Here is a 56023-nt window from a genome sequence, read left to right on the forward strand (position 1 = left end):
GCCGCAGCATGCTGCTGCGCCATCCGCGCCACCTCACGGTGCTCAATTCTGCCATCGCGCGCGCGGGCAAGCCGGGCAAGGGCCGGGCGCACGGCGTGGCGCTCCACGAATCCTTCGGCACGATTGTGGCGCAGGTGGCGGAGGTATCGGTAGAGGCCAAGGAGATCAGGGTGCACAAGGTGGTGTGCGCGATCGACTGCGGGCTGGTGGTCAACCCGAACATTGTGGCGCAGCAGATCGAATCCTCGGTGATTTTCGGGCTGTCCGCCGCGCTGGGGGGCGAGATCACGATCAAGGACGGCAAAGTCCAGCAGAGCAATTTCGGCGACTACCCGGTGCTCAGGATGAACCAGGCGCCGCATGTGGAAACGGTGGTAGTGCTGAGCGCCGAACCGCCCGAAGGAGTGGGCGAGCCGGCGGTGCCGCCAGTAGCCCCGGCCGTCGCCAACGCCATCTTCAACCTCACCGGCCAGCGCCTGCGCTCCCTCCCGCTCCGCCTCACCTAAAATTTCTTAAAGGGGTCTGTCCCCAATTAAGAAACATTTCTTAATTGGGGACAGACCCCTTTAGGAAATTTTCTAGGCGAGGAGGGTGCGGAGGTTGCAGTCGGACTGCCACTGGCGGCGCTCGGCGGTGCTCTGGGCGAGCTTGGCGAGTTCGGCTTCGCTTTCTGCGGCCAGGGTCTCGATCAGGCGGTTGGCCACGTTCGGGTCGGGCACCATGGTGCCGAAGAAGGCGACCGTTTCGTGGCGCTGGATCAGCAGTGTGGGGAAGTTTTCGACATCGAGGTCGCCCACCACGTCGGCATGGTCTTCGATGTCCACCCAGAGGAAGTATTTTTCCGGGTGCTTCATCGCCAGCTCCTCGAAGGTGGCGCGGTAGCTGGAGCAGGTGCCGCACCAGGCAGCGCACAGGCAGGCGACGATCAGGCGGTCCTGCGCCAGCGCGGCGGCCACCTCGGCGCGGTTGTCGGCTTGTAGGGTAGTGCTGTGCATGGAATGTATTGTACATGGCAGGGTAAAATACTGCCTATGCCTACCATTCTTGCCATCGAAACCTCGTCCGAATTGGCCTCGTGCGCGCTGCTGCACGGCGGCCGGCTGTTTTCCCGCGAATCGTCGGGAGTGCGCACGCATTCGCAGTCCGTGCTGCCGATGGTGCAGGAATTGCTGGCCGAGGCGGGTGTGGCGCTGAAGGATTGCGATGCGATAGCCTATGGCGCGGGACCGGGATCTTTCACCGGCGTGCGCACGGCCTGCGGCATCGCCCAGGGCCTCGGTTTCGGCGCCGGGCTGCCCCTGGTGCCTGTGGTGACGCTGGAGGCGATGGCACTGGCCTGCCGCCAGCGGCATGCGGCCGCCGAGGTGCTGGCCGTGCTGGATGCGCGCATGAATGAGGTGTACTGGGCGCAGTACCGTTTCGATGGCGATGCGCCGAGCGAAGTGCTGCCTGCGGTGCTGACGGCGCCCGGCGAGGTGTCGCCGTCCGGCAGCCCGGCGGTATGCGGCAATGGCGTTGCAGCCTATCCGGAGGCCTTCGCGGGCAAGGCTTTTGCCGCCGCCGTCCATGCGGATGCGATGCCGCACGCGGCGCAGGTGGCGCAGCTGGGCGAGCGCGCCTTCCTGGCTGGCGTTGGCTTGCCTGCGGCGCAGGCGCAGCCGCTTTACCTGCGCAACAAGGTCGCCTACACCAAGGCCGAACGCGAGGATATGAAGGCCGCCGGGGTGCAGGGATGACGCAGTTGTGGGATCTGGCCCGCCTGGTCTACGAGCCCATGGAACAGGCGGACGTGGACGATGTGCTGGCTGTGGAGGAGGCGGTCTATCCGCATCCGTGGAGCCGCCAGAACTTCGTCGATTCGCTGGAGCAGGGCTATCATGCCTGGGTGCTGCGCGATAATACGCGCGAGCTGCTGGGGTATTTCCTCATTATGGCCGTCGTGGACGAGGCGCATCTGCTGAACGTGGCGGTGGCCAAGGGCCAGCAGGGCAAGGGACTGGGACGCTTCCTCCTGAACCAGTCCGTGGCCTGCGCGCGCGGCCTGGGCATGGATTCGATCCTGCTGGAGGTGCGCCCTTCGAATAGGCGGGCGCTGGAGATTTACCGGCGCTATGGTTTCAACGAGATTGGCCGGCGCAAGGGCTACTACCCGGCCGCCAATCAGCAACGCGAGGACGCAATCGTGATGCGTTTTGCATTATGAGCCAGATGGCGCATCGCACCGCGGTGTTCCTGGATGAGATGGGGATCGGCACACGCTGGGTCCTGCGCCAGCGCGCGGGCGACGAGTCGCCGCAGCCGCAGGAGGAGCCCGCGCCGGAGCTGGCGCCAGCCAGCGCCGGGGTCCCCGCGCAGCCGCAGGCAGCGCCCGAAGCCCGCATGCAGCCGGTCCCGGACAAGCGTCCAGCGCACGCCGCGCCCGGCGCCGCCGAGGCGCCGCCGCAGGCCACTTCGCCTGCCGCCCGCAGCGCGGTTCCGGCAGGCGAAGATTCCACCGCCTGGTTCGACGACGCTCCGGCACCCGCACCGGTACCGCGCCAGCCTGCACCAGCGGCTCGCCACGCTCCGGCGGACGATGCCTGGGCGGATGAAGCGCCTCCCGTTACCGCTGCGCCACGTCCGCGCCAGCAGGCGCCGCAGGGGGTGTCCGACGACGAAATCGCGGCCATGGACTGGCCCACCTTGCGGACCGCCGTAAGCAGCTGCACGCGCTGCAATCTGTGCCGCACCCGCGTGGCTGCAGTCCCCGGCCGCGGCGACGGGAACGCAAGCTGGATCATGCTGGGCACCATGCCCAATGCCGAAGACGAATCGGCCATCGAGGCCATCGCGGGCGAGCCGGGCATCCTTCTCGATAACATGCTGCGCGCCGTGGGCCAGGGCAGCAGCGAGGGCGCTTATATCACCTCGCTCGTCAAGTGCCGCCCAAGCAACGACGATGGCAGCGACCGCCTTCCGAGCGCGGACGAGCTGGCGGCCTGCCGCCCCTACCTCGAGCGCGAGCTTCAGCTGGCGCAGCCGAAAGTGATGGTCACCCTGGGCCAGACCTCGGCCAAGGGCCTGTTCGGCAGCGCGGCACGCGGCACGATCCGGGGCTATGCAGGTGTGCCGGTGGTCGCCACCTATCACCCCGCCGAGCTGCTGCGCCGCACGGAGGACAAGGGCAAGGCCTGGGCCGACCTGTGCCTCGCCAAGGCCGCCCATGCCGGACGCCGCTGACAGCGCAGCCGATACCTGCCAGGCGCGCTTCGGGCGCCGCTGGCCGCAGCTCACGCGTCCCCACGTCCGCGCCCTGGCCTGGCTGCTGGATTCGCCGGACCTGCTGGACCCGGACGCTCCGCAATGGCAGTCGCGCATCGCGACGCTCGGTCCCGCATCCGGCGGCATCGCGGACTGGCTGAACGCCCTCGAACGCGATCCCGCGCCGCTGGACGCCGCATTGGGCGGCAAGGTCTACTCCCGCCTCGGCCTGTATGCCGAGAAGCTGATGGCCTTCTATTTCGAACAGCAAGGCCGGCTCGAAGTCCACGGCCTGCAGGTGCGCGCCGCGCGCAACGACACCGTCGGCGAGTTCGATTTTCTCCTGCGCGAACCGGATGGCCTGCGCCATATCGAATTCGCCTGCAAGTTCTACCTGCTCGATGGCGGCACGCTGCCGGACCGTCTGGTGGGCCCCAACCTGGCCGATACGCTGGGCCTGAAGATGCGAAAGATACTGGACCAGCAGCTTTCCCTGGCCGAGCATCCCGCCGCGCAGGCCATGCTGGCGCAGCGCGTCGTAGCCGCACAGGCGCTGGTGAAGGGCTGGCTGTTCTATCCGCGCGGCGCCATTCCCTCCATCGACGGCATTTCGCCCGGCCACTGTCATGGCCACTGGGAGCCCTTGCGCGATTTCGCAGCGGAGGAAGAAGAAGGTCTTTTCATGGTGCTCCCCAAGCTGCAATGGCTGGCGCCCCTGAAGCTGGAAGCGGCAGGGGCCAGAGCGCACAGCCGCAGCGCCCTGCACCGGATACTGGATGAGAAGTTCGCCATCGATCCTTCGCCCGTGCTGGCGGCGCAGCTGCGCGAGGAAGACGGCTGGCTGGTGGAAACGGCACGCGGTTTTATCGTGCCGGACGACTGGCGCCACCGGGCGGACGCCCGGCGCGCAAGCGGGGCCTTGCCGGGTTAGTGTTTGTGCTCGCCGATCAGCGCGAGCGAATCGTGTTCGCGCTGGTTGGCGGCGTGCAGGCGGGCGATGAAGAGCATGGTGCCGGCCAGGAAGAGGCCGAAGAGGATGATGATCACGTTCAGCGGCAGGTGCAGGCGCAGCATCAGCGAGTACACCGCCAGCATGGTGAGGATGGACAGGTTCTCGTTGAAGTTTTGCACGGCGATGGAGTGGCCGGCGCTCATGAGCACGTGGCCGCGGTGCTGGAGCAGGGCGTTCATCGGCACCACGAAGAAGCCGGACAGCACGCCGATAAAGATCAGCATCGGGTAGGCCAGCCAGGTGGTGTGCACGAAGGCCATGGCCATCACCAGCACGCCCATCGCAATCCCCAGCGGAATCACGCTCAGGGACTGGCGCAGCGTAATCATGCGCGCGGACATGATGGCGCCCACGGTCACGCCCACGCCCACCAGGCCGACCATGCTGGTCGCCTTTTCATAACTCATGTTCAGCGCCGTCTTGGCCCATTCCAGCACGATGAACTGCAGGGTCGCGCCCGTGCCCCAGAACAAGGTGGTGACGGCGAGGGAGATCTGGCCCAGCTTGTCCTTCCACAGGATGACGCAGCAGTTGGCGAAATCCTCGATCAGGCGGGCGGGATTGCGTTCCTGGTGCGGGTAGACGCAGCCGGTAAGCGGAATGCGCAGGTTGAACATGGCCGCCAGCAGATAGAAGAGGCCGATCACGCACAGGGCCGCTTCGGGCGCGGTGTCGATGCCGGTGTCGATCAGCGGCAGGTCGATGCCCAGCAGCAGGGCCGAGGTATGATCGCCCACCAGGGCGCCGCCCAGCACGGTGCCGAGAATAATCGAGGCAATCGTCAGGCCTTCGATCCAGCCGTTCGCGGCAACCAGTTTTTCAGGGGGGAGAAGTTCGGTGAGAATGCCGTATTTGGCCGGGGAATAGACCGCCGCGCCAATACCCACAATGGCGTAGGCCGCCAGCGGATGCAGGTCGTAAAACAATAGCGCGCAGCCGGTAATCTTGATCATATTCGCAATGAACATGACCCGGCCCTTGGGCAGCGAATCGGCGAACGCACCCACAAAAGCGGCCAACAGCACGTAAAAGAGCACAAAGAGGAACTTCAGCAGCGGCGTGATCCATGCCGGCGATTTCATGGCGGTCAGCAGGTCGATCGCTACAAACAGCAAAGCGTTATCGGCCAGCGACGAAAAGAACTGCGCCGCCATGATGGTATAAAAACCACGTTTCATTCTTAAGGCTCAAAAACTGATCTCGGCTTGCTTTATACCATGAATGACTGGGTTTCCAAAGAAAAGGCAGGACCGCTTAAGCCTCGGCTCAGGTAAAATGCCCGCTTCGTTTCCAGCTCCAAGAACTACATGCCAAGGCCTATCAAAGCGACAATACACGTTGCCAACATGACACATAATCTGGAGCGGGCGCGGGCTTGCGCGCCGGGTTCCAAAGCCTGGGCGGTCGTCAAGGCGAATGCCTATGGCCACGGTCTGGAGCGCGCCATCCGCGCCTTTTCCGGCGCCGACGGCCTGGCCCTGATCGAGCCGGATTATGCGGTGCGCCTGCGGGAGCTGGGCTGGGCCAAGCCCATCCTCCTGCTGGAAGGCTGGTTCGATGCCGACGACCTGCAGGCCATGGCGCAGCACGGCATCGAAGGCACGGCCCATTGCGCCGAGCAGATCGCCATGCTGGAGGCTGCCCAGCTGCCGGGCAAGATTAATGTGCACCTGAAAATGAACACCGGGATGAACCGCCTCGGCTTCATGCCCGAGGACTTCGCCAAGGCCTACCAGCGCCTGCGCGCCATCCCGTCGGTGGGGGACATCGTACTCATGACCCACTTCGCCAATGCGGACGAGGCAGCCCACGAGTGCCTGCCGATCGGCGAGCAGATCCGCCGCTTCGGCGTGGGCGCCGCTGGCCTGCCGGGCCTGCACAGCCTGTCCAACTCGGCGGGCGTGCTGCAAATGCCCGCGCTGGCGGGCCAGCTGGCGAGCGACTGGATCCGTCCCGGCATCATGCTTTACGGCGGTACGCCGGGCGGCAAGCCCGCCGAGGAATTCGGCCTGAAACCCGCCATGACGCTGTCCAGCGAAATCATCGGCGTGCAGGAGCTGAAGGCGGGCGACTTCGTCGGTTACGGCAGCCGCTTCCAGGCCGACGGCGCCATGCGCGTTGGCGCCGTGGCCTGCGGCTATGCCGACGGCTATCCCCGCCACGCCCCAACCGGCACCCCCGTGCTGGTGGACGGCGTACGCACCCGCACCATCGGCCGCGTGTCCATGGACATGCTGATGGTGGACCTGGGCCCCGTGCCGCATGCGGGCGTGGGCAGCAAGGTGGTGCTGTGGGGCGAGGGCATGCCGGTCGACGAGGTGGCCGCGGCCGCGGGCACCATAGGGTATGAATTGATGTGCGCCGTGGCGCCGCGCGTGCGCGTGGTGGAAGGCTGATATGGCCAAGGCCAAGACTCAATATACGTGCAGCGAATGCGGCGGCACCAGCAGCAAATGGACCGGCCAATGTTCCTCCTGCCAGCAATGGAACACCATGGTGGAGACGGTGATCGAGAGCGCGGGCGCGAACCGCTTCTCGCAGAGCCAGCACCAGTCGCTGGCGCAGACGGCGCCCGTACTGTCCCTGAGCGATATCGAGGCGATGGATGTGCCGCGCTTCGGCACCGGCATCGAGGAATTCGACCGCGTGCTGGGCGGCGGCCTGGTGGCGGGCGGCGTGGTGCTGATCGGCGGCGATCCGGGCATCGGCAAGTCCACGCTGCTGCTGCAGGCGCTGGCCAATATGTCGCAGATGAAGAGCGTGCTGTATGTGAGCGGCGAGGAGTCCGGCGCCCAGATCGCGCTGCGCGCCAAGCGCCTGGCCATCGACGCCCGCGAGCTGAAGCTCCAGGCGGAAATCCAGCTCGAAAAAATCCTCAACACCCTGGCCGAGCTGAAGCCGCAGGTGGCGGTAATCGACTCGATCCAGACCCTGTACTCGGATGCGCTGACTTCCGCCCCCGGTTCCGTGGCCCAGGTGCGCGAATGCGCCGCCCAGCTCACGCGTGTGGCCAAGCAGAGCGGCGTCACTATCATCCTGGTAGGCCATGTGACGAAAGAGGGCGCTCTGGCGGGACCGCGCGTGCTGGAGCACATCGTGGATACCGTGCTCTATTTCGAAGGCGACAGCCATTCCAGCTTCCGCCTCGTGCGCGCCATCAAGAACCGCTTCGGCGCGGTGAACGAGCTGGGCGTGTTCGCGATGACGGAGAAGGGCCTGAAGGGCGTGTCGAATCCCTCGGCGCTCTTCCTGTCCCAGCACGACAACCAGGTGCCCGGCTCCTGCGTGATGGTGACGCAGGAGGGCACGCGCCCGCTGCTGGTGGAGATCCAGGCACTGGTGGACGCGAGCCACCTGCCCAATGCGCGCCGCCTTTCGGTGGGCCTGGAGCAGAACCGGCTTGCCATGCTGCTGGCCGTGCTGCACCGGCACGCTGGCATTGCGGCTTTCGACCAGGACGTGTTCATCAACGCCGTGGGCGGGGTGAAGATTACGGAACCGGCCGCCGACCTCGCCGTCTTGCTCGCTATCAACTCGTCGATGCGCAACAAGGCGCTGCCGCGCGGTTTCGTGGTCTTCGGCGAAGTGGGCCTGGCCGGTGAAATCCGGCCCGCGCCGCGCGGCCAGGAGCGGCTGCGCGAAGCGGCCAAACTGGGCTTCTCCATTGCCATGATTCCGAAGGCGAATGCACCAAAACAGCCCATCGAGGGCATGACGATTATTGCCGTCGACCGCATCGACGATGCATTTACGCGACTGCGCGAATTTCACTGACGTGCCTCATGGCAAGATCCTCGGCTGCACGCTAAAATGCTGAGCTGGAAATTCAATTCAGCCAAGCAATTACCAGTCGAGTAGCAAATTGTTAGTAGATCAACGACAGGGGGCGCGCAGGATCCTGCGCGTACGTGCAATGTGGTTAGCGGACGGCGGCAGCCCGCAGCCTGCGCGCACTTCCGACCTGGGTACGGCCGGAATATCCATCACCACCGAGTACCGGGTGGACACCGGCCGCACGGGACAGGTGGTCTGGGAGATGCTGGTGGACGGCAGGCCGCAGGTGCTGACGGCGCGCGCCAAGGTGGCGCACTGCATTTACGGCGACGGCGCCTTCAAGGTCGGCTTCAGCTTCCTGCCCCTCGATAACGAAACGCAGACCGCCATCGCCAAGTTTATGCGTTGATTGCCGGTCTATTCCCGGTTTTGATTCCTGGGCGATATTGGATAATAATAAAGTCCGATAAGTGAGGCGCCCATGAGCAACGTTGGCAATATCATCTCTTCCATGTATGGCAACAGCAGCAGCGCCACGTCCGGCGCGCTGTCGCCGTCCGTCGCCGCCAAGGTGCAGCAGACCCTGGCGGGCCAGAAGGGCACCATCGACAAGCTGAACGCGAGCCTCACGCGCGACCAGACCAAACTCTCCGGCCTGGGCCAGCTGCAAAGCGCCCTGGCCCTGTTCCAGAATATCGCCGAAAGCCTGTCTGGCGCGGGCCTGAGCACGAGCGCCACCTCGTCCACCAAGGGCGTGCTGACCGCCACCACCGGCGCCTCGGCGCAGGCGGGCAGCTACCAGCTGGACGTGAAGCAGCTGGCGCAAAGCCAGATCCTGAACAGCGAGGCGCAACTGGCGTCCGGCACGGATATCGGCACCGGCGGCAAGGCCAGCATCAAGATCGAAACCGCTGGCGGCAGTTCGAAAACCATTACCCTCGAGAGCAGCGCCAGTTCGCTGGACGACATTGCGGCCGCCCTGAAAAAGGCGGGCGTGGACGCCAGCGTAGTGAAGGGCAGTGCGGGCTACGCGCTGCAGGTGCGCAGCGCGAGCGGCGAAGCCAGCTCACTGAAGTTCAGCGTGAGCGGCGATGCGGGCATCAAGAACTTCTTCAACAATCTGGAGCAGTCGCAGGCGGCCCAGGATGCCGTGCTGACCGTGGACGGCAAGGAAGTGCGCAGCGCCACCAATACGCTGGCCGACACCATCAAGGGCGTCACGCTCAGCCTCGGCGGCACGGGGAAGACGGAGCTCACCGTCGCGCAGGACAGCAGCCAGATCGCCAAGAACGTGAAGAACTTCGTCGCCGGCTTCAATGACCTGAACACCCGGCTCGCGGCCTTGCAGGGCGGGGCGCTCAAGGGCGACAACGCCCTGGCCCAGGTCAGCAGCCAGCTCACGCAGCTGGTGAAGACGGGCGTGTCGTCCAGCGCGCTGGCCGACGCGGGCATCACGCAGGACAGCACCGGCAAGCTGGTGCTGGACGAGAAAAAGCTGTCCGCCGCCATCGCGGCCGATCCCTCCGCCGTGAGCAAGCTGTTTACCAACGACGGCAAGGGCATTGCCGACCAGCTGGACAAGAAGATCGACGGCCTGAGCGCGAACGGCGGCATCATCAAGCGCGAAGCGGCGCAGGTGGGCAAGGAGCTCGATTCGCTGCTGGACAAGAAGGAGAAGCTGGCCGCCACGCTCACCAAGCAGGCGCAGGCCCTGGCGCAGCTGTACACGCTGCAGGAGCAGTCCGGCACGGGCGGCCTGTTCGGCGCTCCGGGCGGCGCGCGCTCCCTGTTCGATATCCTGGCTTGAGACAGTAAAGGTCTGACGGGTCCCCGCCGAAGCGGGAACCCTCGCAGCATGGGCGCTGCGCATTCGCTATTCTTCGTGATAGCGGTCGTTCAGCTTGTGATGGCTTCCCCTGCTTTCCGACAGCAGCTCATAGGCAATGAGCCCGACGGTGGCAAAGAAAATGCCTACAGTGAGCAGGTACGGCATGATTGCTCCCCCTGGTTAGTGCTACATGTAAACTCTAGCACTTGGCCATGCCTTTTCAAGGCTCATTTCACGACCAGGTCGGCAGACATGACGGCCCTCAAATAGATGCTTTCGGGGTCGCCCGGCTCGCGCTGCGAGAACCACCACGCAGCCGCCTTCTTCATCTCCCAATCGAGCGCTTCTCCCGTCATCAGCAGGGCGGCGGCCTGGCCCAGGGTGGGCTGGTGGCCTATGATGACCACGGTGTCCTTCCCGTTCGGCCAGTTGGCGGCGTCCAGCACGGCCTGCGGCTCGGCGCCGGGCGCGATCTCGGGATGCGTCTTGTATTTGCGGCCCAGGCCTTCGGCGGTCTGCACCGTGCGCACGGCGGGGCTGGCGAAGATGCGGCAGCTGTGGGGCAGCTGGCTGTCCAGCCACTGGCCCATGCGCTTGGCCTGCTTCTGGCCCTTGGCCGTGAGCTGGCGTTCCAGGTCGGGCAGGCCTTCCTCGCCCGGCTCGGCTTCCGCGTGACGCCACAAGATCAGGTCCATGCTCTTCTCCTCGGGTGTTCAGTTCCCTGCGCCGTTGGCCGGCGTGCCTAGCGTGTCCATCAGATACTGCTGCGCGCTGAAGGCCGTCTGCTTGCCGCGCGGCTTGCGCCGCTGGTAGTGGCCGTTGGACTCCAGCTCCCATGCATTGGAGTTGTCTTTGAGGTAGGGGTTCAGTCCTTCCGCCAGCACGCGCCGCTTGAGGGCCTTGTCCAGCACGGGGAAGGCCACCTCGATGCGGCGGAACAGGTTGCGGTTCATCCAATCCGCGCTGGCGAGATAGACGTCGTGCGCCAGGTCGTTGCGGAAGTAGTAGATGCGGCTGTGCTCGAGGAAGCGGCCGATGATGGAGCGGACCTTGATATTTTCGGACAGGCCGGGCACGCCCGGCTTCAGGGTGCAGGCGCCACGCACGATCAGGTCGATCTTCACGCCGCACTTCGAGGCCTCGTACAGCGCGCGGATCACCGACTCGTCCACCAGCGCATTGACCTTGGCGATGATGCGGCCGGGGCGGCCCGACTTGGCGATCTTGGCTTCGTTCTTGATGGCCTTGATGATTTCGCTTTGCAGGGAGAAGGGCGCCAGCCACACGTGGTGCAGCTTCTGCGGCTTGGTGAGGCTGGTGAGGTGCATGAAGACTTCGTTCACGTCGCGGCCCAGGGCGGGTTCGCTCGTGAGCAGGCCGAAGTCGGTGTAGAACTTGGTGGTGGTGGGGTGGTAATTGCCGGTGCCGAGGTGGGCGTAGTAGCGCAGCTCGCCGGCCTCGCGGCGGATCACGAGCGCCACCTTGGCGTGGGTCTTCAGGCCCACCACGCCGTACACCACTTGCGCGCCCACCTGTTCCAGCTTGTCCGCCCAGTTGATGTTCGCTTCCTCGTCGAAGCGCGCCATCAGTTCCACCACCACCGTCACTTCCTTGCCGAGGCGGGCGGCGGCGATCAGCGCTTCCATGAGGTCCGAGTTCATGCCCGTGCGGTAGACCGTCTGCTTGATGGCCACCACGTTCGGGTCCAGCGCGGCGCTGCGGATGAAGTCGATCACCGTCTGGAAGGACTGGAAGGGGTGGTGCAGCAGGATGTCCTGCTCGCGCAGCGTGGCGAAGATGTCGCCGCTGATGGTCTTGTGCAGCACGCCCGGCACAAAGGGCGGGAAGCGCAGCTCGGGCGCCTTGGCGTGGTCGATGATCTCGTTCAGGCGCACCATGTTCACGGGGCCGTCCACCTGGTAGAGGCGGCTCTTGTGCAGGCCGAACTGGTCCAGCAGGAACTGCGAGAGTTCGGGCGGGCAGTTCTTCGCCACTTCCAGGCGCACGGAGCGGCCGAACTGGCGGCCCTGCAGCTCGCCCTTCAGCGCCTGGCGCAGGTTCTTGACCTCGTCCTCGTCCACCCACAGGTCGGAATCGCGCGTCACGCGGAACTGGGAGTAGGCCAGCACTTCGCGGCCTGCGAACAGGTCCGATACGTGGGCGTGGATGACGGAGGAGAGCAGGCAGAAGGACACGCCCGGCTCGTCCGACAGCTCGTCCGGCAGGCGGATGACGCGCGGCAGCATGCGCGGCGCCTTCACGATGGCAATGCCGGTGCCCCGGCCGAAAGCGTCCTTCCCGCTCAGCGATACGATGAAGTTCAGGGATTTGTTGACCACCTGGGGGAAGGGGTGGGCCGGGTCCAGGCCGATGGGCGTGAGCAGGGGCCGCACCTCGCTCTCGAAATACTCCTTGACCCAGGCGCGCTGCGCCTCGTTGCGCTGGTTGTGGCGCACGATGCGCACGCCGCTGGCCTTCAGCAGGGGCAGCACTTCCGTGTTCAGGATTTCATATTGGCGCGCCACCAGGGCGTGGCATTCGGCGCTCACCCGGTTCAGGGTCGCCGTCAGGGCGGGGTGCTCGGTCTGGCTGCCGTCCACGCTGGCCGCCGCCAGCAGGCTGGCCACCCGCACTTCGAAGAACTCATCGAGGTTGCTGCTCACGATGCACAGGTAGCGCAGGCGCTCGAGCACGGGAATATGCGGGTCCTCGGCCTGGGCCAGCACGCGCCGGTTGAAGGCGAGCTGGGACAGCTCGCGGTCCAGGAAGATGGCCTGCTTGGAGGCCTCCGTGCGAGTCTCGGGCTTCATATTCTTGTCTTTTCGATAGCTTTTCACGCGAGGGAATTCTAGCGCCCCACGCTTTTTACGGGCGCGCGAAAGAGTGTAGATAGGAAATATGACAAGCCTATGACGGCCGTTTTGGAAATATTTCAAGGGTGGGGCGATATGTCATAAAGCTGTCACATTGGCTCTTTACACTCCGCAGCAGTCAACCCCCCAACCCCCTAGAGGAAACTTGATATGCGTATGAAACAAATGTTCGCCTCCCTCGTTGTAGGCGTTTCCGCAGCAGTGGCTACCGCCAGCGTGTTCGCGGCGGACATGACCGGTGCAGGTGCTTCCTTCCCGTATCCGATCTATTCGAAGTGGGCTGAGTCGTACAAGGCAGCCACCGGCAACGGCCTGAACTATGCTTCCGTCGGTTCCGGCGCGGGCATCAAGCAGATCAAAGCCAAGACCGTCGATTTCGGCGCTTCCGACATGCCCCTGAAAGCGGAAGAGCTGGACGCGGATGGCCTGATGCAGTTCCCGGCCATCATGGGCGGCGTGGTCACCGTGGTGAACGTGGACGGCATCGCCCCCGGCCAGCTGAAGCTGACCGGTCCCGTGGTCGCCGACATCTACATGGGCAAGATCACCCAGTGGAACGACGCCGCCATCGCTGCCCTGAACCCGGGCGTGAAACTGCCGGCCGCGGAAATCACCGTGGTGCACCGCGCCGACTCCTCGGGCACCTCCTTCCTGTTCACCGACTACCTGTCCAAGACCAGCCCTGAGTTCAAGACCAAGGTTGGCGCCAGCACCGCCGTGAAATGGCCAGTGGGCGTGGGCGGCAAGGGCAACGACGGCGTGGCCGCCAACGTGCAGCGCATCAAGGGCTCCATCGGCTACGTGGAATGGGCCTACGCCAAGAAGAACAAGATGTCGCACACCCAGCTGAAGAACAAGGATGGCGTGTTCCTGCAGCCGGACGACGACGCCTTCAAGGCCGCTGCCGCCAATGCCGACTGGGCCAAGACCCCCGGCTTCGGCGTGGTGCTGACCGACCAGGCAGGCAAGGCATCCTGGCCGATCACCGGCGCCTCCTTCATCCTGATGCACAAGCAGCAGGCTGACGCGGCCAAGGCCAAGGAAGTGATCAAGTTCTTCGACTGGGCCTACGCCAACGGCGACAAGTCGGCCACCGAACTGGATTACGTGCCGATGCCCGACGCAGTCGTGAAGCAGGTGCAGGCCTCCTGGAAGGCAAACCTGAAAGACGCTTCCGGCAAGGCGCTGTATTAAGTAGCGAAGGGGACAGACCCCGGATGGGGACTCGCCGTCCGCGTCTGTCCCCGGTACCCTGGTCAGCCACCGATCACAGTCAGTCAACTGTGTTGAGTGGCGGACTGTGCTCTCGGGGACAGACCCGTAGGGTCTGTCCCCTGTGTCAAGAGCAGCAAATACTATAAGAACATTCCATGAGCGCAGAATTGTCATCCTCCACGCTGTCCGTTCAGGAGTCCAACATGAACGAGGCTGCGGCCCACGCCGCCATGCAGTCCACCATGCGCAAGCAGCGCATCCAGGACTTCATCTTCCACAAGCTGACCATGCTGTTCGCACTCTCCGTGCTCTTCGTCCTGGTCGGCATTATCGTATCCCTCATCATCGGCGCGATTCCTGCATTGAAGGAATTCGGGCCGAAATTCATTTCCACGGTCGAATGGGACCCGGTGAACGACCAGTACGGCGCCCTGATCGCCATCGTCGGCACCCTGGTCACCTCCGGCATTGCGCTGCTGATCGCCTTCCCGGTCAGCTTCGGCATCGCCCTGTTCCTGACCGAGATCTGCCCCGTATGGCTGCGCCGCCCGCTGGGCACCGCCGTCGAACTGCTGGCCGGTGTGCCGTCGATCATTTACGGCATGTGGGGCCTGTTCGTGTTCGCCCCCCTGTTCGGCGACTACGTTCAGCCCCTGCTGAAGTCCACCCTGGGCATGGTCCCCTTCATCGGCGTGCTCTTCAAAGGCCCCACCATGGGTATCGGCCTGCTCACCGCGGGCATCATCCTCGCCGTGATGATCATTCCCTTCATCGCCTCCGTGATGCGCGACGTGTTCGAGATCGTGCCCGCCGTGCTGAAGGAATCTGCTTACGGCCTCGGTTGCACACGCTGGGAAGTGGTGCGCAAGATCGTTCTGCCTTACACCAAGTCCGGCGTGGTGGGCGGCGTGATGCTGGGCCTGGGCCGTGCTCTGGGCGAAACCATGGCCGTGACCTTTGTGATCGGTAACGCCAACAAGCTGGGCGCCAGCCTCTTCTCGCCGGGGAACAGCATCGCCTCCACCCTGGCCAACGAGTTCGGCGAAGCGGCCACGCCGCTGCACGTGTCCTCGCTGCTTTCGCTGGGTCTGATCCTCTTCCTCATCACCCTGATCGTGCTTTCGGCTGCGAAGCTGATGCTGGCCGGTATGTCCCGCAAGGAGGGCGTGAAATGAACACCGCCATGAATCCTGTCTACCGCAAGCGCCTGCGGGTGCACCGCATCGGCATCGCGCTCTCCGTGGCCGCCATGTCGCTGGGCCTGATCTTCCTGCTGTGGATTCTGGCCACGCTGCTGATCAACGGCTTCTCGGCACTGAGCCTGAGCCTTTTCACCGCCAACACGCCCGCGCCGGGCACGGAAGGCGGCGGCCTGCTCAACGCCATCGTCGGTTCGCTGATGATGGTTGGCCTGTCCACGCTGGTTTCCACGCCCATCGGCGTCCTGGCGGGCATCTACCTCGCCGAGTACGGCGACGAAAACAAAGTGGCCCAGCTGACCCGCTTCGTGACGGACGTGATGCTCTCCGCGCCGTCCATCGTGATCGGCCTGTTCGTGTACACGCTGTATGTGGCCAATGTGAAGCACTTCTCCGGTTATGCGGGCTCCATCGCGCTCTCGCTCATCGCCGTGCCGGTGGTGGTGCGCACCACGGACAACATGCTGCGCCTGGTGCCAAACAGCCTGCTGGAAGCGGCCTTCGCCCTCGGTGCGCCGCGCTGGAAAGTGGCCATGATGGTGCGCCTGCGCGCCGTGAAGGCTGGTGTGATCACCGGGGTGCTGCTGGCGGTGGCCCGCGTATCCGGCGAAACCGCGCCGCTGCTGTTCACCGCCCTGAGCAACCAGTTTCTCAGCTTCGACATGAACAAGCCGATGGCCAACCTGCCGTACGTGATCTACCAGTTCGCGATGAGCCCGTACGACAATTGGCGCGCGCTGGCCTGGGGCGGCGCGCTGCTCGTGACCTTTAGCGTGCTGGCGCTGAACATCCTGTCGCGCACCGTATTCACCCAGAAGATACCGAATTAAACGAGAACAGAACCATGAGCCAAGAGAACAAGCGCAAGATCATCGAGATTTCGGGTCTCAACTTCTATTACGGGAAGACCCGCAGCCTCCACGATGTGAACCTCGACATCCACGAGAAGCAGGTGACGGCCTTCATCGGCCCTTCCGGCTGCGGTAAATCGACCCTGCTGCGCACCCTGAACCGCATGTACGACCTGTATCCCGGCCAGCGCGCCGAAGGGCAGATCATGTACCGCGGCCGCAATATCCTGGAGAACGGCCAGGACCTGAACATGTTGCGCGCGAAAGTGGGCATGGTGTTCCAGAAGCCGACGCCGTTCCCCATGTCCATCTACGACAACATCGCCTTCGGCGTGCGGCTGTACGAAGACCTCTCCAAGGGCGAGATGGACGAGCGCGTGGAATGGGCGCTGAAAAAGGCGGCCCTGTGGACCGAAGTGAAGGACAAGCTGGGCAAGAGCGGCCTGTCGCTCTCCGGCGGCCAGCAGCAGCGCCTGTGCATCGCGCGCGGCGTGGCGGTCAAGCCGGACGTGCTGCTGCTGGACGAGCCCACGTCCGCGCTGGACCCGATCTCCACCTCCAAGGTGGAGGAGCTGATCAGCGAACTGAAACAGGACTACACCATCGCCATCGTGACCCACAATATGCAGCAGGCGGCGCGCTGCTCGGACTACACGGCCTATATGTACCTGGGCGAGCTGGTGGAATTCGGCGAAACGGACCAGATCTTCATGAACCCTGTGCGCAAAGAGACGCAGGACTACATCACCGGCCGCTTCGGCTAATTACAAGAACATTCGGGAGAAACAGCCATGATGGGCGAACATTCGAGCAAGCAGTATGACCTGGACCTTGAAGCCATCCGCTCCAAGGTGCTGCTGATGGGCGGCATGGTCGAAACCCAGTTCCTGGACGCGATGACCTGCTTCCGCATCGGGAACCTGGAACGTGCCGAGCGCGTGATGCGCGAAGACGATGCCGTGAACCAGCTGGAACTGCAGCTGGACGATGCGTGCAGCCACCTGATCGTGCGCCGTCAGCCGGCCGCCAACGACCTGCGCACGATCATGGCGACGATCAAGGTCATTACGGACCTGGAGCGCATCGGCGACGAGGCTACCAAGATCGCGCGCACGGCGAAAAGCCTGCACAGCCGCGGCGCCGTGACCGTGAACCACTATGAAATGGTGCGCGGCATCGCCAACGCCACCAGCGACATGCTGCACGACGCGCTGGATTGCTTCGCCCGCAACGACGGCGCCCAGGCGCACCAGCTGATCGCCCAGGACGCGATCATCGACCACGAGTTCCGCTCCATCATGCGCAACCTCATCACTTTCATGATGGAGGACCCGCGTACGATCTCCGCCGCCTTGGATACAATGTGGGTGGCCAAGGCCATCGAGCGCATTGGCGACCATGCCAAGAACATCGCCGAATACGTGATTTACGTGGTGGAAGGGCGCGATATCCGCCATTCCCGTCCCGCTGCGGGCGACACCGAGGCCGGTAAAGAGTAAAGTAGAGAAATGGCATCCGACAAAACGACTGTACTGATTGTTGAAGACGAACCGGCCATTGTCGAACTGGTCACCTTCTCGCTGCGCGAGGCGGGCTGGAACTGCTGTGCCGTGCAAAGCACGCAGGAAGCCTGGGAGTTCATCCACCAGCGCACCCCCCAGCTGATACTGCTGGACTGGATGCTGCCGGACCAGAGCGGCCTGCGCCTGCTGGCGCGCATCCGCAGCGACCGCCAGTTTGCCGACATCCCCATCATCATGCTGACTGCGAAGAGCATGGAGGAGGACAAGCTGGCAGGCCTGAACAGCGGCGCGGACGACTACATCACCAAGCCCTTCTCGCCGCGCGAGCTGCTGGCGCGTTCCCGCGCGCTGCTGCGCCGGAAGACGCCGGAACATGCCGACACCGCCATGAAGGCGGGGCCGATCACGCTTGACCCGGTGAGCTGCACGGTGAGCATGGACGGCAACAAGATCGACATCGGCCACGCCGAATACAAGCTGCTCAAGTTCTTCCTGGCGCATCCCGAGCGCGTGTTCTCGCGCAGCCAGCTGCTGGACAAGGTGTGGGGCGACCATGTGGTGATCGAGGAGCGCACGGTGGACGTGCACGTCCTGCGCCTGCGCAAGGCGCTGAAGGAGGCCGAGCACCTGATCAAGACGGTGCGCAGCGTCGGCTACATGCTGTCCGAAAAAGCATGAGCCCAAAAGTTCTCTTCTGGGTGCCCGTCGCCTTGCGCATGGGCTTCGTGCTGGCCGGTGTAGGTCTTTTGTGGTGGTGGTTCGACGCCGTATCCGCCCTCGTGGCAGGCATGGCCGTGCTGATCGCCATGCTGGTGGTGCAGCTCAATTATCTGTTCCAGCTGAGCGGCTGGCTGGATCACCCGCAAAGCAGCAAGCTGCCGGACGGGTGGGGCGCCTGGACGGGCATCTTCTCCCGCCTGTACCGCCTGCGCCGCGACGACGAGAAGAACCAGGCCGAATTGACCGAATGGCTGGCGCGATTCCGCCAGGCCATGCACCTGCTGCCAGACGGCGTCGTGATCATGGACGATGTGCTCTTCCTCGAATGGTGCAATCCTGCCGCCGAAGAGCATCTGGGCCTGCGCCACGACCGCGACAAGGGCATGCGCGTGACGAACCTGGTGCGCAGCCCGGACTTCATGGATTACCTGATCCTGGGCCGCTACGACCAGCCGCTGACGCTGAGCTTCCGCGGCCGCAAGCTGATCGTCCACATCATCCCCTTCGAGAACCGGCGCCAGATCCTGGTCACGCACGACGTGACGGAGACCCAGCGTGCGGAAATGATGCGGCGCGACTTCATCGCCAACGCCTCGCACGAGCTGCGCACGCCGCTGACCGTGATCGTGGGCTTCCTGGAGATCGCCGCCTCGGAGCAGCTCGATGCGAAGACGCGCGAAGCCCACCTGAAGCTGATGACGGAGCAGGGCCACCGCATGCAGAACCTTATCGAGGACATGCTGACGCTCTCGCGCCTGGAGTCGGTGGACCACCCGATGCGTCCTGAGCACGTGGATATCCGCAAGATGATGGAGCAGATCGAGCGCGACGCCCAGGCACTTTCGGCAGGCAAGCACGAGATCGTGCTGGAAGTGCGGGGCGGGGACGTGATGGGAGCCTACGAAGAGCTGTACAGCGCCTTCGGCAACCTCGCCTCGAACGCGGTGCGCTACACCCCGGCAGGCGGCAAGATCAGGCTGTGCTGGGAAGACACCGACAAGGGCGTGCGCTTCATGGTGCAGGACAGCGGCATCGGCATCAGCCCCGAACACATTTCGCGCCTGACCGAGCGCTTCTACCGGGTGGACAAGAGCCGCTCGCGCGAAACGCAGGGCACGGGCCTGGGGCTGGCCATCGTCAAGCATGTGCTGCTGCGCCATAGCGGCACCCTGAACATCACCTCCGAACCGGGGCAGGGCAGCACCTTCATCGTCAACCTGCCCAAGTCACTGGCCTGGGCTCCGCCTCCGCCCGCCCTTACTGCGTAAGGCTCGCGCTTCGTTCCGCTCCACGGCGGGCGAAGCGCGCTTCGATTTCTTCCAGCGTTTTCCCTTTGGTCTCCGGCAGCAGGAATGCTGCGGCGAGGAAGTAGAGTACCGTGCATCCGGCGCCGTAGAAGAACATCGTCGCGTAGCCGTACTGTCCCACCGTCGGCAGGAACACGGCGGCAATCACGGTTGAAACGAACTGGTTGATAAGCAGTGCAATGCTCATGCCGTTCGAACGTATGCGCGTCGGCATCAGCTCGGACAGGGCGAGCCATACGCAGACGCCGGGGCCGACGGCGAAACTGGCGACGAAGAGGCACATGGCCAGCGCTACCAGCCAGCCGTTCGAGCTTGGCGGAATGGCGGCGAGGTCAGCGCGTTCGATCTGCAGCGGTGCGGAAGCGCCCAGCGCGGGATCGGCGAAGGGATTCAGGTGCAGTCTGCGGAAGAAGGCGCCGATCACGCTGTCCGGCTGCACGGTATCCGCCCGGCTCAGTTGGAGCGCTGGCAGGGCAGGGTCGTCGCTGCGGCGCGTCTGCACGTTGGTGAACGGGCCGTAGGAGTAGGCGACCGTGAGCTGCCGGGGCGCGCCGTCCGCCGCGCCGAGCGAGCGCAGGGTTTGCGGGTCCAGGCGAAGTTCGAGGCTGTCCGCCTTCGCGCTGGCTTGCAACACGGCGCGCACGTCGATCGGCGTGCTCTCGGCGCTGCGGAACAGCAGGCCAGCCGCCAGCAGGGCGATGGTGATGCCAGCGGTGCCCAGCATCAGCAGGAACTTGCGGCCTTTGCGGTCCACCAGAACGACTGCAACCACCGTCATCAGGGCATTCAGCACCTTGAGCGCTACGTCGGCCATGTTGGCGCTTGATCCGGGAAGGCCAGCCTGGTTCAGGATATTGACCACATAAGCGAGGATGGAGTTGATACCGGTGGCCTGCGTCAGCGCGAGAATCAGGCAGGCCAGCAGGAAAGGAAGCACGTAGCGGCGGCTTAACAGCGGCTCGGCGCCCGAAGGGCCGGCCATCGCATCGGCGCTTGCTCCCAGCGCCTGGCGGATCTCGCGCAGTTCGGCGTCCGCCTCGGCGGCGGAACGGGTGCGGGCGAGCGCCCTGTGCGCGTCGTCGAAACGTCCACGGCGCGCCAGCCAGCGTGGCGATTCGGCCAGCAGCAGGCTGCCCGCAGTGAAGACGATGCCCGGTGCGAGGCACATCCAGAAGATGCTGCGCCATGCGTGGTCCTTGACGGCGAAGATGGCGGCCGTGCGGTCCGCATCCGATAGGTGCCGGGCCGCCGCCGTCGCCGTTTCGACCGACTGCGCCTGATACAGGCCAATCAGGGCCGCCGCCACCATGCCGATGGTCAGCAGCAGCTGGAACAGGGCCGCGCCCCTTCCGCGCTGGCGTGCATGCAGGCATTCGGCCAGATACAGCGGCACCACAACCCCGATCAGGCCACCACTCACGCCTTGCAGCAGGCGCCCGAACAACAGGGAAAGGTAGCCGTCGGCCAGCGCAATCAGCGGAATACTGAGTGTGAAGAGAAGACCCGCCAGCACCATCACCGGACGGCGCCCCAGCCAGTCCGCGAGCGCGCCGGCTCCCAGGGAGGAGAGCACGGAGCCGAGAAGCACGGCAGCCACGATAAAACTCAACTGCTGCGTGCTGAGTTTCCACGCCACCGAGGCTGTCGATTCCAGGTAGGGAAGGGCGCCTGCGATGATGCCGATGTCGATCCCGTACAGCAGGCCGCCAAGGCCCGCGATAAACAGGAGGAATCCCATGGCGCGGGCGGGAATGGCGGACAGGGTGGCTTGCATTGGAACTCCGGCTAGTTGGGGGAAAGGTCGATGGCTTCGCCTTCAACGAAGACGGCCACCGGCTGCAGGTTGGCATTCAGGACCACGATATCGGCCCATGCCCCGGGCGCAAGACGGCCGCGCTCCGGTTCGCCGAGGTAGTCCGCCGGGTAAAGCGAAAGGCGGTTCGAGGCATCGGCCAGGTCGAGCCCCATGCCCACGAAATTGCGCAGGGCCTGGTCCATGGTGAGCGCGCTGCCCGCGAGCGAGCCCGTGGCGAGCCGCACGCAGCCCAGGCATTTGTAGACGCGCTGGCTGCCCAGGCCATATTCGCCGTCCGGCATGCCGGTTGCAGCCGTTGCATCCGTCACGCCGTACAGGCGCGGGATGGCGCGCAGCGCAGCCTTCATGGCGCCCGGATGCACGTGCTGAAGGTCGGGAATGATCTCTGCGTATTCGGCGTGCGCCAGCGCCGCGCCCACGACGCCGGGCGTGTAGTGATTCAGCGCCGTCATGCCGTTGAACAGGTGGGTGAAGCCGGAGGCGCCCGCGTTCAGCGCGGCGACGCCATCCTCGTAGCTGCCGTTGCTGTGTCCCAGCTGCACGCGGATGCCCATGGCCGCCAGCTCGGGAATGAGGCCGAGATGGCCGCCGATCTCCGTAGCCAGGGTGAGTACGCGGATCGGCGCCAGCTCGTGATAACTGCGTACCAGGTCGATGCTGGCAATGGCCAGGGCATCGGCAGGCTGGGCGCCGAGGCGGTGGATGCTGAGGAAGGGGCCTTCGAGGTGCACGCCCAGCATGCGCGCTGCTCCGGCTGGCCGTTCCGCAATGGAGGGTGCAAGGCCGTTCAGGGCGCGGCGGATGGAGTTGTCCGTCGCCGTCATGGTGGTGCCCAGCATGGCGGTGGTGCCGTGGCGGGCGTGGCTGCGCGCGACGGTTACGCCAGCGTCGCCTCCCTGCATGATGTCTACGCCGCAGGCGCCATGCACATGGAGGTCGACGAAGCCCGGCAGAATGGTCAGCGCGCTGTCGGTGCGGCGGTCTTCCCGAATCGTGTTGATGCGCTGGTTAAAGTCGATGCTTCCGTGGATCCAGCCTTGAGGGGTAAGTATTCTGCCGCTGAGCACTTTCTATTCCGCGATAAGCAATTCGATGCCAGCATCCCGCAAGCCTTCGCGGTATTCCTGGCTGATGCCAGCATCGGTGATAACAGTGTGAACGCGGTTCAGCTGCACGATGCGGTGCAGGCTGACGCGCCCGAATTTGGAAGCGTCGGTAAGGACGATGATCTTCTTGGCCCGCTCCACCATCTTGTGGTTCAGGCTCGCCTCGGCTTCATGGTGGGTGGTGACGCCGAACTGCAGGTCGAAGCCGTCCACGCCGAGGAACAGCTTGTCGAAGCTGTACGCCATCAGGCAGGCCTCGGCCTGGGTGCCCTGGATGGAGAGCGACTGCTTGCGCAGCAGGCCGCCCGTGAGAATCAGGTCCACCCCCGGCGCATCCGCCAGCTCCCAGGCGATGTTCAGGCCATTGGTCATGACCGTCACGTCCTTCGCGCTGCGCAGGTGGCGCGCCAGCGAGATGGTGGTGGTGCCGGAATCGATGATGATGTTATCGCCCGGCTCCACCATGCGCGCGGCGAAGGCGCCGATGCGTTCCTTCTGCTCGTGATTGAGCGCGTCCTTCTGCGGAATGGTGTGCTCCGTGGGCGGGGTGCGCATGAGGGTTGCGCCTCCGTGGCTGCGGGTGGCCAGTCCCTGTGATTCGAGCACACTCAGGTCGCTGCGGATGGTGACTGCGGAAACGCCAAGCTGCTCGACCAGTTGGTTCACCTGTACCGAACCGTTCTGGGTCAGGGCTTGCAGGATGGTGGCGCGGCGCTGGCTGGAATTTCGCATGATCTGCTGTGGATGAGTAAAAATCCCGAGCTTAACAGATCGCGGCGGCGCTGCCAGCAGCGGCGGCCTCGCTGTCAGCCGCATTGCGGCAGCAGGCGCGCGCGTACTGGCCCAGGATGCGGCCCACCTTGTGCTCCAGCAGGGCGGAGGTGGTGGTCGCGAGCTGGCCTTGCAGCACTTCGAGATACTGTTCCGGCAAATGCTGGCTGAGCAGGGCCAGGGGAATTTCGCGCGCATCGAGGTTGGCGCACAGTTTTTCCACGGCGGCTGCCACCTGCGGCTCGCCCCAGTAGTAGCGGCAACGGTCGCTCAGGCCGTAGCGGCGCAGCAGGCGCTGTTCGGCGATGCTGCCCGGGTAGTGCTTGTGCCAGTGGCGGGGCTCGGCCTGCATGGCTTCGTCCAGCACCTGCATCAGGCGCGAGGCCTGGCCTGCAGGCACCAGCTCCTCCTCGATGCGACACAGCGCCATGAGGCCTTCGCGCAGCGCAAACGTGGCGGCCGGACCGACTTTAAGGATTGCGAAGTGGTCGCGCACCATGCGGTGCAGCGCGGCTTCCTGCTGGTAGTCCGTGGAATGGGCCTCGAACACGATGCCCGGCTGCCCGGCGATGAAGTCCGACAGTTCCGCCGCCTGCGCGGCGTCGTAATGCTGGATATGGCTATGGTCGAAGTCCACGCCCGGCTGCACCACCATGGCGATGACGCGGCGCCAGGCGGCGTTCAGTTTCCTGTCGAGGAAGGCCTTGCAATGCACGTCCAGGGTACGGCGCGCGGCGACAGGCGAGGTAACGGCGCCTGCCTGCGCGAGATTGGCTTCGCCGCCTGGAATCGGCACTTCGGTGCCAATGACGTACACCGGCGGCGGCAGGCCGGCCTGCTGGGCGGCCTGCTCGGCGACGGTGCATAGCCTTGCCGAGCGCTCGGCGATGATCTCGTCGCTCAGATATGAGGGATCGTCGGCGCAGCGCATGCTGCAATCCAGGTGGATCTTGTGGAAGCCCGCCGCCACGTATGCGGCGATGAGTGTTTCCGCATGCTGCATGGCGCTTGCCGCGTCCAGCCCCTGCCAGGCATTCGGGCCGAGATGGTCGCCGCCGAGCACAAGCTGCTCCAGCGGGAAGCCCTGTTCGCGCGCCAGCTGGTGCACATAGTCGCGGAACACCTGCGGCGTCATGCCCGTGTAGCCGCCGAACTGGTCCACCTGGTTCGAGGTGGCTTCCACCAGCAGCACCGAGCCGTAGCTGGCTGCCACGCGCATGGCGGCGCGCAGCACGGTGGGATGGCTGCAGCAGACGCTGTACAGGCCCGCGGCCTCGCCGCGCCGGTGTGCCGCCACAACCTGCTGGATGGGAGAGAGGGAAGCATTGTTGTTCATGGCTGTTGATCGCTCAGTTGTTGGCGGGCGAGGAGGGCGGCGCCGCGTGCCCCGCCTGCATCGCCGAAGCGCGGCGGAAGGATGGGTGGGGTGCGCGCCCCGGCAAAGAGGTGGCGCTGTACTGCGCCAGGAAGCTTTTCGTAAAGGTGGGCGAGCTGGGACAGCCCGCCGCCCAGCACAATCGCATGCGGGTCGAGCGCCAGCACCAGGCTGGCCAGGGCCTGGCCCAGCAGGTCGGCATGCACTTCCAGCGTTTTCCCGGCGGTCGCCGACCCCGCCTGCGCATGGGCGACGATGGACAGCGGCGTTTCGTCGCCGCCGCCGAGCTGCCGGTGCAGCTGGCTCATGCCGGGACCGGAGACATAGCGTTCCAGGCAGCCTTCGCGCCCGCAGGGGCAGGAGAGAAGCGGCAGGCCATACGCGGACAGCAGGGCCGCGGGCACGGGCCAGTGGCCCCATTCGCCCGCGAGGCCGTTCCAGCCCCGCATCAGGCGGCCCTCCACGCAGTAGCCGCCGCCCGCGCCGGTGCCAAGAATGGCGCCGAACATCGTGGGCAGTCCGGCGGCGGCGCCGCCTTGGGCTTCCGAGAGGGCGAAGCATTGGCAGTCGTTGCCGATGGCGACGGGCCGCTGCAATGCCTCCTGCAGGGAGCTCACCACGAGGCGCCCGTTCAGGGCGGGAACGTTGGAACTCAGTTGGCGTCCGCTCGCGCTGTCGATAATGCCCGGCAGGCCGATGCCGGTCAGCGCGCGGGCGCCCACGGCCTTGTCGGCGCGCGCGATCAGGCCCTGGATGGCCTGCACGAACTCCGCGAAATCGGCGCCGGGCGTGGCAATGCGTTCGCGGTGCAGCTCGCGCAGCTCGTCGCCTTCGGCATAGGACACCAGCTCGATCTTGCTGCCGCCGATGTCGAGGCCGTGGTATCGGCGTTCAGAAGTCGTCATGGCGGTAAATGGTCACACCCTGCACAACGCGGTTCACGATGCCGCCAGCGAAGGGATTGTCGGGACGAAGGTTCAGCAGCGCGGATTGGTGCAGCGCGTACTGCTGCGCCATCAGCAGCCAAAGGGGCGCCAGCCAGGCATCGGGCCATGCCGGCGCATCCACGCCGATATCGGCTCCCGCGCCTACTGTCAGGCAGCGGCCGGCCACCTGGTCGCGCTGGAGCTCGGCCAGCAGGTCGTGTTCGTAGCGCCGGGACAGCGGGTCGGTACTGCGGAACAGCACCACCAGCGTTTCATTTGTTACTGCCGCCTTGGGACCGTGGCGGAAACCGAGGGCGCTGTTGGCCATGGCCAGCACCTTCCCGCCCGTCAGTTCAAGAATCTTCAGCGCCGCTTCCTTCGCCAGCGCTTCCAGCGGGCCGCTTCCCAGGTAGACCACGCGCGATACAGACTGCGAGGCCAGTTCCGCAACAGGGCCGGACCAGGCCAGCAGCGCCTCATCGGCCAGCGCGGCGAGCTTGTTCAGGCACTCCGGCTGGAACTCCGGATCGAACACGCCCAGCGCGGCCAGCAGCATGCAGGTGAAGCTGCTCGTCATGGCGAAGCCGCGGTCGCAGCTGGCGGCGGGCATCAGCAGGTTGAGGGTTGCGCTGTCTTCCGCATTGTCGCGCGCCAGGGCGCCTTCCGCATTGCAGGTGATGTTCAGGAAGCGCGCATCCGCCACGCGTTCGCGCACCAGTTGCACGGCGGCTGTGCTTTCCGGGCTGCTTCCGCTGCGGCCGAAGGAGACCAGCAGCGTAGGCGCCGCCGCATCCAGATAGAGGCCAGGGTGGGTCAGCAGGCTGGTAGTGGGTACGGCGCGCACCTGGCAGGGCCAGGCCGCGTTGATGTCGTCCGCAACGATCTCGCCCAGGTAGGCCGAGCTGCCGGCGCCGGTAAGGATCACGCGCAGCGCCGGGTTATGCAGCCTGTCGCCGAGGAAGGCGGCGATGCGGTCGTGCTCCTTCAGGAGCTGCGCTGCCAGCGCGCGCCAGAGGCGGGGCTGCTGCGCGATTTCTTCGGCGGTGTCCAGTCCGCCGATGTCGCGCCAGGCCTGAACCGTGCGCTGAAATAAGGTGGTCATCGAAAGTGTTTCTTGAGTTGTTTGAACCAAATGATAGGGATCGATTTTCGAAAAGTCAAATACGAAAGAAAAAAGAAAGTTATTTGCGCGACGGCTTGGGCTCGATGTAGCGCATTTGCTACGATATCGAAAGTTTGTTGACGTGTTGACTCGGAAAGCGAAAGGTTTTCTTAATTATTTTTCGAAATATGCTTTCTTTTGTGTTGACCTTGCTTGTTTTTGTTTCTAGAGTAAGTTCATCGCCACACCGGTTCTTTCGATTTTGAGGCCGCATCCAAGAGCGGCTGCTGGAAACCATAACATCAACCAAGGGAGATATCCGCATGCACCAAAGCCACTTTAACCTCCGCAAGAGCGCCATCAGCCAGGCAACTGCGATCCTGATCGGGCTGGCCCTGGCTGGCGGCAGCGGCCACGCGCTGGCCCAGTCCAACGCCACCACCACGATCTTCGGCGAAGTGGGCTCGCCTGCCGGCGCGACCGTGGTGCTGGAGAACCTGGCGACCGGCACGCAACGTACGCTGGTGCCGGATGCGTCGGGCCGCTTCGTGGCCACTTCGCTGCCGCCGGGCCGCTATGCGGCGCGCGTGGTGCGCGGCGGTACGGTGCAGGACACGCGCGAAGTGGAAGCGGTGGTGGGCAGCGGCGCGGAGGTGAACTTCAATGCGGTGAGCGAAGCCATGACCGTGACCGTTCGCGGCGCCCGCACACTGATCGATGTCTCCAACACGAATAATGGCGTGGTCTTCACCGCCAGGGAGCTCAAGACGCTGCCGGTCGCGAACGACGTTGCCGCCGTCGTCCAGCTGACGCCCGGCGTGGCGCGCGGCACGAACAGCCAGTACGGCAACGCGCCTTCCATCGGCGGCGGCGGCCAGTCGGAGAACGCCTTCTACGTCAACGGCTTCCCGGTCACGAACATCCTGACTCAGGTGGGCGCATCCGAACTGCCCTTTGGCGCTATCTCGAACATGCAGGTGCTGTCGGGCGGCTATGGCGCGGAATTCGGCCGTTCTACCGGTGGCGTTGTCAATATCACGACCAAGAGCGGGGGCAACAAGTTCGAGTTCGGCGGCAAGCTCTCCACCACGCCCGCGCGCCTCAAGGGAAGCACGGAGAATATCTACTACCCGAACACCGGCGCCAATCCCGATACGGACGGCAAGCTGCTGTACTGGAACCGCGACAACGAGAGCACCAGCCGTGTGGCGGGCATCTACGGCAGCGGCCCGATCATCAAGAACAAGCTGTTCGCCTTCGTGGCCCTGGAGCGTACCAAGACCGATTCCGAGGCAGTGAGCGCGGCCAGCAGCGGCGGCACGAGCACTGCAACCGGCTGGAGCAGCAGCGAAACGGAGGTGAAACGCTACCTTGCCAAGATCGACTACTACCTGAACGACGACCACCGCTTCGAATTCACGAAGCTGTACGACCGCACCACCACGCGCAGCCAGGCCTTCGGCTTCAACTACGAAACCCTGCAGCGCGACAACGTGCCGGGCGGCGCGGCGCAGACCACCATCAACTGCTGCGGCGCGGGCAGTGCGCCGGGCTCGAACATCAATGTATTCAAGTACACCGGCTACCTGACGGACAACCTGACCGTGACGGCGTTGTACGGCGACTCGCGCACGATCCACCGCCGCATTCCCGAGGGCTACAACCCGACGCTGGCCCAGACTTCTTCCGCCGTGACGGCGCGCGTGCCGGGCCTGGTCTATAACAATCCCCAGACCGTGACTGGCAACCTGGTCGATCCGGCCTCCGGCGACCGCCAGAAGGGCAAGCGCTTCGACGTGGAATACAAGCTGGGCGCGCATTCGCTACGCGGCGGCATCGACCGCCTCGATATCGACTCCAAGGTCGGCATCATCCTCGCGGGCGGCTACCGCTGGACCTACCGCAAGGCGGCGGACCCGAGCCGCCCGATCAACGGCGCTTTCGCGACGCCCCTGGAAGGCGGCGGCTATGGCGTGCAGGGCTACTACGTGAGCCGCGACGTCTACACCAATCTCGCACATCCGACCAGCGAGCAGTCGGCGCAGTATGTCCAGGACCACTACCAGGTCACCGACCACGTTCTGCTGGATATCGGCCTGCGCCGCGAACAGTTCACCAACTACACCAGCAATGGCGATGCCTTCATCTCGCAGCGGAACATGATCGCTCCGCGCCTGGGCGCTACCTGGGACGTGAAGGGCGATGGTTCGCTGAAGGTGTTCGCCAACGCAGGCCGCTACCACTTGCCGGTACCCTCCAACCTGTCCAGCAATATGGCCGCGCCATTCACCTCGACCAGCGAGTTCTTCACCTACACGGGCGTGGACCCGACGACCGGGGCGCCGACCGGCCTGACCGCGATCAGCAAGCCGTATTCGGCCAACAATGCCTACGGCCAGGCGCGCGATGCGCGGGAAGTTACCGCCATCGGCCTGAAGCCCCTGTCGCAGGACGAACTCTCCCTCGGCTTCGAGAAGGCCCTGAGCAAGGAGCTGGTGGTAGGCGCCAGCGCCCTGTACCGCAAGCTGAACGACACCAACGACGATACCTGCGACCAGCGTCCCATCGATGCCTGGGCCGCGCGCAACAATGTGGATGCCAGCAACTGGGCCGGCTTCCAGTGCGCCATCATCAACCCGGGCCGCGATAACGCACTGTGGATCGACTTCGCCGATGGCAAAGGCCTGCGCCGCGTCGATATCAGCGCGGCGGAATGGGGCAACCCGCGTCCGGACCGTACCTACAAGTCGCTGAACGTCTTCATCGAACATCCCCTGAGCAAGGGCTGGTACGGCAAGGTGACCTACACCCTGTCCGCACTGAAGGGCAATATGGAAGGCCAGACCGACACCATCGGCGGCGGCGATGTGGGCCTGACCGTAAGCGACGACCACAAGGAACTGATGTACAACGCCTTCGGCTATCTGCCGGGCGACCGCCGCCACGCCATCAAGGCCTATGGCTTCATGCAGGTGACGCCGGAGTGGAACGTGGGCGCCAACCTCGCATTGGTCTCCGGCGCACCGCGCAACTGCATCGGCGAGCTGCCTGCGGACCTCAAGTTCGACAACGACTACGGCGCCGCCTACTTCTACTGCAACGGCAAGCCAACGCCGCGCGGCAGCCAGGGCCGCCTGCCATGGCAGGCCCAGCTCGACCTGAACGTGGCCTACCTGCCGCGTTTCGCCAAGGGCCTGAGCCTGAAAGTGGATGTGTTCAATGTGCTGAACCGCCAGACGGTGCAGCGCTATAACGAAACCCGCGAGGACGGCGGCGCCATCGCCCACAACTACCTGCAGGTTGCCAGCCGCACCGCGCCGCGCTCCGTGCGCCTGACCGCGGAATATGAATTCTGACGAGGAGGCATCATGAAACAACGACGTTTGTTCCTGTGTTCCGCAGTATGGATATTGAGCGGGTGCGGTTCGGGCATTGGCGGCGAGCCGGCGGCGGGGCAGGCTGGCCCCGCGCCGCTGAAGGCGGCCGCCCGCACGGTGGTCTCGGCAACCACGTCCACCGTGGCGCTGGCAGGCAATGCCTTCGTCACCACAGCGCCAGCCGGTGCGACTGAGATCATCAACGACAGCGGCCTCGCCAACTGGACCAATGCGGGCACGGTGACCAGCGCCTACTTCCGCATGTCGGGCGCCGGCACAGTGACGCTGGGACTGGACGCGCGGCTCGCGGGCAGCAGGAACAGCACCATCCGCGTTACCGTGAACGGCACGCCGTTCACCGTCAACCTGGCGGGACGCAGCACCAAGACCTATGCGGTGGGCACCGTCAGCGTGCCTGCGGCAGGCTACGTGAAGGTGGACCTGCAAGGCGTGAGCAAGGACGGCGCGTACTTCGGCGACGTATCCGCGCTGAAGGTGACGACGGATGTGCCGCTGAACTTCGCGAACGACCCGGCCAATTATTACTGGTCGCGCCGTGGTCCGTCGGTCCACCTCGGTTACACCACCCCGGCCAATACCGAGTACTTCTACAACGAGATGACCATTCCGGCTGGGCAGGACCCGATCGGTTCCTACTTCATGGCTAACGGCTTCGGGCAGGGCTACTTCGGCATCCAGGTGAAGTCCACCACGGAACGCTGGATCCTGTTCTCGGTATGGGACGCGGACAATGGCGCGAAGACTACCCTGGTCAGCAAAGGTCCGGGCGTGGTGGACAACAGCTTCGGCGGGGAGGGGACGGGCGGCCAGACCTACCTTGTGTATAACTGGGTTGCGGGGAACACCTACCGCTTCATCACGCGCGCGCGCCCGGACGGCGCAGGCAGCACGGATTACTCCGCGTGGTTCTATGCGCCAGAGCAGGGGACGTGGCGCTACATCGCCACCTGGAAGCGTCCCGCCATTTCCACTTACCTCACCGGCTCGCACTCCTTCCTGGAGAACTTCATCGACACCAACGGCTATACTGGCCGCCGTGTCCAGTACGGCAACCAGTGGGCGCGCAACGTGAACGGCGCCTGGTCTGAAGTGACGGCCGCGCGCCTCACCGGCGACGCCACCGTGACCAATGCCCAGCGCATGGACTATGCAGGCGGCCTGGATAACGGCCGCTTCTACCTGCGCAACGGCGGCTTCTTTGCCGATTACGTACCGGTCAACCAGAATTTCAGCCGTCCCGCCACGGGGCAGCAGCCTGCGGTCGATGTCAACAGCCTGCCGCAGTAATGACAAGAACAGACGAAGGAGAACCATGAAATCTGCTTTAAATCGACGACACTTCCTCGCCGCCGGCGCCGCCATTGCGGGCAGCATGCTGCTGCCGCCCGTTTTTGCCGCATCGCGCGAGCGGGTACGCATCGGCATGATCGGCACCGGCATGCGCGGCCAGGTGCTGCTGCAGGAACTGCTGCGCCGCGACGATGTGGAGGTGGCGGCCCTGTGCGATATCGAGCCGATCATGCTGGGCAAGGCGCTCAAGCAGGTCGAGAAATTCGGCAAGGCGCGTCCCCGCACCTTCGGCGAGGACCGCGATCCGCAGGCTTACAAGCGCATGCTGGACGCGCGGCAGCTGGACGGCATCATCATCGCTACGCCATGGGAGTGGCACGCCGAGATGGCCATCGCAGCAATGCAGGCCGGCGTGCCGGTGGGCTGCGAGGTCGTCGCGGGCGTCACGCTGCAGGACCATTGGGACGTGCTGAATACCCAGCTCAAGACGAATACACCCTATATGCTGCTGGAGAACGTGTGCTTCCGCCGCGACGTGATGGCCGTGCTGCAGATGGTGCGCTCCGGCCTGTTCGGGGAGCTGGTGCATCTGCAGGGCGGCTACCAGCACGACCTGCGGGCCGTGAAGTTCAACAACGGCGACCCCGCCAAGCCTTACGGCAGCGGCATTGAGTATGGCGCCAAGGGCTGGTCCGAAGCGCGCTGGCGCACGGAACACTCCGTGCGGCGCAATGGCGAGCTGTATCCTAGCCATGGCATTGGTCCCTGCGCCATGTACACCAACATCAACCGCGGCAATCGCTTCACGCGTATCAACTCCTTTGCCACCAAGGCGCGCGGCCTGCACGACTACATTCTCAAGCAGTCGGGCGGCGCCTCGCATCCTAGCGCGAAGACGCAGTTCAAGCTGGGCGACGTGGTGACGACCACGCTCGCCTGCGAGAACGGCGAAACGATCCTGCTGCAGCACGACACCTCGCTGCCGCGCCCATACTCCCTTGGCTTCCGCGTGCAGGGCACCGACGGGCTGTGGATGGATGTGAACCATTCCATCCATATCGAAGGCAAGAGCAAGCCGCACCAGTGGGAAGACTTCCAGGCCTACCAGGACAAATACGACCATCCGCTCTGGCGCAAGTACGCGCAGAAGGCGGAAGGGGCAGGACATGGCGGCATGGACTTCTTCGTGATCCACTCCTTCATTGAAGCGCTGAAGGCGCGCGACCCGATGCCGATCGATATCTACGATGCAGTGACCTGGAGCGCGATCACGCCGCTGTCCGAGCAGTCCATCGCCCAGAACTTCCAGACGCTGGACTTCCCGGACTTCACCGCCGGGAAGTGGAAAACGCGCAAGCCGATTTTCGCCTTCGACGACCGCTATTGAGCGCTTTTGCCGGGGCTGCCGCCCCGGCATGCTCTTACGGTACAATCTGCGGCTTAACTGAGCAGATTGCCCCATGCATTTGAACCGCTTGATCCTCTCCGCCCTGGCCGCCGCCGTGCTGGCCGGTTGCGGAAGCACCCCTGTCGCCCCTAGCACCCACCCTGCGATCACGCCGGTAACGCCTACTCAGGCCGTGCCGCCCGTGATTCCACCGGCGCTGAGCGACAGCACGCCCACCAATATCCCCCCTCCAGCGCCCGTACAGCGCAAGGTCAAGATCGGCCTGGCCCTGGGCGGTGGCGCCGCGCGCGGCTTTGCACACATTGGCGTCATCAAGGCGCTGGAAGCGAACGGCATCGTTCCGGACATCGTGGTCGGCACCAGCGCGGGCAGCGTGGTGGGCGCCCTGTACGCAGCAGGTAACAACGCGGCCTCCCTGCAGAAGATGGCCAACGACATGGACGAAGCGGCGATCTCCGACTGGGCTCTGCCACTGTTCGGCAAAACCTCCGGCGTGCTCAAAGGCGAGGCCCTGCAAACCTATGTGAACAAGGCCGTGCAGTATAGGCCCATCGAAAAACTCAAGCTGCCTTTCGGCGCCGTGGCTTCGGACCTGAAGACGGGCCAGCCCATTCTCTTCCAGCGCGGGAACACGGGCATGGCGGTACGCGCCAGTTCGGCGGTGCCGGGCGTGTTCCAGCCGGTCACCATCGGCAACCACACCTATGTGGACGGCGGCCTGGTGGCGCCTGTGCCGGTGCGCTTCGCCAAGGAGATGGGCGCCGAGTTCATCATCGCCGTGAACATCTCCACGCAGACGGAGGCGCAGGCCGCGATCTCCTCGCTGGAAGTCATTATGCAGACCTTCAGTATCATGGGCCAGCGCATCAACCAGTATGAGCTGCGCGATGCGGACATCGTGATCCAGCCGCCGCTGGGCAATATGGGCAGCAGCGACTTCGCCAGCCGCGCGCGCGCCATGCAGGCGGGCGAGAAGGCCACGCTCGCGCTGATGGCCCAGCTCAAACAGAAACTCAAGGCGCGGCGCGAATCGCCCGCCGTCCAGTAAATCAACCGAAGGACAACAACAATGCAGACCAAACCATTCCTCAGCCTCGCCGACGTGAAGAAGATTGCCGCGGCAGCGGAAGCTGAAGCGCTGGCCAACAACTGGCCCGTATCCATCGCCATCTGCGACGACGGCGGCCACCTGCTGTGGCTCCAGCGCCTGGACGGCGCCGCGCCTTTGTCCTCGCACATCGCCCCGGCCAAGGCGCGCACCTCGGCGCTGGGCCGCCGCGAGTCGCGCGTCTACGAAGAGATCATCAACAACGGCCGCGTCGCCTTCCTGAGCGCGCCCGAAGTGGACGGCATGCTGGAAGGCGGCGTCAACATCGTCGTGGACGGCCACACCGTCGGCGCCGTCGGCGTTTCCGGCGTGAAATCCTCGGAAGACGCCCAGATCGCGAAAGCAGGCATCGCCGCCCTCGGCTGAAATAGTTTCCTAATTGGGGACAGACCCCTTTAGGAAACTTTCTTAAAGGGGTCTGTCCCCTTTAAGAAATAGGGTGGTGGCTTGTCGGAAAGGGTGGTTTGGGTTATAATTCAAAGGTTTAGCCAAATCACATCTACCGTAGCGCCTACCACTCTTACCCATCATCATCTGACCGCAACCTGGCATCAAGCCCGGATTCATGCCGGTCGTCTGACGTGGCGCCGCTACGGTAACTTTATACGGAGTTGCCCTTGCCGCCATTTTTCGCTGGCCCAGCCGTTCCGGCCATCCTGGCCCTCGCTGACGGAACTATTTTCAACGGATATTCTATTGGCGCTTCCGGCCATACCATCGGCGAAGTCGTCTTTAATACCTCGATCACCGGCTACCAGGAAATCCTCACCGATCCGAGCTACTCGCGCCAGATCGTGACCCTGACGTACCCGCATATCGGCAACTACGGCATCAATGCCGAAGACGTCGAAGCCACCAAAGTCCACGCCGCCGGCCTGATCATCCGCGATCTGCCGCTGCTGGCCTCGAATTTCCGCTCCACCCAATCCCTTTCCGATTACCTCAAGGCCGAGAACGTGGTCGCCATCGCGGGCATCGATACCCGCAAGCTGACCCGCATCCTGCGAGAGAAGGGCGCCCAGGCAGGCGCCATCCTGACCGGCACGCTGGGCAATGAGCCTTCCGTGCAGCAGGCCGTCGAGCTGGCGCGCTCCTTCCCCGGCCTGAACGGCATGGACCTGGCCAAGGTGGTGTCCACCAAGACGGCCTACGAGTTCACCGAAACCGAGTGGAAGCTGGGCGAGGGCTACGGCAAGGTCGAGAACCCGCGCTTCCACGTGGTGGCCTTCGACTATGGCGTGAAGCGCAATATCCTGCGCATGCTGGCGTCGCGCGGCTGCAAGGTGACGGTGCTGCCCGCCCAGTCCACCGCCGCCGATGCGCTGGCGCTGAATCCGGACGGTATCTTCCTGGCCAATGGTCCGGGCGACCCGGAGCCTTGCGATTACGCGATCAAGGCCACGCGCGAGCTGATGGAGAGGAAGATTCCCGTGTTCGGCATCTGCCTGGGCCACCAGATCATGGCCCTCGCTTCGGGCGCGAAAACGCTGAAGATGAAGTTCGGCCACCACGGCGCCAACCACCCGGTGCAGGACCTGGACAGCAAGCAGGTGCTCATCACCTCGCAGAACCACGGCTTCGCCGTCGATGCGGCCACGCTGCCTGCCAACTGCCGCGTCACCCACGTGTCGCTGTTCGACGGTTCGCTGCAAGGCTTCGCCCGCACCGATACGCCAGCCTTCTGCTTCCAGGGACACCCGGAAGCATCGCCAGGCCCCACCGACGTCGCCTACCTGTTTGACCGCTTCATCTCGATGATGGAAGCCGCGGAGAAGAAATAAAAATGCCAAAACGTTCTGATATTAAAAGCATCCTGATTATTGGGGCCGGTCCGATCATCATCGGCCAGGCCTGCGAATTCGACTACTCCGGCGCCCAGGCCTGCAAGGCCCTGCGCGAAGAGGGCTTCAAGGTCATCCTGGTCAACAGCAATCCGGCCACCATCATGACCGACCCCGAAATGGCGGACGTGACCTACATCGAGCCGATCACCTGGCAGGTGGTTGAGCGCATCATCGCCAAGGAAAAGCCGGACGCGATCCTGCCGACCATGGGCGGCCAGACGGCGCTGAACTGCGCCCTGGACCTGCACCGCAACGGCGTGCTGGAAAAGTACAAGGTGGAGCTGATCGGCGCCACGCCGGAAGCCATCGACAAGGCGGAAGACCGCTCGAAGTTCAAGGATGCGATGACCAAGATCGGCCTCGGTTCGGCGAAGTCCGGTGTGTCGCACACCATGGAAGAATCCTGGGCCGTGCAGCGCGAGCTGGGCTTCCCGGTCATCATCCGTCCGTCCTTCACCATGGGCGGCACGGGCGGCGGCATCGCCTATAACGAGGAAGAATTTGAAACCATCTGCAAGCGCGGCCTGGAAGCTTCGCCCACCTCCGAACTGCTGATCGAGGAATCGCTGATCGGCTGGAAAGAGTACGAGATGGAAGTGGTGCGCGACAAGGCGGACAACTGCATCATCATCTGCTCCATCGAAAATCTGGACCCGATGGGCGTGCACACCGGCGACTCCATCACCGTGGCCCCGGCCCAGACGCTGACGGACAAGGAATACCAGATCATGCGCAACGCCTCGCTGGCAGTTCTGCGCGAGATCGGCGTGGATACCGGCGGCTCGAACGTGCAGTTCTCCATCAACCCGAAAGACGGCCGCATGATCGTCATCGAGATGAACCCGCGCGTGTCGCGTTCGTCCGCACTGGCGTCGAAGGCTACCGGCTTCCCGATCGCGAAGGTTGCTGCCAAGCTGGCCGTGGGCTTCACGCTGGACGAGCTGCGCAACGAGATCACCGGCGGCGCGACCCCCGCTTCCTTCGAACCGTCCATCGACTACGTCGTGACCAAGATCCCGCGCTTCGCCTTCGAGAAATTCCCGAGCGCCGACAACCGCCTGACCACGCAGATGAAATCCGTGGGCGAAGTGATGGCCATCGGCCGCAGCTTCCAGGAGTCCTTCCAGAAGGCCCTGCGCGGCCTGGAAGTGGGCGTGGATGGCCTGAACCAGAAAACCACCGACCGCGAGAAGCTGGAAGTGGAACTGGGCGAGCCGGGCCCCGAGCGCATCTGGTACGTGGGCGACGCCTTCGCCCAGGGCTTCACCCTGGAAGAGGTGTATGGCCTGACCAAGATCGATCCGTGGTTCCTGGTGCAGATCAAGGAGATCGTGGACCTGGAGCTGTGGCTGGACACCCAGAAGCTGGATAACCTGGACCGCACCACCCTGTTCAAGCTGAAACAGAAGGGCTTCTCGGACCGCCGCCTGGCCTACCTGCTGCAGACCACCGACGCCGCCGTGCGCAACAAGCGCCGCGAGATGAAGATCCGCCCGGTCTACAAGCGCGTGGACACCTGCGCCGCGGAGTTCTCCACCAACACGGCCTATATGTACTCCACGTATGACGAGGAGTGCGAGTCCAACCCCACGGACAAGAAGAAGATCATGGTGCTGGGCGGTGGCCCGAACCGTATTGGCCAGGGTATCGAATTCGACTACTGCTGCGTGCACGCCGCGCTGGCCATGCGCGAAGACGGCTACGAGACCATCATGGTCAACTGCAATCCCGAGACCGTGTCCACCGACTACGATACCTCCGACCGCCTGTACTTCGAGCCGCTGACGCTGGAAGACGTGCTGGAAATCGTGGACCTGGAAAAGCCTGCGGGCGTGATCGTGCAGTACGGCGGCCAGACCCCGCTGAAACTGGCGCTGGACCTGGAAGCGAACGGCGTGCCTATCGTGGGCACCTCGCCCGACATGATCGACGCCGCCGAAGACCGCGAGCGTTTCCAGAAGCTGCTGCAGGACCTGGGCCTGCGCCAGCCGCCGAACCGCACCGCGCGCACCGAAACCGAGGCCCTGGCCCTGGCGCAGGAAATCGGCTACCCGCTGGTCGTGCGTCCTTCCTACGTGCTGGGCGGCCGTGCGATGGAAATCGTGCACGAACAGCGCGACCTCGAACGCTACATGCGCGAAGCTGTGAAGGTGTCGAACGATTCGCCGGTACTGCTGGACCGCTTCCTGAACGACGCCATCGAGTGCGACGTGGACTGCATCTCGGACGGTGAAACCACCTTCATCGGCGGCGTGATGGAGCACATCGAACAGGCAGGCGTGCACTCGGGCGACTCGGCCTGCTCGCTGCCGCCTTACTCGCTGTCGCAGGACACCATCGACGAGATGAAGCGCCAGACCTCGCTGATGGCCAAGGGCCTGAACGTGATCGGCCTGATGAACGTGCAGTTCGCGATCCAGAAGCAGGACGGCCAGGACGTGGTCTACGTGCTGGAAGTGAACCCGCGCGCTTCGCGTACCGTGCCTTATGTGTCGAAAGCCACCGGCCTGCAGCTGGCCAAGATCGCGGCGCGCTGCATGGTGGGCCAGAAGCTGGCGGAGCAGGGCGTGACCAAGGAAGTGGTGCCGCCTTACTACAGCGTGAAGGAAGCGGTGTTCCCCTTCGTGAAGTTCCCTGGCGTGGACACCATCCTGGGCCCGGAAATGAAATCGACCGGCGAAGTCATGGGCGTGGGCAAGACCTTCGCCGAGGCCTTCGTGAAGTCGCAGCTGGGCGCGGGCGTGAAGCTGCCGACCTCCGGCAAGGTATTCCTGTCCGTGAAGGCGGCCGACAAGCCGCGCGCCGTGAAAGTGGCGCGCGACCTGGTCGATGCGGGCTTCACCCTGTGCGCCACCAAGGGCACCGCCGCCGTGATCGCGGCAGCAGGCCTGCCGGTGACGCCGGTGAACAAGGTCCTGGAAGGCCGCCCGCACGTGGTGGACATGATCAAGAACCACGAGATTGTCCTGGTCATCAACACGGTTGAAGAGAAACGCAATGCGATCTCGGACTCGCGTACAATCCGTACTTCCGCGCTGGCTTCGCGGGTGACGACCTACACGACCATTGCGGGCGCAGAAGCCGCGGTGGCCGGTATCCGCCACCTGGCCGAGCTGCACGTGTACGATTTACAAGGCCTGCATAAAACCTTACACTAAGCTCCTCAAGTAGCACGCAGGATCTTAATCACAGAGCCCGCGCCGCAGTCTGGCGCGGGCTCTGTGTTTTTCGCAATTTAAACAAGAGACCAACATGAATTCTGTTCCACTGACCAAATATGGCGCCGAGCTGCTGAAGGAAGAACTGCACCAGCTGAAGACGAAGGAGCGCCGCATTGTGATCGACGCTATCGCCGAGGCGCGCTCGCACGGCGATCTGTCGGAAAACGCAGAATACGATGCCGCCAAGGAGCGCCAGGCCTTCGTGGAAGGCCGCATCGCGGAGCTGGAAGGTAAATTGAGCAGCGCCCAGATCATCGATCCGGCCACCCTGGATGCGGACGGCCGCGTGGTCTTCGGCGCCACGGTGGACCTGGAAGACCTGGAAAACGGCCAGAAGGTGAGCTACCAGATCGTTGGCGTGGACGAGGCGGATATCAAGGTGAACAAGGTGTCGGTGACCTCGCCGATCGCCCGTGCGCTGATCGGCAAGTCCGGCGGCGACGTGGTGGAAGTGCAGGCCCCGAGCGGCCCGCGCGAATACGAAATCCTCGAAGTACGCTACGTTTGATGCTGCTGCAACGCGTTCGCCTGCTGGTGGCGGTGCTGTGGGCGGGCAGCCTGTGGACGGTCGGCTATCTGGTCGCGCCCACGCTGTTCGCCACCCTCAGCGACCGCGTGCTGGCGGGGACGATTGCAGGCAGCATGTTCCACGTGCAGGCCATGCTGTCGCTGGGCTGCGGCCTGGCCATGATGGTGCTGCTCTGGCTCGCGACGCCGGACTGGCGTTCCGCGCGCCGGCGCAAGGTGCTGGCGATTGTGGCCGGGATGCTGCTTTGCACGGTGGTCGTGCATTTCGGCTTGCAGCCGATGATGGCGGAATTGCGCGCGGCCGGGCTGGCTGACGAGGCGGTGAAGAGCCGCTTCGGGATGCTGCATGGGGTGTCGAGCGTGATCTACCTGGCGGGCAGCCTGCTCGCCGTGTGGCTGGTGAGCTCAGTCGCGGACTGAGTCGCAAGAAAACACCGGGGGCAGCCGGGCGGAGCCCCGCTGCCCCCAAGTTTTTTAGCTCAGGGCCGACTTCTTGCTGCTGGTCTGGCGCTTCTTGGCGCGCTTGATGGTGCCGCCGGTGGTGACGCGCTCGTTCCCCTTCAGCATGACCTTGCTGATGGTCGGCTTCTTGGTGCCGCTGGCGCTTGGCTTGACGATGGTGACCATGCGCATGCCCTTGCCAGCCTTCCCGCTGCGCGCCTTCTCGGCTTCCTTCTTCGGACGGTAGAGCACCAGCAGCTTGCCGATGTGCTGCACAGGGGCGGCATCCAGCTCGGCGCAGATGGTTTCGTACATCTCGATGCGGGCTTCGCGGTCGTCGCCAAAGACGCGGACCTTGATCAGGCCATGGGAATCCAGGCCCAGTTCAATTTCCTTCATCACGGCTGGAGTGAGGCCGGCTTCGCCGATCATGACGATGGGTTTCAGGCCGTGCGCTTCGGCGCGCAGGACGCTGCGCTCGGCGGGTGTCAGGTTCAACATATTGATTTTTCAGTGGTTCTCTTAAAAGCAGTATTCTACGCGAATGGCAAAGAACAAATTAAATAAAAACTGGTTGCACGACCATATCAACGACCCTTACGTCAAGGCCGCCCAGAAGGACGGCTACCGCGCCAGGGCCGCGTACAAGCTGAAAGAGATCGACGAAGACGAGAAGCTGATCAAGCCCGGCCAGGTCATCGTGGACCTGGGCTGCACCCCCGGCAGCTGGGGCCAGTACACCCGGCGCAAGCTGGCGGGCAAGGAGGGCGGGGGCATCAACGGCACCATCATCGGCCTCGATATCCTGCCCATGGAGCCCATCGCGGACATGCATTTCATCCAGGGCGACTTCCGCGAGCAGGAGGTGCTGGACCATCTTGCCGAGGTGCTGAAGGGCCGCAAGGCCGACCTGGTGCTGTCGGACATGGCGCCCAATCTCTCCGGCATTGCCACGGCGGACGCCGCACGGATGGAAGATCTTATCGACATTGCCATTGATTTTGCTCAGCACCATATGAAACCCTCCGGCGCCTTGCTGGTCAAATGTTTCAAGGACATGGGTTTCAGCCAGATCGTGGAGAAATTCCGGCGCGAATTCAAGACCGTCAGCCAGAAAAAGCCCAAGGCCAGCCGGGATAAGTCGTCAGAAATCTTCCTGCTGGGCCGCGGATTGAAAAATCCCGCTGAAAATTGACAGTTTGACCCTTGTATTCGGGCGGGCGGCCCGCACATCGGCCCGGAAAGCCGCGTTTTTCGCGGTTTTTACCGCACCTTAGGGGCAGGTTTCTTAGCACGGCCTGTCTATTGCGAGTAAAATGGACCAAGCTACAGGTAACAGGTGCGCAGGCATCCGGAGGAGTTTTCGTGAATAATATGTTTTCCAAATCCGCTATCTGGGTCGTAGTGGCCCTGCTGTTGTTCATGCTGTTCAAGCAGTTCGACGGCAGCCATGGCGTATCCGGCGGCAGCAAGACCATCCCTTATTCCGACCTGCTGGATGAGATCAAGGCCAAGCGCATCAAGGACCTGGTCATCGAAGGCAACAGCATCACCGCCACCCGCAACGACGACACGCGCGTGCGCACCACGGCCACCTATCTGGACCGCGGCCTGATCGGCGACCTGCGCGACAACGGCGTGCGCTTCGACGTGCGTCCGCCGGAAGAGCCATCGTTCCTGCAGCAGGTGTTCGTGTCCTGGTTCCCGATGCTGCTCCTGATCGGCGTGTGGATCTTCTTCATGCGCCAGATGCAGGGCGGAGGGAAGGGCGGCGCCTTCAGCTTCGGCAAGTCCAAGGCGCGCATGCTGGATGAAACGAACAACACCGTCACCTTCGCCGACGTTGCAGGCTGCGACGAAGCGAAAGAGGAAGTCACCGAGATCGTGGACTTCCTGAAAGACCCCACCAAATTCCAGAAGCTGGGCGGCCGCATTCCGCGCGGCGTGCTCATGGTCGGTCCTCCCGGCACCGGTAAGACCCTGCTGGCGCGCGCCATTGCGGGCGAAGCGAAAGTGCCGTTCTTCTCCATCTCCGGTTCGGACTTCGTTGAAATGTTCGTGGGCGTGGGCGCAAGCCGCGTGCGCGACATGTTCGAGAACGCCAAGAAGCATTCTCCCTGCATCATCTTCATCGACGAGATCGACGCTGTCGGCCGCCATCGCGGCGCCGGCATGGGCGGCGGCAACGACGAACGCGAACAGACCCTGAACCAGCTGCTGGTGGAAATGGACGGCTTCGAGGCTTCCTCGGGCGTCATCGTCATCGCCGCCACCAACCGTGCGGACGTGCTGGACAAGGCGCTGCTGCGCCCCGGCCGTTTCGACCGCCAGGTTTCCGTGGGCCTGCCGGACATCCGCGGCCGCGAGCAGATCCTGAACGTCCACATGCGCAAGGTGCCGATCGGCACCGACGTGAAGGCCGACATCCTGGCCCGCGGCACCCCCGGCTTCTCGGGCGCCGACCTGGCCAACCTGGTCAACGAGGCCGCCCTGTTCGCCGCCCGCCGCAGCAAGCGCCTGGTGGACATGCAGGACTTCGAAGACGCGAAGGACAAGATCTTCATGGGCCCGGAACGCAAGTCCATGGTGATCCGCGAGGAAGAGCGCCGCAACACGGCCTACCACGAGTCGGGCCACGCGGTGGTGGCCAAGCTGCTGCCCAAGGCCGACCCGGTTCACAAGGTCACCATCATGCCGCGCGGCTGGGCCCTGGGCCTGACCTGGCAGCTGCCCGAGCACGACAAGATCTCCGGCTACAAGGACAAGATGCTGGAAGAGATTTCCATCCTCTTCGGCGGCCGTATCGCGGAAGAGCTGTTCGTGGGCCAGATGTCCACCGGCGCCGCCAACGACTTCTCGCGCGCCACCAAGCTGGCGCGCTCCATGGTGACCCGCTTCGGCATGTCCGACTCCCTGGGCGTCATGGTCTACGAGGACGAGCAGAACGAGGGCTTCCTGGGCGGCACCAACAAGACCATCTCGGAAGCGACCCAGCAGAAGGTGGATGCGGAAATCCGCGCCATCCTGGATTCGCAGTACGCCCTGGCGCGCAAGCTGCTGGACGAGAACCGCGACAAGGTCGAAATGATGACCAAGGCCCTGCTGGAATGGGAAACCATCGACGCGGACCAGATCAACGACATCATGGCCGGCCAGGAGCCGCGTCCGCCGAAGGCGGGCGTGACCCTGCGCAAGACCCCGAGCGGCGACGGCCCGACCGCATCACCCAGCGCCACGGCCCCCGCCTGAGCGCAGCCTGACGAGTATTAAAGAAAGGGTGAGGAGCGATCCTCGCCCTTTTCATTTTCAGCACAGCACCATGGCCCACACCAAGTTCGGACGCTTCAACTTCCCGCAGCAGCGCGCCCTCGTCATGGGCATCCTCAACGTCACCCCCGATTCCTTCTCCGACGGCGGCCAGTTCGCCTCCCTGGACTACGCCATCTCCCACGCCGAACAGATGATGCGCGACGGAGTGGACATCATCGACGTGGGCGGCGAATCCACCCGCCCCGGCGCCCCGCCCGTGGCCCTGGAGGACGAGCTGCGCCGCGTCATGCCCGTGCTCTACGCCCTGCGCGACTGCGGCAAGGCCATCTCCGTGGACACCTACAAGCCCCAGGTGATGCGCGAGGCCATTCTGGCGGGCGTGGACATGATCAACGACATCAACGGCTTCCGCGCCGAGGGGGCCATCGAAGCCGTGCGCGACAGTGAGTGCGCTCTGTGTATCATGCATATGCTTGATAAACCTGCAACCATGCAGCAGCAGCCGGAATACGGCGACGTGGTGCGGGAAGTCACGGACTTCCTGCGCGGGCGGATCGAGGCCATGACGGCGGCCGGTATTGAGCGGAATCGCCTCTGGATCGATCCGGGCTTTGGTTTTGGCAAGACGGTCGAGCATAATTACGCATTATTGAAGGCTGGCCGCCGCATGGTGGACGAGCTGGGCGTGCCGCTGCTGGCGGGCCTGTCGCGCAAGTCCATGATCGGGGCGGTGACGGGCAAGCCGGTGGAGCAGCGCCTGGCGGGCAGCATCGGCGGCGCCCTGGCGGCCGTGGCGCACGGCGCACGCATCGTGCGGGTGCACGACGTGGCCGAAACGGTGGACGCGCTCAAGGTGTGGCAGGCAGCCCATTAACGATAAGGACAACACAACATGGCACGTAAATATTTCGGCACCGACGGTGTACGCGGACTGGTGGGCGAGGCTCCGATCACGCCCGATTTCGTCATGCGGCTCGGCTACGCGGCGGGCAAGGTGCTGGCCAAGACGGCGACGCCCGGCACGGCGCGCCCGACCGTCCTGATCGGCAAGGACACCCGCATCTCCGGCTACATGCTGGAAGCGGCGCTCGAAGCGGGCTTCGCGGCGGCGGGCGTGGACGTGATGCTGGCGGGCCCCATGCCGACCCCTGCCATCGCCTACCTGACGCGCGCCCTGCGCCTGTCGGCAGGCGTGGTGATCTCCGCCTCCCACAATCCCTTCCAGGACAATGGCATCAAGTTCTTCTCCGACCAGGGCACCAAGCTGCCGGACGCGGTGGAACTGGACATCGAAGCCCAGCTGGACCAGCCCATGCACTGCGTGCCCTCCGAAAAGCTGGGCCGCGCCAAGCGCCTGGACGACGCCTCGGGCCGCTACATCGAATTCTGCAAGAGCACCTTCCCGAACGAGCTGGACCTGCGCGGCCTGAAGATCGTGGTCGACTCCGCCCACGGCGCCGCCTACAACATCGCGCCCCACGTCTTCCACGAGCTGGGCGCCGAAGTGGTCCCCATCGGCAACAAGCCGGACGGCTTCAACATCAACGACGGCCACGGCGCCACCGCGCCCAAGGCCATGGCCGCCGCCGTGCTGGCCCATGACGCCGACCTCGGCATCGCCCTGGACGGCGACGCCGACCGGCTCATCATGTGCGACGCCAACGGCCGCCTCTACAACGGCGACGAGCTGCTCTATGTGATGGTGATGGACCGCCTGGCGACGGGCCCCGTGGCGGGCGCCGTCGGCACCCTGATGACGAACATGGCGCTGGAAGTGGCCTTCAAGGAAAAGGGCATCGGCTTCGCGCGCGCCAAGGTGGGCGACCGCTACGTGCTGGAAGTGATGAAAGAGAAGGGCTGGATCCTGGGCGGGGAGGGCAGCGGCCACCTGCTCGCGCTGGACAAGCATACGACGGGCGACGGCATCATCTCCGCCCTGCAGGTGCTGAGCGCCCTGAAGCGCAGCGGCAAGACCCTGGCCCAGATCGCAGGCGAAGTCGAGCTCTTCCCGCAGACCCTGATCAATGTGCGCGTCCCGGCCGGTTTCGACTGGCAGAAGAACGCCGCCATGGTGGCCGAGAAGGAAGCCGTGGAGCGCGAGCTGGGCGACACCGGCCGCGTGCTGATCCGCGCCTCCGGCACGGAGCCCCTGATCCGCGTGATGGTCGAAGCCCGCGACGCCGCCCGTGCCCAGCAGTTCGCCGAACGCATCGCCGCCAAAGTCGAGCTCCCCGCCGCCGCCGCATAGCCCAGTCCGCCACCGACCAAAGTCAGCAAAGCCCGAAGACCCCCCGATTTGACGCCCCCAAGGGGTACGAGTATCATTGTCCTACATCGGAGTGTAGCGCAGCCCGGTAGCGCACCTGGTTTGGGACCAGGGGGTCCAAGGTTCGAATCCTTGTACTCCGACCACATTCCGAAAGCGGGCTTCCAGCCCGCTTTTCATTTCCCCTCTCACTGCCCATAGCTCAGTTGGATAGAGCATCAGCCTTCTAAGCTGAGGGTCGCTGGTTCGAACCCAGCTGGGCAGGCCATTGTTCAGAGCCTGGTAATGATTTTTGCGTTCTTTCCCGGACCCGGGCAGCTCATATTGCTGAATCTCCCCGTCACGGCGTAGCCCGCCGGGATGGGCGACTCGTCGCACACAATTTCCTCTGCCCCTGGAATCTTGATCCGCCAGGCGTTGTTGATGTCACCCCGGCAGCCTGCCTGCCCGTAGCTGAATTGACTGACAATCACCCAGCCGGATGGAATGGGATCGCCCTTGCAGATGATCAGCTCCGTGGGCGGAGGGGCTTTCGAATCGGAGTACGCCATGGACGGCAAGGGCGCAAGCACTGCAACGGCGAGGGAAATACAGGCTCCAGCAAGAGACTTCATTCTGACCTCCGGGCTCGTGGGGAATGGGAAGTTGCCTGCGGACTTTAACATCCGGTATCAATCCCGTCATTGAGCTCTTACCGGCATTGCTCATCCGCGCAACGCCTTCCTCATTTGGGGAATTGCCGCTCACTGCTTTGGCTCTTACAGTCCCTTTAAGGATGATTGCGAATTTGCAACATCAAAATCATAAACAGGGAGGGAAGTATGAAGCAGTTTCGGGCGCTATGCGCCAGCCTATTGGCGGCCAGTCTCGTGGCTTGCGGCGGGGGCAACGATGCGCCGCCAACAGTCAGCACCATCAATGTAAGCAGCGGCAACAACCAGACGGCGGTCGCGGGCGCCAAGGTGGCCGATCCTATCGTACTGACCCTGGTCGATGCGGGCGGGGCGCCCGTGGCCAATACCAGCGCCTCGGCGACCGTGGCCAGCGGCGGCGGCTCCCTCGGCACCGCCAGCTACACGAGCGACAGCTCCGGCAAGATTACGATCAGCACCTGGACGCTCGGCACCACGGTCGGCGACCAGACGCTCAGCGTGACCTCGGGCGCAGCGAAAGCCACGGTTGCGGCGAAAGCCACGGCGGGCGCTGCGGCGAAGATCACTCCTCTGCCGGATAACGTCAGCACCGGAAACATCGGCGCCTCCATTGCCGCTCCGGGCGTAACGGTCACGGACGCCAATAACAATCCAGTTGCGAACGCCACCGTGACCTTCTCGGTCGCCGCCAACAACGGCGTGCTGTCCGGCGCCACCGCGACGACCAATGTCTCCGGTGTCGCCCGCGTGCCTGGCTGGACCCTCGGCCCGCTCGTCGGCACACAGAAGCTGACGGCCAAAGTGGGGACGAGCGCCAGCCTGGATATTTCCGTCAATGCGACGCTGGCGGCTGGCTGCGTCACGCAGCCAGTGGTGATCGGCCTGCCGGTGAACGGTGAATGGACGAGCACGGACTGCAGCTCCACCACCACCCCGGTGGGTCACTACGACGAGTATTCGCTCACGCTCGCGACCCCGGCCAATTTCCGCGCCAAGGTCACTGGCGCCAATGGCCGCAAGCTGCGCATCTTCGATGCGACTGGCCGGGTAGTGGGCGAGATGCCGAGCGATGCGTTTGCACCGGCGGCCGTCAATCCGCTGGAAATCCAGTACGCCTTGCCAGCAGGGCAGTTCAAGCTGCGCGTCTACGCGCCGGACGCCGCGACGCTGGGTGCTTACACGCTGAGTCTCACGGACGATTTCTCGAATGCGATCACGGATGCGGCCACCTGCCGTCCCGTCATCTTCGCCACCTTCGGCGCCTCGGTCACGCAGACCCTGAAGAAGGGCAACTGCTCCTTCATGGGCGATAACGAAGACCGCTATATCCTGCTGCTGCAAACGGGCGAAACGGTGAAGATCACTCTGACCAGCACGGCGATGAGCCCCTATCTCCTGCTGCGCGACGACCGTACCCCGACCAGCCCGGTCGTCGCCTCGGACCGCCGCACCGCGCCGGGCACGGCGACGCTGACCTATACGGCCACGTTCAGCGACTTCCACGAGATCATCGTCACCAGCAACACCTTCGTTGAAGAGGGCAGCTACACCATCACGGTGAGCAAGCCCTGAACGTTCTCAGCCGTGCGGCCTGCGCTGATTCGGGCAGGCCAGCACGCGCTTGATGGTGGCCAGCTCGATGCCATTGGTCCTGAGGAAGCGCAAGGCGTCCTTGGGGCCCGTCGTGATCTGAATCGTCAACGCCCGGTTGACGAGGTTGGCCGTCAGCCAGTCCATCCTTGAATACTTCCTGGTGGTGCGTCCGCGCATCACTGCTCCGTGCTATCGAGGTTGATAGCCAGAGTGTAGCTAAAGCGGGAAGGGGCTGACGTACGACAGGCGCAAACGGCCTTCAGTCCGGTGTGCGGCGACTGATGGAATCTGTCAGCACGCGTTTGATGGTTTCGCTTTCCACGCGGTGTTCAACGAGATATCGGACGGCTTCCGCCGAGCCCGCGATGGCCTGGAGCGCCAGACCGTGGTTGATGATGGCTGCCTGGCGCTCGTCTGTACGGTTGCAGATGGTAGCTGGGTTATCCATGGCCGCTCTTCCTCAGAAGTGGAAACTCCAGTTTAGGCAAAACGGATGGGGAAGTCGTTAACAAAATGCAGTTTTTCAGGCGCTCACCTCACTTAATTCTTGATATCGTTCGCGCAAACGTTTGGCTGTTGCGAAAATGAATCATGGCTTTGAGCAAGCTCAAATAGCGAGCTCGGCAATCGTGCTAGCCCCCCAGGATCAGGCTCGCCGCGATGGCCAGCATGGTGGCGCCCGTTAACGCTTCGATGCACTTCCACGCCAGGGGCCGCGAGAGCAGGGCAGCGCAGCGCGCCGACCCAAAACCGATAAGGCTGAACCACAGCAGGGAGGCCGTGATGGCGCCGCCCGCGAAATGCACGCGCTCCGGGGCAGGATAGCTGCCGCCGATTGAACCCAGCAGAACCACCGTATCCAGATAGACGTGGGGATTCAGCAGCGACATCGCGGCGACGCTGGCCAAGGCGGCCCGGGCGCTGATACGGACGGTCTCGCCGGTGGCGTCCAGTGAGCTGCTGCGCAGGAGGCCGCGCCAGCTGCGCAGGCCATACCACAGCAGAAAGGCAGCACCGCCCCAGCGCGCCGCCGTCAACGCGATCGGGGAATCCTGGATCAGGCTGCCGCCGCCTGCCACGCCAATTCCAATGAGCACGGCATCGATGGCGATGCAGGCCGCCACCGTCAGCAGCACGTGCTGGCGCTGGATACCCATTCGCAGCACGTGGGCGTTTTGCGCGCCGATAGCCATGATGAGGCTGGCGCCCAGTCCTAAACCATTCAGGTATGTGTTCATTGTTTTCTCCTTCGCCCAGCATCATGCGTGGTTCCATGGAGCTGTGAAGCAAATTTAATATAATTCCGCTTACATTAATTTTGCTTAAGGAATGGGGATGAGCTTGGACGCCAGGCAATGCGAAGCCTTTTTGGCCGCGGTGGACATGGGCAGCTTCGATCAGGCGGCCGCGCATCTGAATCTCACTCCGTCTGCCGTCTCCCAGCGGATCGCTGCGCTCGAAACGGCCCTCGGCAGCCCCTTGCTGGTGCGCAGCCGGCCCTGCCGTCCAACCGGCCCGGGGCGGCGGCTGCTGCAGTATCTTCGCCGCGCCCGCCTGCTGGAACAGGACTTCATCGCGGAATTCGGCGAGGCCGACCAGTTGAGCCAAGTTGCCATCGCCGTGAATAACGACACCCTGGAAACCTGGCTGCTCCCCGCCATTGGTGGATTTCTGGCAGAGGAGAATCTCGGCGTCGAAATCATTCTCGACGACCAGAATTACACCTACGAGCTGCTGGAAAATGGCTCCGCCGTCGCCGGAGTATCCACGCAGTCCAAAGCCATGCGCGGATGCGCCATTGAATTCCTGGGAAGCATGCGATACCGGATGCTGGCATCGCCCGAATTCGCCAAAAAATGGTTTGCCAGCGGTTTTACGCGCGAAGCCGCGCGCAAAGCGCCAGTCGCAATATTCAATCGCAAAGATCTTTTGCAGACGGACTTTATCCGCGAACGGCTCGGATTACTGCCCGGAAGTTATCCGGTGCATTATGTTCCCGCCAGCGGTCCATTCATGAGCGCCATTGAAAAAGGCATCGCTTACGGCATGCTCCCTGAGCAGCAATATGGGCGGCATTTGGAAACTGGAATATTGGTGGACCTGGCTCCGGGCCATTATTTCGATGTCCCGCTTTATTGGCATGCATGGCGGGTGCAGCCGCCCAAGCTTGAGCGGCTGGGGGAGCGTATTGTCAATGCGGCACGGGCTGCACTGACCCAGCCGGGCGAATGACGCGCGCCGGATTCTGGCTGGTTCGTGCCAACTGTTGGCGCGTAGCCCAAAGAAACCGCTGAGTAAAAGGCAAGCTTGCGTATTAGCTGGATATATTTGGTCAGAAATTGTCGTGTCCACACCTCAATTGCTTCGCCCGGCACGAAGCAACTGATAAGCTAGAGCTTAACCAGTTGCATCAGATATTGCCGTGTTTTCGACATTGACATTTTCGACAGATAAGCGCTTCCCGCCCCGGCTGGAGGAGGCCTACCAGGCCGACCTCGCTGGCGAGAAACGCCGCGTCGCCCGCCATACGAGTATTCTGTGCTCGGTGTTATATCTGGCTTTCGGCATTCTCGATATCTGGGCCGTGCCGTCCGCCTTATTCGAAGTGTGGGCGATCCGGGTTTTGATTGTCGTCCTCACGGCGGTGATTTACTTCCTCACGCGCCGCAGCCCGGAATTTTTCGTCCGCAATTACACAGCCATCACCGTTACCGAATACCTGATCTGGGGCAGCGGCATCGAGGTCATTATTCTCCTGTCGCACCCGGCAGATATTGGCTGGAGCGCCTATTACGCGGGCCTGATCCTCGTTTCGATGGCGCTGTATTCCTGGACTTACCTGCGGCATCTTTACGCCTGCGCCGTGGGACTGGTGCTGGCGCTTGGCTATATCTGGCTCGCCGTCGGAAAGCAGAAAATGACGCTGCAGGATGAGGTGGCGGTGCTGGTCACCAACTGCTTTTTCCTGATCTCGGCCAATATCATCGGCCTGTTTTCCCTGCATATCCGCGAGCGCTTTTCCCGCAAGGCTTATCTGCTGAAAAATGCCTTGCGCATGGACCTGGAAACGGAGGAGGAGGCCCGCCGCCAGAGCGACTACATCTCCGAGCACGATGCCCTCACGGGCCTCCCGAACCGCGTGCGCTTCATGCGCAAGCTGGGCGAGATGCTGGCGCGGCCGGTCGCGGTGCTCTTCATCGACCTGGATGGCTTCAAGCCCGTCAACGACACCTACGGCCACGCAGCGGGCGACGCCGTGCTCAAGGCGGTCGGGCAGCGCATGCGCGAGTGCATCCGCACCAGCGACCTGGCCGCCAGGCTGGGCGGCGACGAATTCGTGGTGGCGCTGCCGCTGCCCGAGGAGCATGACATGGGCGTCGAACGCATCATGGAAGCGCTGCTGCACGAGCTGTCGCAGCCCATCGAAGCGGGCGGGGTGACCGTGCGTATCGGTGCAAGCGTGGGCGTGGCGCAGAGCAGGGGAGAGGTATTGTCTGCGGAAGAACTGCTGGCGCGGGCCGACCAGCACATGTATGAAGTGAAGCGCGCCCGCAAGTCGGAAGCGGAAGGCCGCGCCTCCCGCCTCCGGGCAGTGCCTTAGTAGGTGTAGAAGATGCGCTGAATGTCCTTGGTGCTGCTGGTCTTCGTCAGCGCCAGCATCAGCAGGATGCGCGCCTTCTGAGGATTCAGCGTGTCGGACACCACAAAGTCCAGCTCATCGTCGTTCGCCTCGCCGTTGCGGGCCAGGATGCCATTGCCCACGCGGCTGGAGCGCACGATGATGGCGCCTTTCTGGCGGGCCGCGACCAGGCCCGGTTTCACCTTGGCGGCCAGGCTGCCGTCGCCCACACCCGCGTGGATGATGCCTTTGGCGCCTGCCGCCACGAAGGCGTCCAGCGCCACCGTGTTCATATTCGCATAGCCGTAGACGATATCCACCTGCGGGAGGGACGACAGGGCCGAGATATCGAATTCGCTTTCCGCGGTGTGCTTGCGGGCGGAGCTGCGGTAGAAGAAGGGCTTGCCGCCCTGGATATAACCCAGCATGCCCAGCTCCGGCGTCTTGAAGCTGTCCGGCGTGGAGGTATTGGTCTTGGTGACGTCGCGCGCGCCGTGAATCTGGTCGCCCATGGCAATCATCACGCCTTTGCCTGCCGCATCTGCGCTGCCAGCCAGCAGAACGGCGTTATACAGGTTGATCGGGCCATCCGCCGACAGCGCGGTGGACGGACGCATCGCGCCCACCAGCACCACCGGTTTGCGGCTCTTCACCACCAGGTTCAGGAAATAGGCCGTTTCCTCCATGGTGTCCGTGCCATGGGTGATGACGATGCCATCCACATTCGGCTGCGCCAGCAGGGCGTTCACGCGCTTGCCCAGGGCGAGCCAGTGTTCGTTGGTCATGCTCTCGCTGGCGATCTGGAAGACCTGTTCGCCCGTTACATTGGCCACCTTGGCCATTTCCGGCACGGCCTGGATCAACTGCTGCACGCCGACCGTGGCAGCCGTGTAACCGACAGTTGTGGTACTGCTGGCGCCAGTGCCGGCAATGGTGCCGCCGGTCGCGAGAATGGTCACATTGGGCAGCTTTTGAGCGTGCGCGGCGCTGGCCATCAGCAGAATGCCGAACAGGGTCGCAAAATACTGCACTGTTTTTTGTCGAAGCATGCGGTCTCCCGGGTGGTGGTGAAATGATGCGCGCATCTTATCAACAATTTACTGTTGGCATAAGTCGCATTTTTGGGGCATATTGATATATCTGCACAAGAACCGGTCTGGGAGGCGATGTGGAAACGGAAGCGCTAAGCCTGGCTATCGTCATGCAAAGAAAGCCGCTTGCCAGCCGCTGGCAGCCGTTCCAGTGGGCGCCTGTCGAAGTGCTCCTGGAGCCGGGCCTTCCCGCTGCCCCGCCGCGCTGCCTGCGCCATGAGGAAGACGACACGCGCTGGCTTTTCACCGGTTTTGAGCTCCGCCTCTACAGCGACGAAGCCGAAGGTTATTTCCTCAACGCCGACAGCGGCGCCCCCTGCTGGTTCATCATGACCCGCCTCGAAGAGATCGATGGCGTGGAAGTGGCCGTGCCCCACAGCGTGACTCTCTCCTACAACGAAGCGGCCCGCCTCATGGACGGCGGCGAGAAGGTGGATACGCTGCCCGTGCCGCCGCTGATCGCCGAACGCCTCGTGGAGTTCGTGCAGGCCTGGTATCGCCCCGAGCCGAAACGCAAGCGCCGCAAGCCTTCCTTCGAAGGCGGAGCCGCCGTCGCCCAGATGGCAGCCGCCGAGGGAGGCGCGGGTGGCCGCTGAAACCTTCTTCGCCCGCTGGTCGCGCCGCAAGGCCGAAGTGGCTGCCGAACGCGAAGACGAGAACCCTGTCGTCCCTGTTCCCGCCGCGCCGGAGCCGCCTGAAGCCCTGCCCACAATGGAGCAGCTCGCGGAGCTCGATCACACGGCCGACCTCAAACCCTTCGTCGCACGCGGCGTGGACGAAGGCGTGCGCCGCGCGGCGATGAAAAAGCTGTTCGCCGACCCCCGCTTCAATGTGATGGACGGTCTGGATACCTATATCGGCGACTACAACAGGCCCGATCCCATGCCCGCAGCCATGCTCGCGGCCCTCAACCACGCGAAAGACCTGCTCGATCCCCTGGGCGTCGTCGAGCGGGAGCAGACCTTGCGCGGCCTGCTCGCGGCTGCGGACCTCGAGGAAGCCGCCGAACAGGACAACCCCACGGAAGCCCCAGCCCCAAGCCAGGACGACGATGAGCACCCGATTCAAAGTATGTGATTGCAACCGCAGCATGCCGGTGGACGGCAAGGCGCTCGGCGCAGCGCTGGAGCAGGGCGCGCCGCTCGACATGGCTTCCCAGCTGTGCAGGCGTGAAGTCGGGCGCTACCTGGAGGCGCTGGACGGCGCCGAAAAACTGGTGGTCGGCTGCACGCAGGAGCAGCCGCTGTTCTCGGAACTCGCCGAACAGAAGAACAGGCTTGCGCCGATCCGCTTCGTCAACCTGCGCGAAACGGGCGGCTGGAGCGTGGAGGCGCAGCAGGCCACGCCGAAGATGGCGGCATTGCTGGCCGCGGCGCGGCTGCCCGATCCCGAACCCGTACCCGAAGTCGAGTACCGTTCCGAAGGCCGTGCCCTGCTGCTTGGGCCGGCGGCCCGCGTACTGCCCTGGGCGCGGCGCCTGCAGGATCAGCTCGACATCACCGTTCTGCTGACGGACACCCACGGCAGCAGCCTGCCAGCGCTGCGCGCCTGGCCCACCTGGTCGGGTGGGGAAGTGAAGATCTCCGGCTACCTGGGCGCCTTCAAGGTGAGCTGGCAGCAGTCCAACCCCATCGATCTCGATCTTTGCACCCGCTGCAATGCCTGCATCAAGGCCTGCCCGGAGAATGCCATCGGGCTCGATTACCAGGTGAAGCTGGACGCATGCAGTTCGCACGGCGATTGCGTAATTGCCTGCGGAGCGATAGGCGCCATCGACTTCGAACGGCGCGACACGGAACGCAGCGGCGAATTCGACCTCGTGTTCGACCTCGGCGAAGAGCCCCTGATTGCCTTGCACCAGCCGCCGCAAGGCTACTTCGCCCCGGGAGCATCCGAAACGCGCGCCGCCGGGATGGCGCAAGCCATGTCGTCCATGGTCGGCACTTTCGGCAAGCCGAAATTTTTCCAGTACAAGGAGAGCATCTGCGCCCACAGCCGCAACACGAAGACCGGCTGCAACGCCTGCATCGAGGTCTGTTCGGCGCAGGCAGTGAGCCATGACGGCGACCGTATCAAGGTCGACCCGAATCTCTGCGTCGGCTGCGGCGCCTGCACCACCGTCTGTCCCTCCGGTGCGCTCAGCTATGCTTATCCCCGCGCCCCCGACCAGGGCGCCCGCATCAAGACCATGCTCACCACCTACGCCAGGGCAGGTGGCAAGCGCCCGGCGCTGCTGCTGCACAGCGAGGAGGGCGGCGCCGCGCTGGTGATGGAACTCGGCAGGCTGGCCGGGGCGGGGCGGCTGCGCGGCCTGCCTGCGCGCGTGATCCCGCTGCCCTTGCATCACATTGCATCCGTTGGCATCGATGTCTGGCTCGCGGCAGTGGCCTATGGCGCGTCGAACGTGATGATCCTGGCCACGGGCGAGGAAGCGCCCCAGTACCTGCAGGCGCTGCGTGGACAAGCTGCCATTGCGCAGGCCATCCTGAGTGGACTGGGTTATGCGGGCGAGCATTTGCAGCTGATCGAAGCGAGCGATGCGGAGGCGCTGGACAGCGCGCTGCGCCGCTGCGAAGCGGGCCAGACGCCGCGGGACGCGGCCAGCTTCAATATCGCGGGCGCCAAGCGCACCACGCTCGATTTCGTATTCGACCATCTCCTGAAACACGCGCCGCAGCCGAAGGACGAGATTGCGCTGCCTGCGGGTGCGCCATTCGGCACGCTGGCTGTGAACACGGAGGCCTGCACCCTGTGCATGGCTTGCGTGGGCGCCTGTCCCGAGTCCGCGCTGGCGGACAATCCCAGCCTGCCGCAGCTGCGCTTCACCGAGACCAACTGCGTGCAGTGCGGCCTGTGCGAAAAAACCTGTCCCGAGAACGCCATTGCGCTCTCCCCGCGCCTGCTGCTCGCGCCGCAGGCAAAGCAGCCGCGCGTGCTGAACGAGGCCCAGCCCTATCACTGCATCCGCTGCGAGAAGCCTTTCGGCACCTTGCAGATGGTGGAGAACATGGTGGCGAAGCTTTCCTCGCACGGTGCCTTCTCGGCCAACCTGGACCGCCTGCGCATGTGCGGCGACTGCCGCGTGATCGACATGATGCAGCCATCGAAGGAAGTCTCCATCTTTGAGGTGAAGCGCTAATGGAAGCCAGCCTGCAATTCGAAACGCCCGACAGGGGCGAGGAAGATGCCCGTGCCGACCTGTATGGCCTGCTGGCCGTGCTGTTCTACCAGCCGCCATCGAACGAGCTGCTCGAATCCATCGCCAGCGCGCCGTCAGACGGGGAGGGCGCCTTGCCGGATGCATGGCGCGCACTGCAGACGGCCTGCCGCGACGCGGACCCCGAGAGCGCGCGGGACGAGTACGAGTCGCTCTTCGTCGGCGTGGGCAAGCCAGAGGTGTTCCTGTACGGCTCCTACTACCTGGCCGGTTTCTTGATGGAGAAGCCGCTGGCCCAGCTGCGCAGCGACCTACTGGCGCTGGGCCTGGAGCGCGAGGACGATGTGACCGAGAGCGAAGACCACATCTCCTCCCTGTGCGAGGTGATGCGGCACCTGATCTCCACCGAGGACGTGCTGCATGGCAGCATCGCAACGCAGAAACAATTTTTTGCGGCCCATATCCAGCCCTGGGTGCAGACCCTGTGCGACACGATTC

52 protein-coding genes and 2 tRNA genes (2 of these 54 running past the window's edge) are annotated in these 56023 nt (G+C 64.2%); 38 read left to right on the forward strand and 16 right to left on the reverse strand.

Annotated features, from left to right (window positions below):
* On the forward strand, positions 1–506 hold the 3' portion of the coding sequence (locus LSQ66_RS06195) for a xanthine dehydrogenase family protein molybdopterin-binding subunit (RefSeq protein WP_231768921.1). Its footprint begins 1759 nt before the window's first position; 506 of the gene's 2265 nt are visible here — the last part of the coding sequence; its start codon lies off the left edge, out of view; its stop codon occupies positions 504–506.
* A 72-nt stretch (positions 507–578) separates the two neighbouring features.
* Here the strand turns inward: LSQ66_RS06195 and LSQ66_RS06200 are convergent, their stop codons facing one another.
* Positions 579–995, reverse strand: a complete 417-nt coding sequence (locus LSQ66_RS06200) for a thioredoxin family protein (RefSeq protein ID WP_231768922.1) — start codon at positions 993–995, stop codon at positions 579–581.
* Positions 996–1031: 36 nt separating this feature from the next.
* Between LSQ66_RS06200 and tsaB the strand changes: the two genes are divergently transcribed.
* From tsaB to LSQ66_RS06220, 4 genes are read left to right on the forward strand one after another with little or no spacing between them, the layout of a single operon-like run.
* Positions 1032–1736, forward strand: a complete 705-nt coding sequence (tsaB, locus tag LSQ66_RS06205) for a tRNA (adenosine(37)-N6)-threonylcarbamoyltransferase complex dimerization subunit type 1 TsaB (RefSeq protein ID WP_231768923.1) — start codon at positions 1032–1034, stop codon at positions 1734–1736.
* Entirely contained in the window at positions 1733–2203 is a 471-nt protein-coding gene (rimI, locus tag LSQ66_RS06210; protein ID WP_231768924.1) for a ribosomal protein S18-alanine N-acetyltransferase, read from the forward strand. The genes tsaB and rimI overlap by 4 nt, the downstream gene beginning before the upstream one ends.
* 5 nt (positions 2204–2208) lie before the next feature.
* Positions 2209–3219, forward strand: a complete 1011-nt coding sequence (locus LSQ66_RS06215) for a uracil-DNA glycosylase (RefSeq protein WP_231768925.1) — start codon at positions 2209–2211, stop codon at positions 3217–3219.
* On the forward strand, positions 3203–4171 hold the full coding sequence (locus LSQ66_RS06220; protein ID WP_231768926.1) for a DUF1853 family protein: 969 nt from the start codon (positions 3203–3205) through the stop codon (positions 4169–4171). Before LSQ66_RS06215 ends, LSQ66_RS06220 begins: the two co-directional genes overlap by 17 nt.
* On the opposite strand, the gene lplT is transcribed toward LSQ66_RS06220, so the two are convergent.
* Positions 4168–5430 carry a lysophospholipid transporter LplT gene (gene lplT, locus LSQ66_RS06225; RefSeq protein ID WP_231768927.1) on the reverse strand — a complete coding sequence of 421 codons (1263 nt, stop codon included), beginning with the start codon at positions 5428–5430 and terminating at the stop codon, positions 4168–4170. The two genes, LSQ66_RS06220 and lplT, sit on opposite strands and share 4 nt — an antisense overlap.
* Positions 5431–5559: 129 nt before the next feature.
* On the opposite strand from lplT, the gene alr reads away from it, so the two are divergent.
* The 4 genes from alr (at position 5560) to fliD (ending at position 9833) form a co-directional block, all read left to right on the forward strand.
* Entirely contained in the window at positions 5560–6648 is a 1089-nt protein-coding gene (gene alr / locus LSQ66_RS06230) for an alanine racemase (protein ID WP_231768928.1), read from the forward strand.
* A gap of 1 nt (position 6649) precedes the next feature.
* Positions 6650–8026, forward strand: a complete 1377-nt coding sequence (radA, locus tag LSQ66_RS06235) for a DNA repair protein RadA (protein WP_231768929.1) — start codon at positions 6650–6652, stop codon at positions 8024–8026.
* A gap of 88 nt (positions 8027–8114) precedes the next feature.
* Positions 8115–8435: a PilZ domain-containing protein gene (locus LSQ66_RS06240; protein ID WP_269449149.1), complete on the forward strand. Its 321-nt coding sequence runs from the start codon at positions 8115–8117 to the stop codon at positions 8433–8435.
* A 72-nt stretch (positions 8436–8507) separates the two neighbouring features.
* Positions 8508–9833, forward strand: a complete 1326-nt coding sequence (gene fliD / locus LSQ66_RS06245) for a flagellar filament capping protein FliD (protein ID WP_231768931.1) — start codon at positions 8508–8510, stop codon at positions 9831–9833.
* Between the two features lie 248 nt (positions 9834–10081).
* On the opposite strand, the gene sixA is transcribed toward fliD, so the two are convergent.
* A complete protein-coding gene (gene sixA / locus LSQ66_RS06250; RefSeq protein ID WP_231768932.1) occupies positions 10082–10549 on the reverse strand; it encodes a phosphohistidine phosphatase SixA in 468 nt (155 codons plus the stop codon).
* Positions 10550–10567: 18 nt separating this feature from the next.
* The gene (gene ppk1, locus LSQ66_RS06255) at positions 10568–12664 is read right to left on the reverse strand and encodes a polyphosphate kinase 1 (RefSeq protein ID WP_231768933.1); all 2097 of its coding nucleotides are present in this window, start codon (positions 12662–12664) and stop codon (positions 10568–10570) included.
* A gap of 219 nt (positions 12665–12883) precedes the next feature.
* On the opposite strand from ppk1, the gene pstS reads away from it, so the two are divergent.
* The 7 genes from pstS (at position 12884) to phoR (ending at position 19503) form a co-directional block, all read left to right on the forward strand.
* Positions 12884–13921, forward strand: coding sequence for a phosphate ABC transporter substrate-binding protein PstS (gene pstS, locus LSQ66_RS06260; protein WP_407659627.1), 1038 nt, complete (start codon positions 12884–12886; stop codon positions 13919–13921).
* A gap of 224 nt (positions 13922–14145) precedes the next feature.
* On the forward strand, positions 14146–15117 hold the full coding sequence (gene pstC / locus LSQ66_RS06265; protein WP_231770064.1) for a phosphate ABC transporter permease subunit PstC: 972 nt from the start codon (positions 14146–14148) through the stop codon (positions 15115–15117).
* Entirely contained in the window at positions 15114–15971 is an 858-nt protein-coding gene (gene pstA, locus LSQ66_RS06270) for a phosphate ABC transporter permease PstA (protein ID WP_231768935.1), read from the forward strand. Before pstC ends, pstA begins: the two co-directional genes overlap by 4 nt.
* A 14-nt stretch (positions 15972–15985) precedes the next feature.
* Complete coding sequence (gene pstB, locus LSQ66_RS06275) at positions 15986–16756, forward strand: phosphate ABC transporter ATP-binding protein PstB (RefSeq protein ID WP_231768936.1); 771 nt, start codon at positions 15986–15988, stop codon at positions 16754–16756.
* A gap of 27 nt (positions 16757–16783) precedes the next feature.
* On the forward strand, positions 16784–17491 hold the full coding sequence (gene phoU, locus LSQ66_RS06280; protein ID WP_231768937.1) for a phosphate signaling complex protein PhoU: 708 nt from the start codon (positions 16784–16786) through the stop codon (positions 17489–17491).
* A 9-nt stretch (positions 17492–17500) separates the two neighbouring features.
* Positions 17501–18193, forward strand: a complete 693-nt coding sequence (phoB, locus tag LSQ66_RS06285) for a phosphate regulon transcriptional regulator PhoB (protein WP_231768938.1) — start codon at positions 17501–17503, stop codon at positions 18191–18193.
* Complete coding sequence (gene phoR / locus LSQ66_RS06290) at positions 18190–19503, forward strand: phosphate regulon sensor histidine kinase PhoR (protein ID WP_231768939.1); 1314 nt, start codon at positions 18190–18192, stop codon at positions 19501–19503. Before phoB ends, phoR begins: the two co-directional genes overlap by 4 nt.
* On the opposite strand, the gene LSQ66_RS06295 is transcribed toward phoR, so the two are convergent.
* The 6 genes from LSQ66_RS06295 to LSQ66_RS06320 are packed head-to-tail and all read right to left on the reverse strand — an operon-like array spanning position 19493 to position 26638.
* Positions 19493–21316, reverse strand: a complete 1824-nt coding sequence (locus LSQ66_RS06295) for an MFS transporter (protein ID WP_231768940.1) — start codon at positions 21314–21316, stop codon at positions 19493–19495. The two genes, phoR and LSQ66_RS06295, sit on opposite strands and share 11 nt — an antisense overlap.
* Positions 21317–21327: 11 nt before the next feature.
* Positions 21328–22425: an N-acetylglucosamine-6-phosphate deacetylase gene (locus LSQ66_RS06300; RefSeq protein ID WP_231768941.1), complete on the reverse strand. Its 1098-nt coding sequence runs from the start codon at positions 22423–22425 to the stop codon at positions 21328–21330.
* A gap of 3 nt (positions 22426–22428) precedes the next feature.
* Positions 22429–23196 (reverse strand): DeoR family transcriptional regulator, encoded by a 768-nt coding sequence (locus tag LSQ66_RS06305; protein ID WP_231768942.1) that lies wholly within the window; start codon positions 23194–23196, stop codon positions 22429–22431.
* A gap of 31 nt (positions 23197–23227) precedes the next feature.
* Positions 23228–24571 carry a D-tagatose-bisphosphate aldolase, class II, non-catalytic subunit gene (locus LSQ66_RS06310; protein ID WP_231768943.1) on the reverse strand — a complete coding sequence of 448 codons (1344 nt, stop codon included), beginning with the start codon at positions 24569–24571 and terminating at the stop codon, positions 23228–23230.
* Complete coding sequence (locus LSQ66_RS06315) at positions 24568–25515, reverse strand: ROK family protein (protein ID WP_231768944.1); 948 nt, start codon at positions 25513–25515, stop codon at positions 24568–24570. Before LSQ66_RS06315 ends, LSQ66_RS06310 begins: the two co-directional genes overlap by 4 nt.
* Positions 25502–26638: an SIS domain-containing protein gene (locus tag LSQ66_RS06320; RefSeq protein ID WP_231768945.1), complete on the reverse strand. Its 1137-nt coding sequence runs from the start codon at positions 26636–26638 to the stop codon at positions 25502–25504. The genes LSQ66_RS06315 and LSQ66_RS06320 overlap by 14 nt, the downstream gene beginning before the upstream one ends.
* Before the next feature lie 323 nt (positions 26639–26961).
* Here LSQ66_RS06320 and LSQ66_RS06325 point away from each other — a divergent pair, with 323 nt between their 5' ends.
* The 9 genes from LSQ66_RS06325 (at position 26962) to LSQ66_RS06365 (ending at position 39855) form a co-directional block, all read left to right on the forward strand.
* Positions 26962–29994 (forward strand): TonB-dependent receptor, encoded by a 3033-nt coding sequence (locus tag LSQ66_RS06325; protein WP_231768946.1) that lies wholly within the window; start codon positions 26962–26964, stop codon positions 29992–29994.
* A gap of 12 nt (positions 29995–30006) precedes the next feature.
* Positions 30007–31323: a DUF3472 domain-containing protein gene (locus tag LSQ66_RS06330; RefSeq protein ID WP_231768947.1), complete on the forward strand. Its 1317-nt coding sequence runs from the start codon at positions 30007–30009 to the stop codon at positions 31321–31323.
* Between the two features lie 25 nt (positions 31324–31348).
* Entirely contained in the window at positions 31349–32713 is a 1365-nt protein-coding gene (locus LSQ66_RS06335; RefSeq protein ID WP_231768948.1) for a Gfo/Idh/MocA family protein, read from the forward strand.
* A 73-nt stretch (positions 32714–32786) separates the two neighbouring features.
* Positions 32787–33782 (forward strand): patatin-like phospholipase family protein, encoded by a 996-nt coding sequence (locus LSQ66_RS06340; protein WP_231768949.1) that lies wholly within the window; start codon positions 32787–32789, stop codon positions 33780–33782.
* A 21-nt stretch (positions 33783–33803) separates the two neighbouring features.
* Positions 33804–34208: a GlcG/HbpS family heme-binding protein gene (locus tag LSQ66_RS06345; protein ID WP_231768950.1), complete on the forward strand. Its 405-nt coding sequence runs from the start codon at positions 33804–33806 to the stop codon at positions 34206–34208.
* A gap of 251 nt (positions 34209–34459) precedes the next feature.
* The gene (gene carA, locus LSQ66_RS06350; RefSeq protein ID WP_231768951.1) at positions 34460–35623 is read left to right on the forward strand and encodes a glutamine-hydrolyzing carbamoyl-phosphate synthase small subunit; all 1164 of its coding nucleotides are present in this window, start codon (positions 34460–34462) and stop codon (positions 35621–35623) included.
* Positions 35624–35625: 2 nt separating this feature from the next.
* A complete protein-coding gene (gene carB / locus LSQ66_RS06355; protein ID WP_231768952.1) occupies positions 35626–38844 on the forward strand; it encodes a carbamoyl-phosphate synthase large subunit in 3219 nt (1072 codons plus the stop codon).
* 94 nt (positions 38845–38938) lie between these two features.
* On the forward strand, positions 38939–39415 hold the full coding sequence (gene greA, locus LSQ66_RS06360; protein WP_231768953.1) for a transcription elongation factor GreA: 477 nt from the start codon (positions 38939–38941) through the stop codon (positions 39413–39415).
* The gene (locus LSQ66_RS06365; RefSeq protein ID WP_231768954.1) at positions 39415–39855 is read left to right on the forward strand and encodes a DUF4149 domain-containing protein; all 441 of its coding nucleotides are present in this window, start codon (positions 39415–39417) and stop codon (positions 39853–39855) included. Before greA ends, LSQ66_RS06365 begins: the two co-directional genes overlap by 1 nt.
* Before the next feature lie 54 nt (positions 39856–39909).
* Here LSQ66_RS06365 and yhbY read toward each other — a convergent pair whose 3' ends face one another.
* Entirely contained in the window at positions 39910–40377 is a 468-nt protein-coding gene (yhbY, locus tag LSQ66_RS06370) for a ribosome assembly RNA-binding protein YhbY (RefSeq protein ID WP_231768955.1), read from the reverse strand.
* 43 nt (positions 40378–40420) lie between these two features.
* Between yhbY and LSQ66_RS06375 the strand changes: the two genes are divergently transcribed.
* From LSQ66_RS06375 to LSQ66_RS06400, 6 genes are all read left to right on the forward strand, one after another.
* Positions 40421–41071: an RlmE family RNA methyltransferase gene (locus LSQ66_RS06375; RefSeq protein ID WP_231768956.1), complete on the forward strand. Its 651-nt coding sequence runs from the start codon at positions 40421–40423 to the stop codon at positions 41069–41071.
* Between the two features lie 170 nt (positions 41072–41241).
* Complete coding sequence (ftsH, locus tag LSQ66_RS06380; protein ID WP_231768957.1) at positions 41242–43125, forward strand: ATP-dependent zinc metalloprotease FtsH; 1884 nt, start codon at positions 41242–41244, stop codon at positions 43123–43125.
* A gap of 70 nt (positions 43126–43195) precedes the next feature.
* A complete protein-coding gene (folP, locus tag LSQ66_RS06385; protein WP_231768958.1) occupies positions 43196–44020 on the forward strand; it encodes a dihydropteroate synthase in 825 nt (274 codons plus the stop codon).
* An 18-nt stretch (positions 44021–44038) separates the two neighbouring features.
* The gene (glmM, locus tag LSQ66_RS06390) at positions 44039–45394 is read left to right on the forward strand and encodes a phosphoglucosamine mutase (RefSeq protein ID WP_231768959.1); all 1356 of its coding nucleotides are present in this window, start codon (positions 44039–44041) and stop codon (positions 45392–45394) included.
* A gap of 87 nt (positions 45395–45481) precedes the next feature.
* Positions 45482–45558, forward strand: a tRNA-Pro gene (locus LSQ66_RS06395).
* Between the two features lie 45 nt (positions 45559–45603).
* Positions 45604–45680 (forward strand) — tRNA-Arg (locus tag LSQ66_RS06400).
* A gap of 4 nt (positions 45681–45684) precedes the next feature.
* Here LSQ66_RS06400 and LSQ66_RS06405 read toward each other — a convergent pair.
* On the reverse strand, positions 45685–46026 hold the full coding sequence (locus LSQ66_RS06405) for a hypothetical protein (protein ID WP_231768960.1): 342 nt from the start codon (positions 46024–46026) through the stop codon (positions 45685–45687).
* Positions 46027–46233: 207 nt separating this feature from the next.
* On the opposite strand from LSQ66_RS06405, the gene LSQ66_RS06410 reads away from it, so the two are divergent.
* The gene (locus LSQ66_RS06410) at positions 46234–47637 is read left to right on the forward strand and encodes an Ig-like domain-containing protein (protein ID WP_231768961.1); all 1404 of its coding nucleotides are present in this window, start codon (positions 46234–46236) and stop codon (positions 47635–47637) included.
* A gap of 6 nt (positions 47638–47643) precedes the next feature.
* On the opposite strand, the gene LSQ66_RS06415 is transcribed toward LSQ66_RS06410, so the two are convergent.
* From LSQ66_RS06415 to LSQ66_RS06425, 3 genes are all read right to left on the reverse strand, one after another.
* Entirely contained in the window at positions 47644–47835 is a 192-nt protein-coding gene (locus LSQ66_RS06415) for a hypothetical protein (RefSeq protein WP_231768962.1), read from the reverse strand.
* Between the two features lie 82 nt (positions 47836–47917).
* On the reverse strand, positions 47918–48106 hold the full coding sequence (locus tag LSQ66_RS06420; protein ID WP_231768963.1) for a hypothetical protein: 189 nt from the start codon (positions 48104–48106) through the stop codon (positions 47918–47920).
* 184 nt (positions 48107–48290) lie between these two features.
* Complete coding sequence (locus tag LSQ66_RS06425; protein ID WP_231768964.1) at positions 48291–48896, reverse strand: LysE/ArgO family amino acid transporter; 606 nt, start codon at positions 48894–48896, stop codon at positions 48291–48293.
* A gap of 97 nt (positions 48897–48993) precedes the next feature.
* On the opposite strand from LSQ66_RS06425, the gene LSQ66_RS06430 reads away from it, so the two are divergent.
* Both LSQ66_RS06430 and LSQ66_RS06435 read left to right on the forward strand, forming a co-directional pair.
* Positions 48994–49890 (forward strand): LysR family transcriptional regulator ArgP, encoded by an 897-nt coding sequence (locus tag LSQ66_RS06430; protein WP_231768965.1) that lies wholly within the window; start codon positions 48994–48996, stop codon positions 49888–49890.
* A 190-nt stretch (positions 49891–50080) separates the two neighbouring features.
* Complete coding sequence (locus tag LSQ66_RS06435; protein ID WP_231768966.1) at positions 50081–51259, forward strand: GGDEF domain-containing protein; 1179 nt, start codon at positions 50081–50083, stop codon at positions 51257–51259.
* Here LSQ66_RS06435 and LSQ66_RS06440 read toward each other — a convergent pair.
* Positions 51256–52272 carry a type II asparaginase gene (locus tag LSQ66_RS06440; protein WP_407659628.1) on the reverse strand — a complete coding sequence of 339 codons (1017 nt, stop codon included), beginning with the start codon at positions 52270–52272 and terminating at the stop codon, positions 51256–51258. The genes LSQ66_RS06435 and LSQ66_RS06440 overlap by 4 nt on opposite strands.
* A gap of 206 nt (positions 52273–52478) precedes the next feature.
* On the opposite strand from LSQ66_RS06440, the gene LSQ66_RS06445 reads away from it, so the two are divergent.
* The 4 genes in view from LSQ66_RS06445 to LSQ66_RS06460 are tightly spaced (each overlapping or abutting the next) and all read left to right on the forward strand, a layout consistent with a single transcriptional unit that may run on beyond the window.
* On the forward strand, positions 52479–52964 hold the full coding sequence (locus LSQ66_RS06445; protein WP_231768968.1) for a DUF3305 domain-containing protein: 486 nt from the start codon (positions 52479–52481) through the stop codon (positions 52962–52964).
* Positions 52954–53445, forward strand: coding sequence for a DUF3306 domain-containing protein (locus LSQ66_RS06450; protein WP_231768969.1), 492 nt, complete (start codon positions 52954–52956; stop codon positions 53443–53445). Before LSQ66_RS06445 ends, LSQ66_RS06450 begins: the two co-directional genes overlap by 11 nt.
* Positions 53420–55507: a 4Fe-4S binding protein gene (locus LSQ66_RS06455; RefSeq protein ID WP_231768970.1), complete on the forward strand. Its 2088-nt coding sequence runs from the start codon at positions 53420–53422 to the stop codon at positions 55505–55507. The genes LSQ66_RS06450 and LSQ66_RS06455 overlap by 26 nt, the downstream gene beginning before the upstream one ends.
* A protein-coding gene (locus LSQ66_RS06460) for a TorD/DmsD family molecular chaperone (RefSeq protein WP_231768971.1) crosses the window boundary here: on the forward strand, positions 55507–56023 show its 5' portion. The gene runs 104 nt beyond the window's last position; the window shows 517 of its 621 coding nt (coding positions 1–517); its start codon is at positions 55507–55509; its stop codon lies off the right edge, out of view. Before LSQ66_RS06455 ends, LSQ66_RS06460 begins: the two co-directional genes overlap by 1 nt.

Origin of the sequence: Massilia endophytica, from assembly GCF_021165955.1 — a bacterium.
GTDB lineage: Bacteria > Pseudomonadota > Gammaproteobacteria > Burkholderiales > Burkholderiaceae_D > Rugamonas > Rugamonas endophytica.

Excerpts from the sequence above, each read along its gene's own strand:
- LSQ66_RS06200 (WP_231768922.1), bottom strand. The coding sequence starts at position 995 with ATGCACAGCACTACCCTACAAGCCGACAACCGCGCCGAGGTGGCCGCC.
- tsaB (WP_231768923.1), top strand. The coding sequence starts at position 1,032 with ATGCCTACCATTCTTGCCATCGAAACCTCGTCCGAATTGGCCTCGTGC.
- rimI (WP_231768924.1), top strand. The coding sequence starts at position 1,733 with ATGACGCAGTTGTGGGATCTGGCCCGCCTGGTCTACGAGCCCATGGAA.
- LSQ66_RS06215 (WP_231768925.1), top strand. The coding sequence starts at position 2,209 with ATGGCGCATCGCACCGCGGTGTTCCTGGATGAGATGGGGATCGGCACA.
- LSQ66_RS06220 (WP_231768926.1), top strand. The coding sequence starts at position 3,203 with ATGCCGGACGCCGCTGACAGCGCAGCCGATACCTGCCAGGCGCGCTTC.
- lplT (WP_231768927.1), bottom strand. The coding sequence starts at position 5,430 with ATGAAACGTGGTTTTTATACCATCATGGCGGCGCAGTTCTTTTCGTCG.
- alr (WP_231768928.1), top strand. The coding sequence starts at position 5,560 with ATGCCAAGGCCTATCAAAGCGACAATACACGTTGCCAACATGACACAT.
- radA (WP_231768929.1), top strand. The coding sequence starts at position 6,650 with ATGGCCAAGGCCAAGACTCAATATACGTGCAGCGAATGCGGCGGCACC.
- fliD (WP_231768931.1), top strand. The coding sequence starts at position 8,508 with ATGAGCAACGTTGGCAATATCATCTCTTCCATGTATGGCAACAGCAGC.
- sixA (WP_231768932.1), bottom strand. The coding sequence starts at position 10,549 with ATGGACCTGATCTTGTGGCGTCACGCGGAAGCCGAGCCGGGCGAGGAA.
- ppk1 (WP_231768933.1), bottom strand. The coding sequence starts at position 12,664 with ATGAAGCCCGAGACTCGCACGGAGGCCTCCAAGCAGGCCATCTTCCTG.
- pstS (WP_407659627.1), top strand. The coding sequence starts at position 12,884 with ATGAAACAAATGTTCGCCTCCCTCGTTGTAGGCGTTTCCGCAGCAGTG.
- pstC (WP_231770064.1), top strand. The coding sequence starts at position 14,146 with ATGAACGAGGCTGCGGCCCACGCCGCCATGCAGTCCACCATGCGCAAG.
- pstA (WP_231768935.1), top strand. The coding sequence starts at position 15,114 with ATGAACACCGCCATGAATCCTGTCTACCGCAAGCGCCTGCGGGTGCAC.
- pstB (WP_231768936.1), top strand. The coding sequence starts at position 15,986 with ATGAGCCAAGAGAACAAGCGCAAGATCATCGAGATTTCGGGTCTCAAC.
- phoU (WP_231768937.1), top strand. The coding sequence starts at position 16,784 with ATGATGGGCGAACATTCGAGCAAGCAGTATGACCTGGACCTTGAAGCC.
- phoB (WP_231768938.1), top strand. The coding sequence starts at position 17,501 with ATGGCATCCGACAAAACGACTGTACTGATTGTTGAAGACGAACCGGCC.
- phoR (WP_231768939.1), top strand. The coding sequence starts at position 18,190 with ATGAGCCCAAAAGTTCTCTTCTGGGTGCCCGTCGCCTTGCGCATGGGC.
- LSQ66_RS06295 (WP_231768940.1), bottom strand. The coding sequence starts at position 21,316 with ATGCAAGCCACCCTGTCCGCCATTCCCGCCCGCGCCATGGGATTCCTC.
- LSQ66_RS06305 (WP_231768942.1), bottom strand. The coding sequence starts at position 23,196 with ATGCGAAATTCCAGCCAGCGCCGCGCCACCATCCTGCAAGCCCTGACC.
- LSQ66_RS06310 (WP_231768943.1), bottom strand. The coding sequence starts at position 24,571 with ATGAACAACAATGCTTCCCTCTCTCCCATCCAGCAGGTTGTGGCGGCA.
- LSQ66_RS06315 (WP_231768944.1), bottom strand. The coding sequence starts at position 25,515 with ATGACGACTTCTGAACGCCGATACCACGGCCTCGACATCGGCGGCAGC.
- LSQ66_RS06320 (WP_231768945.1), bottom strand. The coding sequence starts at position 26,638 with ATGACCACCTTATTTCAGCGCACGGTTCAGGCCTGGCGCGACATCGGC.
- LSQ66_RS06325 (WP_231768946.1), top strand. The coding sequence starts at position 26,962 with ATGCACCAAAGCCACTTTAACCTCCGCAAGAGCGCCATCAGCCAGGCA.
- LSQ66_RS06330 (WP_231768947.1), top strand. The coding sequence starts at position 30,007 with ATGAAACAACGACGTTTGTTCCTGTGTTCCGCAGTATGGATATTGAGC.
- LSQ66_RS06335 (WP_231768948.1), top strand. The coding sequence starts at position 31,349 with ATGAAATCTGCTTTAAATCGACGACACTTCCTCGCCGCCGGCGCCGCC.
- LSQ66_RS06340 (WP_231768949.1), top strand. The coding sequence starts at position 32,787 with ATGCATTTGAACCGCTTGATCCTCTCCGCCCTGGCCGCCGCCGTGCTG.
- LSQ66_RS06345 (WP_231768950.1), top strand. The coding sequence starts at position 33,804 with ATGCAGACCAAACCATTCCTCAGCCTCGCCGACGTGAAGAAGATTGCC.
- carB (WP_231768952.1), top strand. The coding sequence starts at position 35,626 with ATGCCAAAACGTTCTGATATTAAAAGCATCCTGATTATTGGGGCCGGT.
- greA (WP_231768953.1), top strand. The coding sequence starts at position 38,939 with ATGAATTCTGTTCCACTGACCAAATATGGCGCCGAGCTGCTGAAGGAA.
- LSQ66_RS06365 (WP_231768954.1), top strand. The coding sequence starts at position 39,415 with ATGCTGCTGCAACGCGTTCGCCTGCTGGTGGCGGTGCTGTGGGCGGGC.
- yhbY (WP_231768955.1), bottom strand. The coding sequence starts at position 40,377 with ATGTTGAACCTGACACCCGCCGAGCGCAGCGTCCTGCGCGCCGAAGCG.
- LSQ66_RS06375 (WP_231768956.1), top strand. The coding sequence starts at position 40,421 with ATGGCAAAGAACAAATTAAATAAAAACTGGTTGCACGACCATATCAAC.
- folP (WP_231768958.1), top strand. The coding sequence starts at position 43,196 with ATGGCCCACACCAAGTTCGGACGCTTCAACTTCCCGCAGCAGCGCGCC.
- glmM (WP_231768959.1), top strand. The coding sequence starts at position 44,039 with ATGGCACGTAAATATTTCGGCACCGACGGTGTACGCGGACTGGTGGGC.
- LSQ66_RS06405 (WP_231768960.1), bottom strand. The coding sequence starts at position 46,026 with ATGAAGTCTCTTGCTGGAGCCTGTATTTCCCTCGCCGTTGCAGTGCTT.
- LSQ66_RS06410 (WP_231768961.1), top strand. The coding sequence starts at position 46,234 with ATGAAGCAGTTTCGGGCGCTATGCGCCAGCCTATTGGCGGCCAGTCTC.
- LSQ66_RS06415 (WP_231768962.1), bottom strand. The coding sequence starts at position 47,835 with ATGCGCGGACGCACCACCAGGAAGTATTCAAGGATGGACTGGCTGACG.
- LSQ66_RS06420 (WP_231768963.1), bottom strand. The coding sequence starts at position 48,106 with ATGGATAACCCAGCTACCATCTGCAACCGTACAGACGAGCGCCAGGCA.
- LSQ66_RS06425 (WP_231768964.1), bottom strand. The coding sequence starts at position 48,896 with ATGAACACATACCTGAATGGTTTAGGACTGGGCGCCAGCCTCATCATG.
- LSQ66_RS06430 (WP_231768965.1), top strand. The coding sequence starts at position 48,994 with ATGAGCTTGGACGCCAGGCAATGCGAAGCCTTTTTGGCCGCGGTGGAC.
- LSQ66_RS06440 (WP_407659628.1), bottom strand. The coding sequence starts at position 52,272 with ATGGCCAGCGCCGCGCACGCTCAAAAGCTGCCCAATGTGACCATTCTC.
- LSQ66_RS06445 (WP_231768968.1), top strand. The coding sequence starts at position 52,479 with ATGCAAAGAAAGCCGCTTGCCAGCCGCTGGCAGCCGTTCCAGTGGGCG.
- LSQ66_RS06455 (WP_231768970.1), top strand. The coding sequence starts at position 53,420 with ATGAGCACCCGATTCAAAGTATGTGATTGCAACCGCAGCATGCCGGTG.